Source organism: Providencia sp. PROV_01, assembly GCF_053098325.1.
The window spans coordinates 1-57344 of record NZ_JBRFKD010000002.1 but is presented as its reverse complement, the minus strand read 5'-3'; the positions used below and the strand labels follow the sequence as shown (position 1 = coordinate 57344).

At 42.9% G+C, this 57344-nt stretch carries 57 protein-coding genes and 2 tRNA genes (1 of these 59 running past the window's edge); 34 read left to right on the top strand and 25 right to left on the bottom strand.

The annotated features are described in order from the left end of the window. Window positions 1-1071, top strand: partial view of a cystathionine beta-lyase gene (gene metC / locus ACU696_RS00915; protein WP_110731587.1) — the 3' portion only. It extends 102 nt beyond the left edge of the window; only the last 1071 of its 1173 coding nucleotides appear in the window; the start codon falls outside the window, past its left edge; it ends in the stop codon at window positions 1069-1071. 93 nt (window positions 1072-1164) lie between these two features. On the opposite strand, the gene ACU696_RS00910 is transcribed toward metC, so the two are convergent. Next, window positions 1165-1437 carry a helix-turn-helix domain-containing protein gene (locus tag ACU696_RS00910; protein WP_004907453.1) on the bottom strand — a complete coding sequence of 91 codons (273 nt, stop codon included), beginning with the start codon at window positions 1435-1437 and terminating at the stop codon, window positions 1165-1167. Window positions 1438-1953: 516 nt separating this feature from the next. Between ACU696_RS00910 and ACU696_RS00905 the strand changes: the two genes are divergently transcribed. Further along, window positions 1954-2301, top strand: coding sequence for a DNA-binding protein (locus ACU696_RS00905; RefSeq protein WP_109912123.1), 348 nt, complete (start codon window positions 1954-1956; stop codon window positions 2299-2301). 131 nt (window positions 2302-2432) lie between these two features. Further along, entirely contained in the window at window positions 2433-2795 is a 363-nt protein-coding gene (locus ACU696_RS00900) for a DNA-binding protein (RefSeq protein WP_004907457.1), read from the top strand. Between the two features lie 41 nt (window positions 2796-2836). Here ACU696_RS00900 and ispB read toward each other — a convergent pair whose 3' ends face one another. Further along, window positions 2837-3808: an octaprenyl diphosphate synthase gene (gene ispB, locus ACU696_RS00895; protein WP_004907459.1), complete on the bottom strand. Its 972-nt coding sequence runs from the start codon at window positions 3806-3808 to the stop codon at window positions 2837-2839. 334 nt (window positions 3809-4142) lie between these two features. Between ispB and rplU the strand changes: the two genes are divergently transcribed. From rplU to cgtA, 3 genes are all read left to right on the top strand, one after another. Further along, window positions 4143-4451: a 50S ribosomal protein L21 gene (rplU, locus tag ACU696_RS00890; protein ID WP_004905925.1), complete on the top strand. Its 309-nt coding sequence runs from the start codon at window positions 4143-4145 to the stop codon at window positions 4449-4451. A 19-nt stretch (window positions 4452-4470) separates the two neighbouring features. After that, window positions 4471-4728 (top strand): 50S ribosomal protein L27, encoded by a 258-nt coding sequence (gene rpmA / locus ACU696_RS00885; RefSeq protein ID WP_004905922.1) that lies wholly within the window; start codon window positions 4471-4473, stop codon window positions 4726-4728. 165 nt (window positions 4729-4893) lie between these two features. After that, window positions 4894-6069, top strand: coding sequence for an Obg family GTPase CgtA (cgtA, locus tag ACU696_RS00880; protein WP_004907460.1), 1176 nt, complete (start codon window positions 4894-4896; stop codon window positions 6067-6069). Between the two features lie 60 nt (window positions 6070-6129). On the opposite strand, the gene dacB is transcribed toward cgtA, so the two are convergent. Continuing rightward, window positions 6130-7578 carry a serine-type D-Ala-D-Ala carboxypeptidase gene (dacB, locus tag ACU696_RS00875; RefSeq protein ID WP_110731588.1) on the bottom strand — a complete coding sequence of 483 codons (1449 nt, stop codon included), beginning with the start codon at window positions 7576-7578 and terminating at the stop codon, window positions 6130-6132. 245 nt (window positions 7579-7823) lie between these two features. On the opposite strand from dacB, the gene greA reads away from it, so the two are divergent. After that, a complete protein-coding gene (greA, locus tag ACU696_RS00870; RefSeq protein WP_004907463.1) occupies window positions 7824-8300 on the top strand; it encodes a transcription elongation factor GreA in 477 nt (158 codons plus the stop codon). A 118-nt stretch (window positions 8301-8418) separates the two neighbouring features. Here the strand turns inward: greA and yhbY are convergent, their stop codons facing one another. Further along, entirely contained in the window at window positions 8419-8712 is a 294-nt protein-coding gene (gene yhbY, locus ACU696_RS00865; protein WP_004905914.1) for a ribosome assembly RNA-binding protein YhbY, read from the bottom strand. 135 nt (window positions 8713-8847) lie between these two features. Between yhbY and rlmE the strand changes: the two genes are divergently transcribed. From rlmE to ACU696_RS00785, 16 genes are all read left to right on the top strand, one after another. Then, window positions 8848-9477: a 23S rRNA (uridine(2552)-2'-O)-methyltransferase RlmE gene (rlmE, locus tag ACU696_RS00860; RefSeq protein WP_004905912.1), complete on the top strand. Its 630-nt coding sequence runs from the start codon at window positions 8848-8850 to the stop codon at window positions 9475-9477. Window positions 9478-9525: 48 nt separating this feature from the next. Next, entirely contained in the window at window positions 9526-11535 is a 2010-nt protein-coding gene (ftsH, locus tag ACU696_RS00855; protein WP_004907466.1) for an ATP-dependent zinc metalloprotease FtsH, read from the top strand. A gap of 66 nt (window positions 11536-11601) precedes the next feature. Next, window positions 11602-12438, top strand: coding sequence for a dihydropteroate synthase (folP, locus tag ACU696_RS00850; protein WP_004907467.1), 837 nt, complete (start codon window positions 11602-11604; stop codon window positions 12436-12438). A gap of 4 nt (window positions 12439-12442) precedes the next feature. Continuing rightward, the gene (gene glmM, locus ACU696_RS00845; RefSeq protein WP_004907470.1) at window positions 12443-13780 is read left to right on the top strand and encodes a phosphoglucosamine mutase; all 1338 of its coding nucleotides are present in this window, start codon (window positions 12443-12445) and stop codon (window positions 13778-13780) included. A gap of 220 nt (window positions 13781-14000) precedes the next feature. Then, complete coding sequence (secG, locus tag ACU696_RS00840; protein ID WP_004905902.1) at window positions 14001-14345, top strand: preprotein translocase subunit SecG; 345 nt, start codon at window positions 14001-14003, stop codon at window positions 14343-14345. A gap of 115 nt (window positions 14346-14460) precedes the next feature. Then, a tRNA-Leu gene (locus ACU696_RS00835) sits at window positions 14461-14550 on the top strand. Window positions 14551-14609: 59 nt separating this feature from the next. Further along, window positions 14610-14686: transfer RNA gene (locus ACU696_RS00830), tRNA-Met, on the top strand. Between the two features lie 252 nt (window positions 14687-14938). Further along, the gene (gene rimP, locus ACU696_RS00825) at window positions 14939-15391 is read left to right on the top strand and encodes a ribosome maturation factor RimP (protein WP_004907471.1); all 453 of its coding nucleotides are present in this window, start codon (window positions 14939-14941) and stop codon (window positions 15389-15391) included. 23 nt (window positions 15392-15414) lie between these two features. Beyond that, complete coding sequence (gene nusA, locus ACU696_RS00820) at window positions 15415-16923, top strand: transcription termination factor NusA (RefSeq protein ID WP_004905898.1); 1509 nt, start codon at window positions 15415-15417, stop codon at window positions 16921-16923. 23 nt (window positions 16924-16946) lie between these two features. Continuing rightward, entirely contained in the window at window positions 16947-19685 is a 2739-nt protein-coding gene (infB, locus tag ACU696_RS00815; protein ID WP_109912120.1) for a translation initiation factor IF-2, read from the top strand. 85 nt (window positions 19686-19770) lie between these two features. Then, the gene (gene rbfA, locus ACU696_RS00810) at window positions 19771-20181 is read left to right on the top strand and encodes a 30S ribosome-binding factor RbfA (RefSeq protein WP_004905894.1); all 411 of its coding nucleotides are present in this window, start codon (window positions 19771-19773) and stop codon (window positions 20179-20181) included. Beyond that, the gene (gene truB, locus ACU696_RS00805) at window positions 20181-21134 is read left to right on the top strand and encodes a tRNA pseudouridine(55) synthase TruB (protein WP_109912119.1); all 954 of its coding nucleotides are present in this window, start codon (window positions 20181-20183) and stop codon (window positions 21132-21134) included. The genes rbfA and truB overlap by 1 nt, the downstream gene beginning before the upstream one ends. Before the next feature lie 112 nt (window positions 21135-21246). After that, entirely contained in the window at window positions 21247-21516 is a 270-nt protein-coding gene (gene rpsO / locus ACU696_RS00800) for a 30S ribosomal protein S15 (RefSeq protein ID WP_004905890.1), read from the top strand. Between the two features lie 402 nt (window positions 21517-21918). Then, on the top strand, window positions 21919-24042 hold the full coding sequence (pnp, locus tag ACU696_RS00795) for a polyribonucleotide nucleotidyltransferase (protein ID WP_004907477.1): 2124 nt from the start codon (window positions 21919-21921) through the stop codon (window positions 24040-24042). Window positions 24043-24135: 93 nt separating this feature from the next. Further along, the gene (nlpI, locus tag ACU696_RS00790; RefSeq protein ID WP_004907480.1) at window positions 24136-25053 is read left to right on the top strand and encodes a lipoprotein NlpI; all 918 of its coding nucleotides are present in this window, start codon (window positions 24136-24138) and stop codon (window positions 25051-25053) included. Window positions 25054-25223: 170 nt separating this feature from the next. After that, window positions 25224-27161 carry a DEAD/DEAH family ATP-dependent RNA helicase gene (locus tag ACU696_RS00785; protein ID WP_004907484.1) on the top strand — a complete coding sequence of 646 codons (1938 nt, stop codon included), beginning with the start codon at window positions 25224-25226 and terminating at the stop codon, window positions 27159-27161. 248 nt (window positions 27162-27409) lie between these two features. Here ACU696_RS00785 and btsR read toward each other — a convergent pair whose 3' ends face one another. Together btsR and ACU696_RS00775 are read right to left on the bottom strand one after the other, a co-directional pair. Then, window positions 27410-28126 (bottom strand): two-component system response regulator BtsR, encoded by a 717-nt coding sequence (gene btsR, locus ACU696_RS00780; protein ID WP_110731590.1) that lies wholly within the window; start codon window positions 28124-28126, stop codon window positions 27410-27412. Between the two features lie 19 nt (window positions 28127-28145). Continuing rightward, window positions 28146-29831, bottom strand: coding sequence for a sensor histidine kinase (locus ACU696_RS00775; protein WP_004907485.1), 1686 nt, complete (start codon window positions 29829-29831; stop codon window positions 28146-28148). A gap of 543 nt (window positions 29832-30374) precedes the next feature. Between ACU696_RS00775 and ACU696_RS00770 the strand changes: the two genes are divergently transcribed. From ACU696_RS00770 to ACU696_RS00760, 3 genes are read left to right on the top strand one after another with little or no spacing between them, the layout of a single operon-like run. Further along, window positions 30375-31346, top strand: coding sequence for an HlyD family secretion protein (locus ACU696_RS00770; RefSeq protein ID WP_004907488.1), 972 nt, complete (start codon window positions 30375-30377; stop codon window positions 31344-31346). An 11-nt stretch (window positions 31347-31357) separates the two neighbouring features. Further along, the gene (locus ACU696_RS00765) at window positions 31358-32503 is read left to right on the top strand and encodes an ABC transporter permease (RefSeq protein ID WP_109912115.1); all 1146 of its coding nucleotides are present in this window, start codon (window positions 31358-31360) and stop codon (window positions 32501-32503) included. Next, complete coding sequence (locus ACU696_RS00760; RefSeq protein WP_004907491.1) at window positions 32503-33657, top strand: ABC transporter permease; 1155 nt, start codon at window positions 32503-32505, stop codon at window positions 33655-33657. Before ACU696_RS00765 ends, ACU696_RS00760 begins: the two co-directional genes overlap by 1 nt. Here the strand turns inward: ACU696_RS00760 and ACU696_RS00755 are convergent. The 3 genes from ACU696_RS00755 to ubiU all read right to left on the bottom strand — a co-directional run bounded on the left by ACU696_RS00755 (window position 33654) and on the right by ubiU (window position 35866). Further along, entirely contained in the window at window positions 33654-33887 is a 234-nt protein-coding gene (locus ACU696_RS00755) for a hypothetical protein (RefSeq protein ID WP_226537978.1), read from the bottom strand. The two genes, ACU696_RS00760 and ACU696_RS00755, sit on opposite strands and share 4 nt — an antisense overlap. A gap of 90 nt (window positions 33888-33977) precedes the next feature. Next, a complete protein-coding gene (locus ACU696_RS00750; protein ID WP_109912114.1) occupies window positions 33978-34853 on the bottom strand; it encodes a U32 family peptidase in 876 nt (291 codons plus the stop codon). A 17-nt stretch (window positions 34854-34870) separates the two neighbouring features. Further along, the gene (gene ubiU, locus ACU696_RS00745) at window positions 34871-35866 is read right to left on the bottom strand and encodes a ubiquinone anaerobic biosynthesis protein UbiU (RefSeq protein ID WP_110731591.1); all 996 of its coding nucleotides are present in this window, start codon (window positions 35864-35866) and stop codon (window positions 34871-34873) included. 514 nt (window positions 35867-36380) lie between these two features. Here ubiU and ubiT point away from each other — a divergent pair. Beyond that, the gene (gene ubiT / locus ACU696_RS00740) at window positions 36381-36905 is read left to right on the top strand and encodes a ubiquinone anaerobic biosynthesis accessory factor UbiT (RefSeq protein ID WP_004907497.1); all 525 of its coding nucleotides are present in this window, start codon (window positions 36381-36383) and stop codon (window positions 36903-36905) included. Continuing rightward, window positions 36899-37402: a GNAT family N-acetyltransferase gene (locus ACU696_RS00735; protein WP_209101674.1), complete on the top strand. Its 504-nt coding sequence runs from the start codon at window positions 36899-36901 to the stop codon at window positions 37400-37402. Before ubiT ends, ACU696_RS00735 begins: the two co-directional genes overlap by 7 nt. Here the strand turns inward: ACU696_RS00735 and ACU696_RS00730 are convergent. Beyond that, a complete protein-coding gene (locus tag ACU696_RS00730) occupies window positions 37375-37713 on the bottom strand; it encodes a GIY-YIG nuclease family protein (protein WP_004907500.1) in 339 nt (112 codons plus the stop codon). The genes ACU696_RS00735 and ACU696_RS00730 overlap by 28 nt on opposite strands. 270 nt (window positions 37714-37983) lie before the next feature. Between ACU696_RS00730 and ACU696_RS00725 the strand changes: the two genes are divergently transcribed. Together ACU696_RS00725 and ACU696_RS00720 are read left to right on the top strand one after the other, a co-directional pair. Beyond that, complete coding sequence (locus tag ACU696_RS00725) at window positions 37984-38235, top strand: YdgH/BhsA/McbA family protein (RefSeq protein ID WP_004907501.1); 252 nt, start codon at window positions 37984-37986, stop codon at window positions 38233-38235. A gap of 306 nt (window positions 38236-38541) precedes the next feature. Beyond that, a complete protein-coding gene (locus ACU696_RS00720) occupies window positions 38542-38979 on the top strand; it encodes a YhbP family protein (protein WP_109912171.1) in 438 nt (145 codons plus the stop codon). Here ACU696_RS00720 and nrdG read toward each other — a convergent pair. From nrdG to ACU696_RS00690, 6 genes are all read right to left on the bottom strand, one after another. Further along, window positions 38976-39440, bottom strand: coding sequence for an anaerobic ribonucleoside-triphosphate reductase-activating protein (gene nrdG, locus ACU696_RS00715; RefSeq protein ID WP_004907505.1), 465 nt, complete (start codon window positions 39438-39440; stop codon window positions 38976-38978). The two genes, ACU696_RS00720 and nrdG, sit on opposite strands and share 4 nt — an antisense overlap. A gap of 4 nt (window positions 39441-39444) precedes the next feature. Continuing rightward, window positions 39445-41583, bottom strand: coding sequence for an anaerobic ribonucleoside-triphosphate reductase (nrdD, locus tag ACU696_RS00710; protein WP_109912112.1), 2139 nt, complete (start codon window positions 41581-41583; stop codon window positions 39445-39447). 430 nt (window positions 41584-42013) lie between these two features. Continuing rightward, entirely contained in the window at window positions 42014-42400 is a 387-nt protein-coding gene (gene ridA / locus ACU696_RS00705) for a 2-iminobutanoate/2-iminopropanoate deaminase (RefSeq protein WP_004907508.1), read from the bottom strand. A 162-nt stretch (window positions 42401-42562) separates the two neighbouring features. Then, window positions 42563-43027, bottom strand: a complete 465-nt coding sequence (pyrI, locus tag ACU696_RS00700) for an aspartate carbamoyltransferase regulatory subunit (protein ID WP_004907509.1) — start codon at window positions 43025-43027, stop codon at window positions 42563-42565. A 13-nt stretch (window positions 43028-43040) separates the two neighbouring features. Beyond that, on the bottom strand, window positions 43041-43976 hold the full coding sequence (pyrB, locus tag ACU696_RS00695) for an aspartate carbamoyltransferase (RefSeq protein ID WP_004907510.1): 936 nt from the start codon (window positions 43974-43976) through the stop codon (window positions 43041-43043). Between the two features lie 34 nt (window positions 43977-44010). Further along, window positions 44011-44142: a hypothetical protein gene (locus tag ACU696_RS00690; protein ID WP_255456629.1), complete on the bottom strand. Its 132-nt coding sequence runs from the start codon at window positions 44140-44142 to the stop codon at window positions 44011-44013. A gap of 276 nt (window positions 44143-44418) precedes the next feature. Here ACU696_RS00690 and ACU696_RS00685 point away from each other — a divergent pair, with 276 nt between their 5' ends. Beyond that, on the top strand, window positions 44419-44775 hold the full coding sequence (locus ACU696_RS00685) for a hypothetical protein (protein WP_036958764.1): 357 nt from the start codon (window positions 44419-44421) through the stop codon (window positions 44773-44775). 61 nt (window positions 44776-44836) lie between these two features. Here the strand turns inward: ACU696_RS00685 and phnV are convergent, their stop codons facing one another. The 5 genes from phnV to phnR all read right to left on the bottom strand — a co-directional run bounded on the left by phnV (window position 44837) and on the right by phnR (window position 49475). Then, window positions 44837-45634, bottom strand: coding sequence for a 2-aminoethylphosphonate ABC transport system, membrane component PhnV (gene phnV / locus ACU696_RS00680; protein WP_196723933.1), 798 nt, complete (start codon window positions 45632-45634; stop codon window positions 44837-44839). A gap of 2 nt (window positions 45635-45636) precedes the next feature. Further along, a complete protein-coding gene (phnU, locus tag ACU696_RS00675; RefSeq protein WP_209101677.1) occupies window positions 45637-46497 on the bottom strand; it encodes a 2-aminoethylphosphonate ABC transporter permease subunit in 861 nt (286 codons plus the stop codon). 1 nt (window position 46498) lies between these two features. Next, complete coding sequence (gene phnT, locus ACU696_RS00670) at window positions 46499-47608, bottom strand: 2-aminoethylphosphonate ABC transport system ATP-binding subunit PhnT (protein WP_109912109.1); 1110 nt, start codon at window positions 47606-47608, stop codon at window positions 46499-46501. A gap of 6 nt (window positions 47609-47614) precedes the next feature. Further along, window positions 47615-48628: a 2-aminoethylphosphonate ABC transporter substrate-binding protein gene (locus ACU696_RS00665; protein ID WP_123382202.1), complete on the bottom strand. Its 1014-nt coding sequence runs from the start codon at window positions 48626-48628 to the stop codon at window positions 47615-47617. A gap of 127 nt (window positions 48629-48755) precedes the next feature. Continuing rightward, window positions 48756-49475 carry a phosphonate utilization transcriptional regulator PhnR gene (gene phnR / locus ACU696_RS00660; RefSeq protein ID WP_109912108.1) on the bottom strand — a complete coding sequence of 240 codons (720 nt, stop codon included), beginning with the start codon at window positions 49473-49475 and terminating at the stop codon, window positions 48756-48758. Window positions 49476-49613: 138 nt separating this feature from the next. On the opposite strand from phnR, the gene phnW reads away from it, so the two are divergent. Both phnW and phnX read left to right on the top strand, forming a co-directional pair. Beyond that, entirely contained in the window at window positions 49614-50717 is a 1104-nt protein-coding gene (gene phnW, locus ACU696_RS00655; RefSeq protein ID WP_004907520.1) for a 2-aminoethylphosphonate--pyruvate transaminase, read from the top strand. A gap of 9 nt (window positions 50718-50726) precedes the next feature. After that, complete coding sequence (gene phnX, locus ACU696_RS00650; RefSeq protein WP_004907521.1) at window positions 50727-51536, top strand: phosphonoacetaldehyde hydrolase; 810 nt, start codon at window positions 50727-50729, stop codon at window positions 51534-51536. Between the two features lie 45 nt (window positions 51537-51581). Here the strand turns inward: phnX and argF are convergent, their stop codons facing one another. Then, window positions 51582-52607 carry an ornithine carbamoyltransferase gene (gene argF / locus ACU696_RS00645; protein WP_209101681.1) on the bottom strand — a complete coding sequence of 342 codons (1026 nt, stop codon included), beginning with the start codon at window positions 52605-52607 and terminating at the stop codon, window positions 51582-51584. Between the two features lie 169 nt (window positions 52608-52776). On the opposite strand from argF, the gene rraB reads away from it, so the two are divergent. Then, the gene (gene rraB / locus ACU696_RS00640; RefSeq protein ID WP_004907524.1) at window positions 52777-53190 is read left to right on the top strand and encodes a ribonuclease E inhibitor RraB; all 414 of its coding nucleotides are present in this window, start codon (window positions 52777-52779) and stop codon (window positions 53188-53190) included. A 68-nt stretch (window positions 53191-53258) separates the two neighbouring features. On the opposite strand, the gene ACU696_RS00635 is transcribed toward rraB, so the two are convergent. The 3 genes from ACU696_RS00635 to ACU696_RS00625 form a co-directional block, all read right to left on the bottom strand. Further along, window positions 53259-53762 carry a GNAT family N-acetyltransferase gene (locus tag ACU696_RS00635; protein WP_110731594.1) on the bottom strand — a complete coding sequence of 168 codons (504 nt, stop codon included), beginning with the start codon at window positions 53760-53762 and terminating at the stop codon, window positions 53259-53261. A gap of 161 nt (window positions 53763-53923) precedes the next feature. Continuing rightward, on the bottom strand, window positions 53924-56794 hold the full coding sequence (locus ACU696_RS00630) for a valine--tRNA ligase (protein ID WP_196718329.1): 2871 nt from the start codon (window positions 56792-56794) through the stop codon (window positions 53924-53926). A 37-nt stretch (window positions 56795-56831) separates the two neighbouring features. After that, entirely contained in the window at window positions 56832-57281 is a 450-nt protein-coding gene (locus tag ACU696_RS00625) for a DNA polymerase III subunit chi (RefSeq protein ID WP_004907529.1), read from the bottom strand. Window positions 57282-57344: the final 63 nt, after the last annotated feature.

Sequence of the window (57344 nt, the reverse complement as noted above, 5' to 3'; positions counted from 1 at the left end):
CGTGGCTCAACGGTCGTATTTCCAACGGTTGATGCTTTAATTAATGATAGGGCGGAATTTAATTATGGCACAGCGGGCACGCCAACAATTAAGCAATTGGAGCAAGCTTGGTCTGCTCTTGCTGGAGCTGAAGGTACGGTGCTTTCACCATCTGGTTTAGGCGCGATTGTATTGGCATTGCTGACAACCTTGAAAACAGGTGACCATTTATTAATGCCTGATAGTGTTTATCGGCCAACACGTAAATTTTGCCATGGTTTGTTGGATAAAATGGGGATCATCACGACCTATTATGATCCGATGATTGGTGCTGATATTGAAAAACTAGTAACGCCAAATACCAGCACAATTTTTTTAGAATCCCCGGGTTCTCAAAGTTTCGAAATTCAGGATGTTCCTGCAATTGTTGAGGTTGCAAAACGCCATAATATTGCGACGATTATTGATAATACATGGGCGACACCTCTATTTTTTAAAGCTCATGAACTGGGTTGTGATATCTCGCTGGAGGCGGGTACTAAATATTTAGGTGGCCATTCTGATTTGCTAATGGGAGTTGTCTCAGCAAACCAAGCGTGGTGGCCGAAATTACGTGAAACTTATGATTACATGGCCATGCTGCCGGGAGCAGAGGACTGTTTTCTTGCGTTACGTGGTTTGCGAACCTTACCTATTCGTTTAAAAGAAGCCCAAGAAAGAGCTTTAAATATTGCACATTGGCTGCAAGAACGCACCGAAGTGATTCGTATTTTGCACCCTGCATTTGCGGATTGCCCAGGCCATGAAATTTGGAAGCGGGATTTCACAGGTTCATCGGGGCTATTTTCCATTGTACTTGATCCTAAATATACCCAAACAGATATTGCAAGAATGCTGGATGGTTTATCAATTTTTGGTATGGGGTATTCATGGGGGGGATTTGAAAGCTTAATTATTCCATTTAACTGTGCTGAATATCGAACTGTGACTAATTGGAATCCTGGAGGGCCGACATTGCGCTTGCAGATTGGCTTAGAAAATTTAGATGATTTAAAACAAGACCTTGCTGATGGTTTCGCGCGAATGAAGTAAACAAAGCTGTTTTTATTGATTTGCCATCAAAAGATAACGCCGTGAATAAATTAATTTATTATTCACGGCATTATAATTTATTTCATTCAGTTTTTAATCTTCCACTGGTGTTTTTACTCTGACTTTTCTTTCTAATAAATCCCCTGTAATTGGATCGTAATAACGACTTGGCCAAATTTCAGCAGGGTGGATCGCTAAGAAATTTGCAATGATCCATTCCCCTTTAGGCCAAGGACGTGATAGTGCATTTGCTAACGTTGAAGAGCTTAACCCTGCCTCGCGTGAAATTGCGGCAAGTGTAGTTCCACGTTTACGTAAAGCTGCAATGATGTCTGCAGGGTGCCAGTCCGACTTCCGTAAAATCATTTTTTAGTCCTTTTTTCACTTAGAATCATGTAGAGTTAGTGGTACGAGTAACCGAAAATTATGATACATTCAGTACATCCGTTTAGTTATTGGAAATAAAATAACAGAAATTTCCCAAAATAATTTCTGATTTTTTCTTAAAAATTCATTTTATGAAACTATCGTGGTTTTTATGAAATTAAATAGAAAGTCAGAATGAATAACTGTGAATTAGGATAAAACTTTGATGTTAAAACTAACTCTTTCTAGTTAGGGACAAGAATAGCGTATTTAATGCTACTTTTTACTTGTACGAGTAATATATCTAGATTAGTTAATAAAATTAGTTAAATTATTAGCAAGTAAATTATTTAATTATCTGTTATTAAAAGAAATTAGAATGCTAATAACAAATATAATTTGTATATTATTATTTATAGGTATAAATAAAACGAATGAGTCAATAAGGTTTTGAGAAAATATAGATAGTTTTCAACAACTGAAAATTAAATTGTCATCATGACTAGGAGGGTCAGCATGTACAAGGAATGGCTAACGGCAAAAGAGTTGGTTGGGTTACAAGGGCTTCCCATGACAACTCAAGGTATTAATGCAATGGCAAGGCGTGAAAACTGGTTAAACCGCAAAAGGCGGGGTATTCAAGGCAAAGCATTGGAATACCATATTAGTTCTTTACCTATTGATATTTTTGAAGGTCAGTTTGCTAACGAAACTTCACCACCTTATCAAGTAAAAAGAAATGATAATGCCTTTATTTGGCAGGAAGCTTATAACCAGCTTTCCAATGAGGAGAGAGACATTATCCTGACATTTATTATGCGTGAAGGGGCATTAGCGCTAATTAATTTAATTAATAATAAATAATTTACAATTACTTAAGGTGTAAATAATTAATATATAAAAATAATATTATATTGAATTTAAAAATTTTTTTAACTGATGACATTTTAGCAAAGCTGCAACAGCGGGTTTCATAATATAAGCGTGAAGTGAAAATGAAAAAATTGTGGTTCACTGCCAAAGAATTAGCAGGGTTAGAAGGGCTCCCTACATCACCCCAGGGAATTAACCTAATGGCAAGACGAGAAGGCTGGAAAAACCGCCGTAAAAGAGGGGTACAGGGTAAGGCTGTTGAGTATTACTTTGAAAGCTTACCGGGGGAAATCCAAGGGCAGCTTAGCCTGCATGAGCCTTCGGTAACTTATCAAAGCCAAAGAACCGATGCATTGCAAATCTGGTCGGAAGCGTATTACCAACTGACTGAGCCTGAGCGCAATAAAATAGTGAAATACATCCTGCGTTATGGTCTGTCATCACTGCTTGCTCAAATTGATGAAGAAGACAAAGGGGAAAAATAGCGTTTCCCCTTTTCTTGACCCGCTTTATCTTTTTTTAGTGACTAAGAATGGCGTTGGATTGCGATATAAGCTAAGCCGATCAATGCATCTTTATAAATTGAATCTTCAATGACATGTAAGGCATCAATCGCTTTTTGTGCTTCTTCTTGGGCTCTTTCATAAGTATATTCAAGAGAACCACAGCGTTTCATGGTTGCGAGAACAGTATCTAACAGATGGCGTCCATTACCTTGTTCAATGGCTTGGCGGATCAATGCTGATTCTTCTTCGTTACCATTTTGCATCGCGTGAAGTAGGGGAAGTGTAGGCTTACCTTCATCTAAGTCATCACCCGTGTTTTTCCCCAGTTGAGCGTTGTCTGCATCATAATCGAGGAGATCATCAATTAACTGGAAAGCGGTACCAATATAACGACCATAATCTTGCAGTGCTTTTTCTTGCACGGGTGTTGCATTGGCTAAAATCGCAGATGCATGAGCCGCTGCTTCAAACAGACGTGCGGTTTTACTGTAGATCACTTGCATGTAGTTTTCTTCAGTAATGTTAGGATCGTTGCAGTTCATCAACTGTAAAACTTCGCCTTCAGCGATCACATTCGTCGCTTCAGACATTAGTTTTAGCACTCGCATTGAATCAAGATCCGTCATCATCTGGAATGATCGAGTGTAAATAAAATCACCTACTAAGACACTCGCGGCATTACCAAAAACAGCATTTGCAGTTTGCTTTCCACGACGCATATCAGATTCATCAACGACGTCATCATGCAGCAATGTTGCTGTATGAATGAACTCGATCAATGCAGCAACTTGGGTATGTTTATGACCCGAATAGCCTAAGGATCGACCTGCAAGTATTGCGATCATTGGCCGGATCCTTTTACCGCCACCACTGACTATGTAATAACCAAGCTGGTTAATTAGTGTAACATCTGAATTCAATTGACTGAGGATGGCTTCGTTTACCGCTGACATATCCTCAGTTGTCAGTTCAATAATAGATTCTAAATTCATCGTAATTTATTCATATTATTAGTTTTTGGTTCATTCCCGAAATAAAAAAATGGGAGACCGATAGAACAGTTATCTTTCTAGCATAACATTATTAATTATAAGATTATCAGGTGTGATGCAAAAAATGTTTAAATAAGTAACAATTGAGTGAATAGGGACGAAATCAATGCTCAAAAACGGTTATTGAGAAAAAAGTCGTATTTTTTGTCATCTAACCGCATTATTGGCTTGTGTTCTGCTGCTTTTTTGCGTAGAATTCGCGCCCTATTGTGAATATTTTATAGCGTACTCTGGAATTGAAATATTTAGCGGGTACGCGGAAAGCGGAGTTAATATGTACGCGGTTTTCCAAAGTGGTGGTAAACAACACCGAGTTAGCGAAGGTCAAACTGTCCGCCTAGAAAAGCTGGACATCGCAACAGGTGAAACTGTTGAATTTGATCAAGTTCTGATGGTTGCTAATGGCGATGAGATCCAAATCGGCGCTCCTGTCGTTGAAGGCGTTAAAGTGAAAGCGGAAGTGGTTGCACACGGTCGTGGCGAAAAAGTTAAAATCGTCAAGTTCCGTCGTCGTAAACATAGCCGTAAACAACAGGGTCATCGTCAGTGGTTCACTGATGTTAAGATCACTGTCATCGCTTAAGATTTAGGAGAGCAGATTAATGGCACACAAAAAGGCTGGTGGTTCGACTCGTAACGGTCGTGACTCAGAAGCAAAACGTTTAGGTGTTAAACGTTTTGGTGGTGAAGCTGTATTAGCAGGTAGCATCATCGTTCGTCAACGTGGTACTAAGTTCCACGCAGGTAACAACGTAGGTTGTGGCCGTGACCACACTCTGTTCGCATTAGCGGACGGTAAAGTTAAATTTGAAGTTAAAGGTCCAAACAATCGTAAATTTATCAGCATCGAAGCTGAATAAGTTTTCTGACCTTTAATTCAGAATTAAAGCCCTGCAAAAACCTTTTGCGGGGCTTTTTATATTCAGATATTTGATCTTTAATGAACTACACACGTATTAAAGATACACCATCTCTGAGTAGAACAGCCATCCAGCGTTATGCGGCTCAGAAGCGGAGAAAGAATTATGAAATTTGTAGATGAAGCCAAAATATTGGTCGTGGCAGGAGATGGTGGCAATGGTTGTGTCAGCTTCCGCCGTGAAAAATACATCCCTAAAGGGGGACCGGACGGTGGTGACGGTGGCGATGGTGGGGACGTTTACTTACAAGCAGACGAAAACCTCAACACGCTAATCGACTATCGTTTTGAAAAATCATTTCGTGCAGAACGTGGCCAAAATGGCCAAAGCCGTGAATGTACAGGTAAACGTGGTCAAGACATCACTGTAAAAGTACCTGTAGGAACGCGTGTACGCGATTTAGGGACCAACGAAGTACTTTGTGATATGACACGTCATGATCAACGTCATATGGTCGCTAAAGGCGGTTTCCATGGGCTTGGGAATACCCGTTTTAAATCTTCAGTAAATCGCGCTCCACGTCAACGTACTATGGGGACTAAAGGTGAAACCCGCGAAATACTGTTAGAATTGATGCTGTTAGCAGATGTGGGCATGCTTGGTATGCCAAATGCAGGTAAATCAACATTTATCCGTTCTGTATCAGCAGCAAAACCAAAAGTCGCTGATTATCCATTTACCACTTTAGTCCCAAGCTTGGGTGTCGTGCGTATGGATAACGAGCAAAGCTTTGTGGTTGCCGATATTCCAGGATTGATCGAAGGCGCAGCAGAAGGTGCAGGCCTTGGGATCCAATTCCTGAAACACTTAGAGCGCTGTCGTGTCTTACTTCACTTGATTGACATTTGCCCTATTGATGAGTCTGATCCTGTCGAAAATGCGAAGATCATCATCAGTGAGTTAGAAAAATACAGTGAAAAACTGGCAGCAAAACCACGTTGGTTAGTCTTCAATAAAATTGATATCTTAGGTGAAGAGGAATCAGCACAGCGTGCGGCAGAAATTGCTAAAGCGATGGGCTGGGAAGATAAATTCTACATGATTTCAGCGGTTAACCACGAAGGTGTGAAAGCACTTTGTTGGGATATCATGGAATTTATGAATACTCAACCACGTGATATGGCAACAACTGAAGATGCACAGCAACCTGAAAAAGTTGAATTCATGTGGGATGATTATCATAAGGAACAACTTTCTGGTACTGAAGATTTTGATGATGACTGGGATGACGATTGGGATGAAGATGACGACGAAGGTGTCGAAATCATTTATCAAAAATAGTTTATCTTAGAAATATAAAAAGGCGCGAAAGCGCCTTTTTAATATCTAAATCACGTATGATCAGTTTTTCTGATACAGATCTTTATACAAACGGCTTTCAAACCGTACTAATGGTACTCGACGAGTACGTTGCTGGTTTTGCGGTACTGCATAAGCAGAGATAAACTGCACAAAAGCAACACGCTGGCCACTGGCAGTTGTGATAAAACCTGCGAGATTATAGACCCCTTGCAATGCCCCCGTTTTGGCGGAAACTTTACCATTTACACCAGCTTCATCAAAGCCGCCACGATAACGCAATGTACCATCATGACCTGCAAGTGGAAGCATGGAGATAAAATCGAGCTGTTGATCGTTTTTTGCGATAAATTGCAAGATCTCCATCATTGTTGCAGGCGTGATCAAATTGTGGCGAGACAGTCCTGAACCATCAACCATCACAGTATTGCCAAGATCGATCCCCGCTTTTTGCTTCAGTACTTGTCTTACCGCATCGGATCCTGAGCGCCAAGTACCTGGGACGCCATAATATTCTCGACCGATAGTACGAAAAACAGTGTCTGCTATCATATTATCGGATTTTTTTAGCATCACTTTTAACAAGTCATGCAGTGGTTTAGATTCAGTTTTGACTAACACTTGTGATTGAGGCGCTGGGAATGTGCGCTTTTTCACATGGCCGGTGAGCTCAATACCCGCAGTGGTTAATTCATTTTTGACAATCGCCCCTGAGTAACTTGCTCCGTTTTGTACCGCAAAGGCAAGTGGTAAGGGCTCGCTGCGTTGAGTTAAGCAACCTGTCAAGGTATAGCGATTCAGTTCACCAGGAACAACATCAAGTTCGCAATAGCGCGCTTCAGGGGAGCCTTTAGCTAATGTTTTGACTTCGCTGAACATATTGACAGGGTAAAAACTAGCCGCCTTAATGAAGGCATAGTCACCTGCTTTTTCAGCGGGGTAAAGAGAAACTGAAAAACAGTTGCGGTCAATGATAGCAGCTGCAGGTGGCGCACTAAAGCATTGGGTCATATCATTCCAAACCCAACCAGGCGCTTTGTCATGGCTAGTAAAAGCAGAAATATCAACGACGAGATCGCCATCAACCTTATGGATCCCAAGCTGCTTTAACGCATTAGCCATATTGCGAATTTGTTGACGGGTTAGTGTTGGGTCACCACTGAAGCGGATCACTAAATCGCCAGTCAATGTGTTGTTGCTAAGTTTTGCATCAGTTTCAAAATTGGTGACAAAACGGTAATCAGGCCCCAGTTGTAATAGGGCAGCAAGAGCGGTCACAACCTTTTGTGTACTTGCAGGTAATGCCATTTGCTGTGCATTATAATCAATTAATGGGGTGCTACTTCCCACTTTTTGCGCGACCAGAGCAAGGTTAGTGCCATCAGGTAAATATTGTTTGTACTCATCAATAGGAATCGCAAAAACTTGCGTACTGGCTAAGGTAATTCCTAAAGAGATGATCCATTTTCTGGTTAAAGTTAATAATGACATATATTTCACGCATTAGGGTGGACATATAATACATACTAAAGTGTAATGCCCAAGAAAGTAAACGGTGACCCGTTATTAAGTCTCAGTTAAAATAGCGTACATTATGATAAGATAAATGAGTACATAAGTCTGATTGCGTTTTTTTACTAGAACACCCCCGGTTTTACGTAGGTGTTCGGTGTACTGTTGTTACAAAATCAGGAAGATACTTGTTTTTAGATAGGATTGAACCGAGGTATTTATTAATGAAACAGATCCCGATGACGGTACTTGGTGCGGATAAGCTAAGAGAAGAGCTTGAATTCCTTAAATCTGTCCGTCGCCCAGAAATTATTGCATCTATTGCAGAAGCGCGTGAGCACGGTGACTTAAAAGAAAATGCAGAATATCATGCAGCACGTGAGCAACAAGGTTTCTGTGAGGGCCGTATTCAAGAAATCGAAGGTAAGCTTTCTCACGCTCAAGTGATCGATGTAACTAAAATGGTCAATAATGGTCGCGTTATCTTTGGCGCAACTGTGACAGTACTGAATGTTGATACCGATGAAGAGCTAACGTATCGTATCGTTGGTGATGACGAAGCAGATATTAAGATCAATCTGATTTCTGTTAACTCCCCGATAGCACGTGGTTTAGTGGGTAAAGAAGTTGATGACGTGGTCTCAATTAAAACCCCAGGTGGCGATGTTGAGTTCGAAATTCTTAAAGTTGAGTATATCTGATTCCTATTTCCCTGAATTGGTTATATTATTTCCCTGATTTAAAGAAAAAGGCCGCAGGCGGCCTTTTTCATCATATAAAACATGCTTTCAATGGCATTTTTATATAAATGATGGGAAATTATTTAGGTAAAATGATTTTGCGGTCTGCCGAAGGACGGTAGATAACAAGAATTTTACCGATGATTTGTACATTTACTGCACCAGTTTCGCGAACAATCGCATCAGCGATCAAATTTTTAGTATCACGGTCTTCGCCTGCGATCTTGACTTTGATAAGCTCATGATGCGCTAATGAGAGTTCAATCTCAGCCAAAACACCTTCGGTTAAACCATTGTTGCCGATCATAACAACAGGGTTTAAATGGTGAGCGAGACTTTTTAGGTGCTGAATTTGTTTTTTATTAAGATTCATTGATTTTTTGCTTGGTTAGTATTGAAAATGGCTTATTCTACCGCCATCTGATATCTGTCACCATCAATTATATCTTTTTGATGGTAAAGAAGCAGCAAGTTAGGTGAAGTTCTTTTAGTATAGTTGGAAAGCACAATGGCCAATAAAAAACGTTCGGCAAGCTCAAGTCGCTGGTTGCAAGAGCATTTTAGTGATAAATATGTTCAGCAAGCACAAAAAAAAGGGCTACGCTCACGTGCATGGTTTAAGCTGGAAGAAATCCAGCAAGGTGATAAAATTTTTAAACCAGGTATGACCGTTGTTGATTTAGGAGCAGCCCCTGGTGGTTGGTCGCAATACGTTGTTAGCCAAATAGGTCATAATGGGCGGGTTATTGCTTGTGACTTATTGCCGATGGACCCAATCGTTGGCGTTGATTTCCTGCAAGGGGATTTTCGCGATGAAGCCGTTCTCGCCGCTTTGTTAGAACGCGTTGGCGACAAAAAAGTACAGGTGGTCATGTCTGACATGGCGCCAAATATGAGTGGGACTCCAGCGGTTGATATTCCTCGCTCTATGTATCTAGTTGAATTAGCATTGGATATGTGCCGTGCTGTATTGGCGCCTGGGGGGAGTTTCATTGTTAAAGTGTTTCAGGGAGAAGGCTTTGACGATTACCTTAGGGATATCCGCTCCCTGTTTACGAAAGTAAAAGTTCGTAAACCCGAATCTTCGCGGGCACGGTCACGTGAAGTATACATTGTAGCGACAGGGCTAAAACTATAGTACCCTGAGCGTTATTTGTTAACACAGTTGTAATATGAGGTTAATCCCTTGAGTGACATGGCGAAAAACCTGATTCTCTGGTTAGTCATCGCAGTTGTTCTGATGTCCTTGTTCCAGAGTTTTGGCCCAAGCGATTCGAATAGTCGCAGAGTCGATTATTCTACGTTTATCAATGAGTTAGCCCAGGATCAGGTGCGTGAAGTTCGTATCACCGGTCGTGAACTGAACGTCAGAAAGGCTGATAATAGCCGCTATACAACTTATCTTCCTATGCAGGATGAGAAGCTGTTAGACACTTTGCTGAATAAGCATGTGACGGTTGTTGGTGAACCACCAGAAGAACCTAGCTTACTGACATCTATTTTTATTTCCTGGTTCCCAATGCTTCTGTTGATTGGTGTCTGGATTTTCTTCATGCGCCAGATGCAAGGCGGTGGCGGCAAGGGGGCGATGTCATTTGGCAAAAGTAAAGCCCGCATGCTGACAGAAGATCAGATCAAAACAACATTTGCAGACGTTGCTGGGTGTGATGAAGCCAAAGAAGAAGTAGGCGAAATCGTAGAGTTTCTGCGTGAACCTGCTCGTTTCCAAAAACTTGGCGGTAAAATTCCAAAAGGCGTCCTGATGGTAGGGCCTCCAGGAACAGGTAAAACATTACTGGCAAAAGCTATCGCTGGTGAGGCAAAAGTCCCATTCTTCACTATTTCCGGTTCAGACTTCGTGGAAATGTTTGTGGGTGTGGGGGCTTCTCGTGTTCGTGATATGTTCGAACAAGCGAAAAAAGCAGCGCCTTGTATCATCTTTATCGATGAGATTGACGCAGTAGGTCGTCAACGTGGTGCCGGTCTTGGTGGTGGTCACGATGAGCGTGAGCAAACACTGAACCAAATGCTAGTTGAAATGGACGGTTTTGAAGGTAATGAGGGTATTATTGTTATCGCAGCAACTAACCGTGCTGACGTACTTGACCCTGCTTTATTACGTCCAGGTCGTTTTGACCGTCAGGTAGTTGTTGGCTTACCAGACGTTCGTGGCCGTGAACAAATTCTGAAAGTACATATGCGTCGTGTTCCTATCGACCCAAGCGTAGATACTTTCATTCTTGCTCGTGCAACACCTGGCTTCTCGGGTGCTGAATTGGCAAACTTGGTTAACGAAGCCGCGTTGTTTGCCGCACGTGCAAACATGCGTGTCGTTTCCATGGTTGAATTCGAAAAAGCGCGTGACAAAATTTGGATGGGTGCAGAGCGTCGTTCTCTGATGATGACCGAAGAGCAAAAAGAATCAACGGCTTACCATGAAGGTGGTCATATGATTATCGGTCATTTAATGCCAGAGCATGACCCTGTTCACAAAGTCACAATTGTTCCACGTGGTCAAGCACTGGGTGTGGCCTTCTTCTTACCGGAAGGTGATGAAGTTAGCCGTAGTCGCTTGAAACTCGAAGGTATGATTGCGACAGCCTATGCGGGGCGTATTGCTGAAGAACTGATTTACGGTCGCGATAAAGTAACGACGGGAGCATCTTCAGATATTCAGTTTGCAACTAATACGGCACGTAACATGGTAACGCAATGGGGCTTCTCAGACCGTTTAGGCCCAATGCAATACTCGAAAGAAGAAGGTCCAGCGTTCTTAGGTCGTTCTTCAGGTAATGGTTCTGGAATTTCTGATGAAACAGCACGTATTGTTGATGAAGAAATTAAGAAAATTTTAGACCACTGTTACCAACTGGCTTACAAAACACTGGAAGACAATATCGATATTCTACATGCAACGAAAGATGCATTACTGAAATATGAAACTATCGATATGCCAATGATTGATGATTTAATGAATCGTCGTCCAGTTCGTGAACCAGCGGGTTGGGATGAAGATAAAAAAGTCAGTAATGTGACGGGAACATTTGGTAAAGGTGCGGCAAATGTAGCAAAAACAGCCGAAAAACCTCAATCTGAAGAACCTAATAACAGTGCTGAAGAACCAAGTAATACCGATAATAGTAATAATACTGATGAATCAAAACCATCAGATAATAACGACAGCAAACCACAATAAGCGGTCGTGAAATAAAATACTAAGACCCCAGTTCGCTGGGGTTTTTTTCGTTAAGGAAAAATAACAATGCAAATCAAAGCGAGAGGCAGTGTTCTTGACTTATCCACACCAAAGGTGATGGGGATTTTGAATGTCACTCCTGATTCATTTTCAGATGGTGGCACTCATAATCGTTATCATGATGCGCTTGAGCATGTGGCAAAAATGGTTCAACACGGCGCGGCTATCATTGATATTGGTGGCGAATCGACCCGTCCTGGCGCCGCTGAAGTCTCTGTGAATGAGGAACTTGACCGAGTTATTCCCATTGTTGAAGCGATAGCACAGCGTTTTGATGTGTGGATTTCAGTTGATACTTCGAAAGCGAAAGTCATGGCCGAAGCTGCAAACGCAGGCATGCATATTATCAATGACATTCGTTCGCTCCATGAGCCAGGTGCATTAGAAGTTGCTGCGAAAACAGGTTTACCCGTTTGCATTATGCATATGCAAGGCCAGCCAAGAACGATGCAAGAAGCACCAAATTATGAAAACGTGGTGCGTGAAGTAAAAGACTATCTTGACGCTGAAATCACCCGATGCGTGACTGCAGGGATAGAGAGACAGCAAATTATCCTTGATCCAGGCTTTGGTTTTGGTAAGAACTTGTCGCATAATTACCAGTTATTGGCAAACTTAGAGCAATTTCATAATTTCGGACTACCGCTATTGGCAGGGATGTCACGTAAATCTATGATTGGACAATTATTAAATGTTCCACCACAAGAACGTCTCGCAGGCAGCCTAACTTGCGCAGTGATTGCTGCGATGCAAGGAGCACACATCATTCGAGTTCATGATGTCAAAGAAACCGTGCAAGCGATGCAAGTGGTACAGATGACTCTGTCAGAAAAGGAAAAATAAGCGTATGAGCGACCGTAAATATTTTGGTACTGATGGTATTCGTGGCAAAGTGGGCGATAGCCCAATTACCCCTGATTTTGTTTTAAAATTAGGTTGGGCGGCAGGAAAAGTTCTCGCACGTCATGGTTCTCGTAAAATTATTATTGGTAAAGATACGCGTATTTCTGGTTATATGTTGGAATCCTCGCTAGAAGCTGGCTTAGCTGCTGCAGGTTTATCCGCATCTTTCACTGGCCCAATGCCAACCCCTGCGGTCGCTTATTTAACACGTACTTTCCGCGCAGAAGCGGGGATTGTCATTTCAGCATCTCATAACCCATATTATGACAATGGGATTAAATTCTTCTCAATTGATGGAACCAAATTGCCTGATGAAGTCGAAGAAGCTATTGAAGCTGAAATGGAAAAGCCGATCACATGCGTTGAATCAGCAGAATTAGGTCGTGCAAACCGTATTGTCGATGCTGCGGGCCGTTATATTGAATTTTGTAAAGGTACGTTCCCGAACGAACAAAGCCTAGCAAGTTTAAAAATAGTGATTGACTGTGCTAACGGGGCGACTTATCACATCGCACCAAATGTGTTTCGTGAATTAGGGGCTGAGGTTATCACTATCGGTTGTGATCCTAATGGGATCAACATCAATGAAGAATGTGGTGCAACGGATGTGCGTCAATTGCAACAAAAAGTACTGGAAGAAAAAGCACACGTTGGCTTGGCATTTGATGGTGATGGCGACCGCATTATCATGGTTGACCACCTCGGTGAAAAAGTCGATGGTGACCAAATCCTCTTTATTATTGCTCGTGAAGCGCTACGTCAAGGCCAGCTAAAAGGCGGCGTAGTCGGAACACTAATGAGTAATATGGGATTAGAAATCGCTCTGAAACAGCTAGGAATTCCTTTTGAGCGTGCAAAAGTGGGCGACCGCTATGTCCTCGAAAAATTACAGGAAAAAGGTTGGCGCATGGGGGCTGAAAACTCAGGCCACGTGATTTTATTGGATAAAACGACTACTGGTGACGGGATTGTTGCAGGCTTGCAGGTATTAAGTGCTATGGTACGTAACCATATGAGCTTACATGACTTATGCAGTGGTATGAAATTATTACCTCAAGTGTTAGTCAATGTCCGTTTCAAAGGCCAACACGATCCACTACAAAGTGATGCGGTGGTTGCAGCGAACGAAGAAGTTGAAAAACAATTGGCAGGAAAAGGCCGTGTATTACTGAGAAAATCAGGAACAGAGCCGTTAATCCGTGTCATGGTTGAAGGTGAAAATGAAGCTGATGTGACTGCAATGGCAAACTATATTGCGGATGCTGTAAAAGCAGCGGGCTAAGTTATTATGGGTGAAGCTGAGCGATATTTTGATGATTTGTTGTTTTTTTCTGCAAATAATCAAATGGAATCAAAATAGACTTGCTTGTCGGCTCAGCTTTGGTTAGTATTCGCACCTGCTCAATCCCGTAAGAGTATTCTTTCACGGTCGAAATGAGTAGGTGTGCAGTGATAAAGGTCATAGCATTAGGCTATGCACCGCAACTGAATAGGTAACTCAAATGTATGTAGCTCTTTTAATTATTTTCTTGCTAGCGGCTATCGGGCTTATTGGTCTGATTATGTTACAGCAAGGTAAAGGTGCTGACATGGGAGCTTCATTCGGTGCGGGCGCTTCTGCAACACTGTTTGGTTCATCGGGCTCAGGTAACTTCATGACCCGTATGACTGGAATCTTGGCTGCTGTGTTTTTCATCATCAGTTTGATACTTGGCAATATGACTGCTAACAAGTACGGAACTGGTAGTGGTAGTAAGTGGGAAAACATTAGTGAACCTACAAAAGTCGAGCAACCAACAGACGTTCCGGCAGCACCAGCTACACCAACGAGCGATATCCCTCGTTAAGTGTGAAAGATTCCGAATGAAGGCAACTAATGCCATCATTAAGTAGTAAGCTCAGCGATGAGTGAGAAGTTAAAATTTGAGGTTATTGATTAACTATTGATAACCTCGCCTCAGTGCCGAGGTGGTGAAATTGGTATACACGCTACCTTGAGGTGGTAGTGCCTACAAAACGGGCGTACGGGTTCAAGTCCCGTCCTCGGCACCATTATTTTAGATGGCTTGTGATTTGCAGGTTATCTGTGTAGAATATGACACGTTTTCGAACGCGGGATGGAGCAGCTTGGTAGCTCGTCGGGCTCATAACCCGAAGGTCGTCGGTTCAAATCCGGCTCCCGCAACCATTTCTTATTCAACATACCTTGTCAGTATCTTAGTCTATAGTAGTTATCCGGTGTAGCAATCAAGTGCAGTTAACTAACAGCTCTCAAAATTTCTCATCGATTTCTCTAGATTTTACAGGTATAATAAGAATATGGTGAACCCGTGCACTACAGGGTCCAGTTGCATAAAGCCCCGAATTTCGGGGTTTTTTGTTATTTGACAATCGAATTAACTGGGCTTTTATAGCCCTTTTTTTATGTCTGGGGGTGGGCTTGTCCACATTAGAACAGAAATTAACAGAGATGATTTCAGCACCGGTGGAGGCGCTAGGCTTTGAATTTGTTGGCTTAGAGTTTATCCGTGGTCGCACATCGACACTGCGTGTCTTCATCGATAGTGAAGAAGGCATCACTGTTGATGATTGTGCTGATGTCAGCCATCAGGTCAGTGCAGTATTGGACGTTGAAGATCCAATTTCTGTCATTTATAACCTGGAAATATCGTCACCAGGGCTTGAGCGTCCATTATTCACTATTGCGCATTACGAGCGTTTTATGGGTGAAGAGGTGGCATTGACTTTGCGTATAGCAATGCAGAACCGCCGTAGGTGGCAAGGCGTTATTAAGGCCATAGACGGTGAAATGATTACGGTTACTGTAGATGGTAAGGATGAGGTGTTCGCCCTCGGCAACATCCAGAAAGCTAACTTGGTACCCCACTTTTAATAAAGTTCAATGAGGCAACTAGGATGAATAAAGAAATTCTGGCTGTTGTAGAAGCGGTTTCTAACGAAAAATCCCTCCCTCGTGAAAAAATCTTCGAGGCTCTGGAAACTGCATTAGCGACGGCGACTAAAAAGAAATACGAGCAAGAAATTGATGTCCGTGTAGAAATTGACCGTAAATCAGGTGATTTCGACACCTTCCGTCGTTGGTTAATTGTCGAAGAAGTCACAATGCCAACGCGTGAAATTACGTTAGAAGCGGCTCAATACGAAGATCCTGCACTGCAGCTTGGAGAGTACGTCGAAGACCAAATCGAGTCTGTTGTATTTGACCGTATTACCACTCAAACAGCTAAGCAAGTTATCGTACAGAAAGTACGCGAAGCAGAGCGTGCGATGGTTGTTGACCAATTCCGTGAGCAACAAGGTGAAATTATCACTGCTCAGGTGAAAAAAGTTAATCGTGAAAATATCACGTTAGACTTAGGCAATAACGCTGAGGCTGTGATTCTGCGTGAAGATATGTTGCCACGTGAAAACTTCCGTCCAGGTGACCGTATCCGCGGAGTCCTGTATGATGTTCGTCCTGAAGCGCGCGGCGCACAACTTTTTGTTACGCGTTCTCGCCCTGAAATGCTGATTGAGTTATTCCGCATTGAAGTGCCAGAAATCGGTGAAGAAATTATTGAAATCAAAGCCGCTGCCCGTGACCCAGGTTCTCGTGCAAAAATTGCGGTTAAAACTAATGACAAGCGTATCGACCCTGTTGGTGCTTGTGTTGGTATGCGTGGAGCACGAGTTCAAGCCGTTTCTAGTGAATTAGGCGGCGAAAGAATTGATATTGTGTTATGGGACGATAACCCAGCTCAATTCGTTATTAATGCAATGGCTCCGGCTGATGTTGCATCTATCGTGGTCGATGAAGACAAATGTACGATGGATGTTGCCGTAGAAAGCAGTAATCTGGCGCAAGCCATTGGACGTAACGGTCAAAACGTGCGTCTGGCAGCGCAATTACTGAAAAAACACCGTGGTGATGACAAGTGGGAATTAAACGTCATGACCGCAGAAGAGCTTAATGCAAAACATCAGGCAGAAGCACATGCTTCTATTGATACATTCACCAAGCATCTTGATATTGATGAAGAGTTTGCCACTGCACTTGTTGAAGAAGGCTTCTCGACGTTAGAAGAACTGGCTTACGTGCCTATTAATGAACTTCTGGAAATTGATGGTCTTGATGAAGAGACTGTTGAAGTTCTACGTGAAAGAGCGAAAGCGGCCCTCACCACAATAGAATTGGCTCAAAAAGAGAGCCTAGGTGATAATCAGCCAGCAGAAGATTTGTTGAATCTTGAAGGTATGGATCGTACTCTTGCCTATAATTTGGCTACTCGTGGAATCTGTACACTGGAAGATCTTGCTGAGCAGGGCATCGACGACCTGATTGATATTGAAGGTCTGGATGATGAGAAAGCAGGTACGCTCATCATGGCCGCACGTAATATTTGCTGGTTCGGTAACGATGCGTAAACACTGTAGCAGGAAGGAACGGCATGACAGAAACTGTAAAAACATTGGCAACGGAAATTCAAACCACAGTTGATCGCCTGGTACAGCAATTTGCTGAAGCAGGGATCAAAAAAGGTGAGAATGACTCTGTTAGCCAGTCAGAAAAAGAAGCTTTACTGAGCCATTTAAACCGTGAACAAGGCGGAGTAGCGGGTCAGCCAAGCAAATTGACACTACAGCGCAAAACTCGTAGTACGCTGAGTGTCCCCGTCACCGGTGGCAAAAGCAAATCGGTAAATGTCGAAGTCCGCAAAAAACGCACTTATGTGAACCGTGATGCTGAAGAAGCAAAAGCGGAAGAGCAGGCGCAGCGTGAAGCGGAAGAGCAGGCACAGCGCGAAGCTGAAGAACTGGCACAACGTCAAGCAGAAGCAAAACGATTAGCAGAAGAAACAGCTAAACGTGAAGCGGAAGAAAAGGCAAAACGTGAAGCCCAAGAGAAAGCAAAACGTGAAGCAGCAGATAAAGCTACGCGCGAAGCAGCGGAAAGAGAAAAAGTGAAACCAAGCGAAAATCAACAAAAAGCAGGCAAAGCTGTAGAAAGTAATGCCGACAAACAACGCCGTGAAGCTGAAGCTGCGGAGCTAAAACGTAAAGCTGAAGAAGAAACTCAGCGCAAAGTTGAAGCAGAAGCACGTCGCGTGGCTGAAGAAGCACGCAAAATGGCTGAAGAAAACGGTGAAAAGTGGACTGCAGACACGAAAACTGAAGAAGATAGCGATTATCACACAACAACTTCGACGCACGCTCGTGCAGCCGAAGATGAAAGTGATGAGAAAGAAGAAGGCCGTCGTTCACGTAATCGTACTGCAAAAGCACCTCGCCAAAAGAAAGGTAATAAACTTTCTGAAAAAGCAGATCGCGAAGAAGAACGTGCCGCTGGCCGTTCAGGTCGCAGCAAAGGTAAGCAACGTAAAGGTAGTTCTTTACAACAAAGCTTTACTAAGCCAGCCGTTGCGGTTAACCGTGATGTGGTAATTGGTGAAACGATCACCGTTGGTGAACTTGCTAATAAAATGGCAGTAAAAGGTTCTCAAGTCATCAAAACTATGATGAAGATGGGCGCCATGGCGACTATCAACCAAGTGATTGACCAAGAAACTGCACAGTTAGTCGCAGAGGAAATGGGCCACAAAGTTATTCTGCGTCGTGAAAACGAATTAGAAGAAGCGGTAATGAATGACCGTGACACGGGTTCTGCACTTCAAGAGCCACGTGCGCCAGTTGTGACCATTATGGGTCACGTTGACCATGGTAAAACCTCTCTACTTGACTACATTCGTTCAACGAAAGTAGCATCAGGTGAAGCGGGTGGTATTACTCAGCACATTGGTGCTTACCACGTACAAACTGACAAGGGTATGATCACCTTCTTAGATACCCCAGGTCACGCCGCGTTTACTTCAATGCGTGCTCGTGGTGCTCAGGCAACGGATATCGTTGTTCTGGTTGTTGCCGCAGACGATGGTGTTATGCCACAAACAATTGAAGCTATTCAGCATGCGAAAGCGGCAGGTGTGCCAATTGTTGTCGCGGTAAATAAAATTGATAAACCAGAAGCAGACCCAGATCGCGTTAGAAATGAGCTGTCTCAGTACGGTGTTATTTCTGAAGATTGGGGTGGTGATACTCAGTTCATCAGCGTTTCTGCGAAGAAAGGTACCGGTATTGATGAGCTGCTCGATGCTATCTTGCTGCAAGCTGAAGTCTTAGAACTGAAAGCGGTATATGCAGGTATGGCAAGCGGTGTCGTTGTTGAATCGTACTTAGACAAAGGTCGTGGCCCAGTTGCAACAATCCTGGTTCAAGAAGGTACATTGAACAAAGGCGATATCGTCCTGTGTGGTTTCGAATATGGCCGTATTCGTGCAATGCGTAACGAATTAGGTAAAGAAGTTCAATCTGCAGGTCCTTCTATGCCTGTTGAGATTTTAGGTTTATCTAACGTGCCTTCGGCGGGTGATGAAGCCACCGTTGTACGTGACGAGAAAAAAGCACGTGAAGTTGCCCTGTACCGTCAAGGTAAATTCCGTGATGTTAAATTAGCTCGCCAGCAGAAATCTAAACTGGAAAACATGTTTGCTAACATGGAAGAAGGTAAAGTATCTGAGCTGAACATCGTTCTGAAAACCGACGTTCAAGGTACTTGTGAAGCGATTACTGACTCTCTAATGAAGCTGTCGACTGATGAAGTTAAAATTAAGATCATCGGTTCTGGTGTCGGTGGTATCACTGAAACTGACGCAACATTAGCTGCGGCATCGAATGCTATTATCTTAGGCTTCAACGTACGTGCAGATGCTTCTGCTCGTCGTGTGATTGAAAGTGAAAGTGTTGACTTACGCTACTACTCTGTTATCTATAGCTTAATTGATGAAATCAAACAAGCTATGAGCGGTATGTTAGCGCCTGAGTACAAACAGCAAATTATTGGTCTGGCAGAAGTTCGTGATGTGTTTAAATCACCGAAATTCGGTGCTGTTGCTGGTTGTATGGTCACTGAAGGCACCATCAAACGTAATAACCCAATCCGTGTATTACGTGATAACGTCGTTATCTATGAAGGTGAATTAGAATCACTGCGTCGCTTTAAAGATGACGTCAATGAAGTTCGTAACGGTATGGAATGTGGTATCGGCGTTAAGAACTACAACGACGTTCGCGTTGGCGATATGATCGAAGTCTTCGAAATCATTGAAGTTAAGCGTTCTATCGACGGTTAATTTTGTGGGAGCCCACGAAGTATCGTGATTACAAAATAGTGTTATAAGGGGGCGATAGCCCCCTTTATTGTCAGGAGATATAACGATGGCAAAAGAATTCAGTCGTGCTCAGCGCGTTGCGCAAGAGATGCAAAAAGAAATTGCGATCATCTTACAACGTGAGATCAAAGACCCACGTATTGGTATGGCTACTGTTTCAGGTGTCGAGTTATCTCGCGATCTTGCATACGGTAAAGTCTTTGTGACCTTCTTCAATATCGCTAATGATAAAAGTGAAGAAGAAATGGTTGCAGACGGCATTAAAGCATTAAATGAAGCATCAGGCTTTATACGTTCATTAATTGGAAAAGCAATGCGTTTGCGTATTATTCCTGAGTTAACATTTGAGTATGACAACTCTCTTGTTGATGGTATGCGGATGTCTAATTTAGTGTCAAATGTGATCCGCGATGATGAAAAACGTCGTGCGGATGTTAGTGATAAAGAGGAAAAATAATGGGGCGTCGTCGTAGCGGCCGTAATATTGACGGTGTAGTGCTGCTGGATAAACCCACGGATATTTCTTCAAATGATGCGCTGCAAAAAGTGCGGCGCTTTTTTAATGCCAATAAAGCTGGGCATACGGGGGCACTTGACCCTCTCGCAACAGGTATGTTGCCTGTTTGCCTCGGCGAAGCGACGAAATTTTCCCAGTTTTTACTCGATTCAGATAAACGTTATCGCGTCATTGCTCGTCTTGGACAACGTACTGACACGTCAGATTCACACGGCGAAATTATCAGTGAGCGTAACGTAGAGTTTACACAGCAGCAATTGGATGACGCTTTAGCGTTTTTCCGCGGTGATACATTACAAGTTCCTTCAATGTATTCTGCGCTGAAACATCAAGGTCGTCCATTGTATGAATATGCGCGTAAAGGAATTACGGTTGAGCGTGAAGCTCGTCCAATTACAGTGTATGAATTGCAGTTTATTCGTTTAGAAAACAATGAATTAGAGCTGGAGATACACTGTTCTAAAGGAACCTATATTCGTACCATTATTGATGACCTAGGTGAGATGTTAGGCTGTGGTGCGCATGTGATTTACTTGCGTCGAGTGCAAGTGGCTAATTATCCTTATGAGCGAATGGTAACATTAGAGCAATTAGCCGCTTTACGAGCAAAAGTAGATGCAGGTGAAGGGTCTTTTGAGTCCTTGCTTGATACTTTATTATTGCCAATGGATACCGCAGTCGTTCATTTCCCAGCTGTAAATATTACAGAGGAAACAGCGGCTTACTTTAAACAGGGGCAACCTGTAAGAGCTGCGGTTGAAGGCCTTGAAGAAGACGGTATGGTTCGAGTCACTTGTGGTACAGCGCAGCGGTTTATCGGCATTGCTCTGGTGAGTGAGGATGGACGTATCGCACCGAAGCGTTTGGTTGTGGAAAATGAACAGCCCGCGTAGTAGCGCTTATTGCTTTGCTGCCTTAAGCAGCGTAGAATAGCGGCGCTTAATCTTGAGATGCTAAATTAGAGATTGGCTCTCATCACTTACATTAATCATTTTGGAGTTTATTATGTCTCTAAGTAATGAAGCGAAAGCTAAAATCGTTGCTGAGTTCGGCCGCGGTGAAAATGACACTGGTTCAAGCGAAGTTCAAATCGCTCTGCTGACTGCACAAATCAACCACCTGCAAAGCCACTTTGCAGAGCACAAAAAAGATCACCACAGCCGTCGTGGTCTGCTGCGTATGGTTGCTCAGCGTCGTCGCTTACAAGCTTACTTGAAAGGTAAAGATATCGCGCGTTACACTGCTCTTATCGAGCGTTTAGGTCTGCGTCGCTAATCTTACTCTAGATAATTTGAGTTGCAGCTAGGCGACAAATGAGTGAGTTGCTAGGTGTATACATCAGTATGTGGCTAGTACAAGTGAATGTAGTCAGCAACGTTGCAACTTGAAGTATGACGAGTAGAGTCAGTTTCAGAGAAAAGGGGCCAGAGGCCCCTTTTCTTCTAAAAGTTATTTTGAAAGTTGAAGTAATACTCGAATTATACTTAACTTAAATGCTAAGCTATAAGTCGTAGTAAGCTGTTTTATTAATGCCTCTTCGCTGCATCCGATTCGCGCGGCTAATGAGAGAGCTGATCACTGGAATATCAGTATTCTCATTAGTCGCGAGGCTGTAGTAGGAAGAGTAAGCCAATGCTCCCTGAGAATCTCAGGTAGCCTTACAAAAAGGGTAATATAGTGTTAAATCCTATTGTTCGTAAATTCCAATACGGTCAACATACTGTCTCGATTGAAACAGGTATGATTGCACGCCAAGCATCTGCTGCTGTTATGGTTAACATGGATGACACTGCAGTATTTGTGACTGCAGTTGCACAGAAAAAAGTGAAAGAAGGTCAAGACTTCTTCCCTTTAACTGTTAACTATCAAGAACGTACATATGCAGCGGGCCGTATCCCAGGAAGCTTCTTCCGTCGTGAAGGTCGTCCTGGTGAAGGTGAAACGTTAATCGCTCGTCTGATTGACCGTCCTCTACGCCCTCTGTTCCCAGAAGGTTTTTATAACGAAATTCAAATCATTGCGACTGTTGTGTCTGTTAACCCACAAGTTAATCCAGATATTGTTGCGATGATCGGTGCGTCTGCAGTATTAGCACTGTCAGGTGTTCCATTTAATGGCCCAATCGGTGCGGCACGTGTTGGTTTTATCAATGACCAATATGTTCTGAACCCTACAGCAGACGAGCTGAAAAACAGCCGTTTGGACTTAGTGGTTGCAGGTACTGATAACGCGGTATTAATGGTTGAATCTGAAGCTGATTTATTAAGCGAAGAGCAAATGTTAGGTGCGGTGGTATTTGGCCACGACCAACAACAAGTTGTTATTCAGAATATCAATGAATTAGTGAAAGAAGCGGGTAAAGAGAAATGGGATTGGCAGCCAGAGCCAGTTAACCAAGCTCTGCATGACCGTGTTGCACAATTAGCTGAAAGCCGTATGGGCGACGCTTACCGCATCACTGAGAAACAAGAGCGCTACGCGCAGGTTGACTTAATCAAAGAAGAAGTCACTGCAGTATTAGTTGCTGAAGACGAAAACGTTGATGTTTCTGAAGTTGCTGACATTTTAGCAAGCTTAGAAAAACAAGTTGTTCGTAGCCGTGTTATCCGTGGTGAGCCACGCATCGATGGCCGCGAAAAAGATATGGTTCGCGCTCTGGACGTTCGTACAGGAGTTCTGCCACGTACTCACGGTTCTGCACTGTTTACTCGTGGTGAAACTCAAGCACTGGTAACGGCAACGTTAGGTACAGAACGTGATGCGCAGGTTATCGACCAATTAATGGGCGAATATACTGACCGTTTCTTATTCCATTACAATTTCCCTCCATACTCTGTTGGTGAAACTGGTATGGTGGGTTCACCAAAACGTCGTGAAATCGGCCATGGCCGTTTAGCGAAACGTGGTGTGTTAGCAGTAATGCCAGACCACGCTGATTTCCCATACACTATCCGTGTTGTATCTGAAATCACTGAATCTAATGGTTCATCATCAATGGCATCTGTTTGTGGTGCATCATTAGCACTGATGGATGCTGGTGTGCCAATTAAAGCCGCTGTTGCAGGTATTGCAATGGGTCTGGTGAAAGAAGGTAACGATTTCGTTGTTCTGTCTGACATCTTAGGTGACGAAGACCACTTAGGTGACATGGACTTTAAAGTAGCTGGTAGCCGTGAAGGTATCAGTGCACTGCAAATGGACATCAAAATCGAAGGTATCACACGTGAAATCATGCAAGTTGCTCTGAACCAAGCAAAAGGTGCACGTCTGCACATTCTTGGTACAATGGAACAAGCAATTAATGGTCCACGTGAAGAGATCTCTGAATTTGCACCACGCATTTACACGATCAAAATTAACTCAGACAAAATCAAAGATGTCATCGGTAAAGGTGGTTCAGTGATCCGTGCATTAACGGAAGAAACTGGCACAACGATTGAAATCGAAGATGATGGTACTGTTAAGATTGCCGCAACTGATGGCCTGAAAGCGAAAGAAGCCATTCGTCGTATCGAAGACATTACTGCAGAAGTTGAAGTGGGCCGCATTTACCCAGGTAAAGTAACCCGTATCGTCGACTTTGGTGCATTCGTTGCGATTGGTGGGGGTAAAGAAGGTCTGGTTCATATTTCTCAAATCGCGGACAAGCGTGTTGAGAAAGTGACAGATTACCTGCAAATGGGTCAAGAAGTTCCTGTTAAGGTATTGGAAATTGACCGTCAAGGTCGTATCCGTCTTAGCATGAAAGAAGCGGTAGCAACTGAAGAATCAACTGCACAGCCGCAGGACTCAGCAGAGTAAGCTGACCTAACAGCGCTCTATTAAGTTAGGGCGCTATCAGCCTAAATTTGCTGAAACCATAATTTGTAAAGCGTGGTAATGTAAGGGCGGAGTATGTCGAACAGTATCTGTCTTCGGGTGAGAGATTATCGCACGTTACCGCGTGTGCTCTTGGCGCTTATCTTTTTTGTTATTATTGGATGTAGTAGCAAAGATTGGCGAAAGAACGAGGTATTTGCCGTTCCACTTCAACCTTCATTGCAACAAGAAGTGATACTGGCTCGTATGGAACAAATTCTTGCGAGCCGGTCTTTAACCGATGATGAATACGCACAGCTTTTATATGAGCGCGGTGTGTTGTATGATAGTCTCGGTTTAAGGGCACTGGCGCGTAATGATTTTTCAACTGCGTTAGCCATTCGTCCTGATATTCCTGAAGTTTTTAATTTTTTAGGAATATATTTTACGCAGGCAGGCAATTATGATGCTGCCTATGAAGCGTTTGATTCTGTTTTAGAGCTTGATCCAACTTACAATTTCGCGCGAATGAATCGTGGCATCGCATTATATTACGGTGAACGATACAAACTAGCGCAGGATGATCTGCTGGCGTATTATCAGATAGATCCAAATGATCCTTTTCGTACTCTGTGGCTTTATCTCGTAGAGAAAGACATAGACCCGCGTATGGCGCAAGATAATCTTGCCGCCCGCTACAACCAAGCGGAGAAAGGGCAATGGGGCTGGAATATCGTAGAATTCTATCTTGGCAATATCGATGAAAATACATTGATGGCGCGTTTGAAAGAAACGTCTACGGATAACACTTCGCTCGCTGAGCATCTCAGTGAAACTAACTTCTATTTAGGTAAGCATTACCTAAGTCTGGGGGATAAGGATAGCGCAGTTGCGTTATTCAAACTGACGGTAGCTAACAACGCTCACAGCTTTGTTGAACACCGCTATGCATTGTTGGAATTGGCGCTGTTAGGCCAAGAACAAGACGACCTTTTAGAATCGGGCCAGCAATAGCTGACGAACATTTCACGATATTTTTTTAAGTCATCATCCCTCGGGATGACGGCCTATTTGTTCGTTTAATAAACACAATTTGAGCCAGTTCACATTTTAAATGAAAATGACCGAAATGATTTTCGCATGGTTATGTAAACTGGCTGCCATTATGTATGAGGCACCTTTACATGACTACTGAGACCGATATTTCTTTTGCTGAGTTAGGTTTATCAGCATCTATTTTGACAGCACTAAACGACCTGGGATATGAAAAACCATCACCAATCCAACAACAATGTATTCCATTGTTAATGGATGGTAATGATGTATTAGGTATGGCACAAACAGGTAGCGGTAAAACTGCTGCATTTAGTTTGCCATTACTGCATAACATCGACCCAGATTTAAAAGCTCCGCAAATTTTAGTCCTTGCACCAACTCGTGAGTTGGCTGTTCAGGTAGCGGAAGCAATGAGCGATTTCTCTAAACATATGAATCGCGTTAACGTTGTTGCCCTGTATGGTGGCCAACGTTATGACGTACAATTACGTGCGCTGCGCCAAGGACCGCAAATTGTTGTGGGTACACCAGGCCGCCTTCTGGATCACTTAAAACGTGGAACGTTAGACCTCTCTAAATTAAAAGGCTTAGTTTTAGACGAAGCTGATGAAATGCTGCGTATGGGCTTCATTGAAGATGTTGAAAACATCATGAGCCAAATTCCAGCTGAGCACCAAACTGCGCTGTTCTCTGCAACAATGCCTGAACCAATTCGTCGTATTACACGTCGTTTTATGAAAGACCCGAAAGAGATTCGCATTCAGGCTAGCATTACCACTCGTCCAGATATTGCTCAAAGCTATTGGACTGTGTACGGCATGCGTAAAAATGAAGCGTTAGTACGTTTCTTAGAAGCAGAAGACTTTGATGCTGCGATTATTTTCGTACGCACCAAAAATGCAACATTAGAAGTGGCTGAAGCATTAGAACGCAATGGCTACAACAGCGCCGCATTGAATGGTGACATGAACCAAGCACTGCGTGAGCAAACGTTAGAGCGCTTAAAAGATGGTCGTCTAGATATCTTGATCGCTACTGACGTTGCAGCGCGTGGTCTGGATGTTGAGCGTATTAGCTTAGTTGTTAACTACGACATCCCAATGGATGCGGAGTCTTACGTTCACCGTATTGGTCGTACAGGTCGTGCGGGTCGTGCGGGCCGTGCGTTACTGTTTGTTGAGAACCGTGAACGTCGTCTGCTACGTAACGTTGAACGTACGATGAAACTGACTATTCCTGAAGTTGAGTTACCAGATGCAGATCTGCTTAGCCAACGTCGTCAGGCGAAATTTGCTGAGAAAATTCAACAGCAATTAGAAAGCAGCGATTTAGACCAATACCGTTCACTGTTAGCGAAAATGTCCCCATCAGAAGATGTTGATATGGAAACCTTAGCGGCAGCCTTGCTGAAAATGGCACAAGGTGAACGTGCGCTGATCTTGCCACCAGATGCACCGCGTCGCCCACGTCGTGAATTCAACGACCGTGATGATCGTCGTGGTGATCGTCGTGACCGTAATAGCAATGGTAATGGTTTTGACCGTGCAGAACGCGGTGAGCGTGGCGGTCGTCGTGAGCGTCGTGATGTGGGTGATATGGAGATGTACCGTATTGAAGTTGGCCGTGATGATGGTGTGGAAGTTCGTCACATTGTTGGTGCGATTGCTAACGAAGCGGATATCAGCAGCCGTTATATCGGTAATATCAAATTGTACGGAACGCACTCGACAATTGAATTGCCAAAAGGTATGCCAACGGACGTGTTAACTCATTTAAGTCGCGCACGCATTTTGAATAAACCAACTCAAATGCAGCTGATCGGTGATGCACAACCGTTCGAACGTCGTGGCGGTGGTGAGCGTCGTGGTGGTGGTCGTCGTGATGGCGGTAGCGAAGGTGGCTTCGGTGCAGGTCGTCGTAATGACCGTGGCGGTGAGCGCGGTGGTGAACGTCGTGGCGGCGGTGAGCGTCGTGGCGGTGGTAACCGTGACCGTGGTAACTCTGCTCCACGCCAAGATGGCACTAATGCGGCACCTCGTCGTCGTAGCAGCAGCCATAACGCATAATGACTTGGTTTTATAGGGATTAATTCCCTACTAAAACACAAAACCCGCATTTCATTGAAGTGCGGGTTTTTTTATTTAAGTTTGTTTAGCCCTTCTTTCAATCAACCTTCTTCTAGCTTCACTAACTGTCATTATACGATTATTATCCACGTTATTTTTAGCGGCCATAATCAGTTTTAATAAAGCATCTGATTGTTGTGTTTTCAAATTGTTATACATATTAGAGAACAATTTTTCATATTATGATTTTAAGCTAACCCCAATGCCTCTTTTAGTGGTTTTAGATAACGACGGCTAACAGGAATGCGCTCACCTGAGCTCAGTACTAACTCCGCTTGCCCACTGTCACCAAATAAAATTTCGTTTAATTGGGTCATATTGACTAAATATTGGCGATGGCAGCGCACTAAAGGTGTTCGAGTTTCTAAGGTTCGTAAAGTGAGCTCTGTAAAACCTTCCAATCCTTGCGTACTCATTACATACACGCCACTCATTCGCGAGGTGGCATATAGCACTTCATCAAGTTTCATTAAATAAATACGGCTATGGCCAGTGCAAGGGATAAATTTTAGTGGCTCATTGTTACTTAACAGCTCTAGATTTTGTTTTTGCTTGCCTTGGCGTAGGCGGTTTAAGGTCTTTTCTAATCGTTCTGTTTCAAGGGGTTTTAACAAGTAATCAAAAGCATGTTCTTCAAAAGCCTGAATGGCAAATTCATTAAAAGCGGTAAGAAAGACAATATAAGGGCGGTCTTCTGGATCTAGCATGCGTACCATTTCTAAACCCGTTAGGCGTGGCATTTGAATATCCAAAAAGACCACATCAGGCTTTTTTTTATGGATGATGCCAATCGCTTCTATTGCGTTGGCACATTCGCCAATAATTTCAATATCATCGTGTTCTTCGAGCAGGCAACGCACATTTTCCCGTGCAAGAGGTTCGTCATCAACAATCAATACATTCATAGAGGTAATTTAATCATTATTATGTTGTAGCCAAATAAGGCAGGCGAATTTTCATTCGGGTGAATTTTTCTGGCTCGTGTTCTACGCTGATGCCATATTGCTCACCATATTTTAAACGTAAGCGCCTATCGACTAAGCCCATCCCTAAGCCATCAGACTGTTTTGCAGGCTTATACAGCCCTGCGTTATCTTCTATTTCGATATACACATGTTCACTGCCGATATAACTACGTATTGTAATATAACCCGTTTCTAATAACTGTGAGGTGCCATGTTTAATTGCATTTTCAACCAATGGTTGTAGGGTAAATGCAGGCAGTTCAACCTGTTTGACTTCATCAGGGATCTCAATATGAATTTGTAAGCTTTCTTGAAAACGGGCTTTTTCTATCTGTAAATAGGCATTGATATGTTCAATTTCTTCGCCGAGTGTGGCACTTTGCTCGGGCCGTTTTAGGTTATTACGGAAAAACGTCGAAATATACTGCACAAGCTGGCCTGCTTGTTGGCTATCTTTGCGGATCACGGCTTGCAGAGTGTTGAGCACATTGAACAAAAAGTGAGGATTTACTTGAGCGTGAAGCAGCTTAACTTCGGATTGCAACAATGATTGTTTGTTGCGTTCATATTGGCCCGCTAAAATTTGTGCAGAAAACAAGCTGGCAATTCCTTCACCGAGAGTACGGTTTATGGAACTAAACAGGCTATTTTTCGCTTCATACAGTTTAATGGTACCAATCACTTTTTCGTTTTCTCCGCGTAATGGGATCACTAACGCAGAGCCGAGTTTACAGGTGGGGCTTAATGAGCATTTATACGGAGTCTCATTGCCGTCAGCATAGACGACTTCATTATTCTCAATAGCTTGCCTTGATTGGCTTGACGAAATCGGTGTCCCGGGTCGATGGTGGTCAGCGCCAATGCCAATAAACGCGAGTATTTTTTCACGATCTGTAATGGCGACAGCACCAATTTCTAACTCTTGATAAATAATCTTAGCGACCTTCATGCTGTTGTCAGCATTAAAGCCTTTACGCAGAATCCCTTCAGTCGTTAAAGCAATTTTTAGTGCCTGAGCAGAGAACGCGGTAGTGTATTTCTCAACAATCGCACGGCGGTCGAGTAAAATTCGAATAAACATTGCCGCACCAATAGTATTCGCGATCACCATCGGTGCAGCGATATTTTTAACGAGTTCTAGCGCTTCATCGAAAGGTTTCGCCAGCAATAAAATAATTAGCATCTGTATGATTTCAGCGATAAAAGTGACACAACTGGCAATCATAGGATTAAAAATTTTATTAATTTCGCCACGTTTCATAAAGTAACGATGAACTAACCCGCCAATCAATCCTTCAACAATGGTCGAGACCATACAAGCAAAGGCGCTCATCCCTCCTAATGAATAACGATGCAGCCCACCAGTGAAACCGACAGCAAAGCCGACCACAGGGCCGCCTAATAGGCCGCCAAGTACGGCTCCAATAGCGCGAGTATTGGCAATAGAATCATTGATATGCAAACCAAAATAAGTACCGATAATGCAAAATACCGAGAAAATCAGGTAGCACATGACTTTATGCGGTAAGCGGATGGTCACCTTCAGAAGAGGGATAACTAATGGTGTGCGGCTAAGCGCCCAAGCAATAACGAGGTAGACACACATTTGCTGGAGTAGGAGTAATATTAAATCAAATTCGTACATGCTCGTCATAATTCGTGATGTGGGGGTGTTGACTTCGTCATCTCGCCCTAGTCACATACTGATGTATGCTCCTAGGGTCTCGCTTCCTCGTCGCCTACCCACATCGCGAATTATTTAGAGCATGGCTCGTTATGTTTCACGTTGTGGGGGTGTTGGCTGCTCTCGCCTACTCGGGTCACATGCTGATGTATGCTTCCCAAGATAGTCTCGCTTGCCGCCTACCCACATCGCGAATTATTTAGAGCATGGCTCGTCGTGTTCACGTTGTGGGATTCTTATTTGGGGTTGAGTTATTTACTATTGTTATCTATTTTTAGTATTTATTTGGCTAGTCATTATACCGTAAGTCATTGGCTAAGTAATCGGCATTTGAGAAAAGTGCACTCATCATTATTTGACATAAGGTAGAAATCGCTTCAATATTAGTCAATGTCCTACCTTTTCGTGATCTTGCGCACGAATTTATTAACGCTGTATTTAACTTTCTTGTCATACTCTAGGGATGATAGTTTCCCCCGTTATTATTTAAGGTTCACATAAATAATGAAAAAAAGAACAATAGCACTGATTTTGCTGATGCTTATCTTAATCGCAGCAGCGGCACTTTTTCATTCCCATAACCAATATTTATTGTTACAGGGAGAGGTGGATGCACCCGAGGTAATCGTCACCTCGAAGGCAAAAGGACGAGTGATAGAACGCCACGTAGAGCGTGGCGATGATGTCAAACAAGGGCAATTACTGATAACTCTAGAGAGCCCAGAACTGCAAGCGCAATATGAGGCATCGAAATCCGCGAGAGACCAAGCAAAAGCGCAACTAGAACAATCCATGAATGGGACTCGTGTTGAAACCATCCGCGATTTACAAGCCTCATTATCACAAGCCAATTCTCAATATCAAAATGCGTCTCGTGAATATGCTCGTTTGAGTAATTTGAAAGGTAAAGGGTATGTTTCCGCGAATGAGCTTGATAATGCACGTAAAGCCAAAGATGTGGCTTTTTCGCAAGTGCAAAGTGCAAAAGCGCGCTTAGATGAGGGCTTACATGGTGACCGTATAGAGCAACGCCAACAATATGAAGCGGCATTACAACAAGCAGAACATAAACTTGCTGAAATCCAAGTACAAATTGATGACTTGCAAGTAAAAGCCCCTGTAGATGGCGAAGTTGGCCCTATTCCTGCTGAAATAGGTGAACTTTTCAATGCCGGTAGTCCTTTAATTTCATTAATTCGACTTCCTCAAGCTTATTTTGTCTATAACTTGCGTGAAGATATTTTAGTTGATGTGAAAAAAGGCGACAAAGTGCAACTTGATGTGCCTGCCTTGGGGAATAAGTTAATTGAGGCTGAGGTTCGCTATATCGCACCGAAAGGTGACTATGCGACAAAACGAGCGACACGTGCAACCGGTGACTTCGATTTAAAAACATTTGAAATTCGTTTATACCCTGTAGAGCCGATTGAAGGGCTAAGGCCTGGTATGAGTGTATTATGGCACTGGGATAAGTAAAAGGTGTTGCCATGAAATTTAAGTTCGCTTGGCACGGTTTTGAGCACGCCTTTAGCCGTGAAACCCAAATGGCTATTCGTAGCCCTGTTTTTCATTGGTTAAGCTGGCTGTTTCCATTAATGCTGTTTACGTTAGTTAGTGCTAACTTTTCAGAGGGGACATTGATGGATTTACCCGTTTCTGTGGTGGACAATAACCATAGCCCAGTGTCTCGGCAAATTATTCGTGACCTCGATGCGGGTTCACATGCGGATGTGAAAACCATTGATGACAATCTCAGTACATCATTAAAAAGACTCGGTAGTTCAAAAGATTACGCGTTATTGTACATTCCTCATAACTTCGAAGAAGATGTCTTACGGGGGCGTCAACCTGAGCTACGTATGTATTATAATGCGCTCTTCTATGCATCAGGCAGTTATGCGATTCAAGATTTTAGTGGGTTAGTGGCAGAGCTGAATGCGAAGTATCGCCAAGAAATGGCCAAGTCAATGGGAAAGGCGTTGCCTCCGTTAGCCCAAGTGACACTTTCTTATGACAGTTTATTTAACCCGAGCGGTAGTTATATTTATTATCAGCAGTTTGCTGCAACCATTCATATGCTCCAGCTGTTTGTTGTTACCGCAACAATCTATACGATGTCACGAGGTTCTACCTTACAAAGTGTTAAACCGTTTGTGATGGCGTTACTTGGGAAGTTAGCCCCTTATACCTTATTTTTCAGTATATTACTTGCTGTAGAGATTGCGGCATTAGTTACTATTTTTGATGCTAAAGTGGTAGGAAACCCGTTGTATATGATTATATTAGGGTTTTTCTATGTCATAGCAGCGCAGAGTATTGGTTTATTGCTGTTTAGTTTTACCTCAAGTGCCATTATGGCGTATAGCTTGATAGGGATGCTGGTGAGTATCGCTTTGGCCTTTTCGGGTATGGCGGTACCGGAACTGTCAATGATATTGCCTGCACAAATTATTTCGAATATTGAACCACTTACACATACGTTAAATGCCATGTTTGATATTTTCTTGCGGGAGATTTCCTTTGCTCGCATTGTTCAAGTGTGTCTATTCTTATTGATTTACCCATTTGTCATTGGCTTTTTAATTCGTAAGCGTTTAGTCAAACGGTTAGAAAACCAAGGAGGGGTTGTCTGATGGCTATTTATTTTGCAACCTTTCGTAAAGTGCTACTGGGAATGCTGGAAAAACCGATGTGGCTATTATTGTTGGTTTCTCTGTGCGTCATGAGCTTAGTTTATGCAAAGCCCGTTCTTTGGGATTTACCTGTTGCTGTGATTGATATGGATCACAGCACAGCAAGCCGCGAGTTAATCCGTGACCTCGATGCGACACCGAAAGTGGAATTGCAAAGTTATGATAACCTTGCCCAAGCGCGTCAAGATATGATCGCGAGAAAACTATTCGCGATAATTATCATTCCAACGGATTTCCAACAACATTTACTGAGCGGTAAAAATATCACGGTGCCAGTGTATGGAGATGGAACCAACCGGCTAGCGAGTGGGCAAATTCAGCAAGAGTTATCAAAAGCCTACCAAACCCTGCTCAATGCTTATAACACCCAATTACTCACTAAAGCAGGTTATAGCCAAGAGCAGGCTAAAGTGATTATTACCCCTATCCGCAGTGAAACTGAGCCATTGTATAACCCAGGGATCAGCTTTGCAGCGATCGTTTTTCCTGGCTTATTGGTGATGTTATTGCAGCACTCCTTACTGATTGCCTGTGTACGAGTCAGTATCGCGGTGCGTTCTACGCCTAAAGGAAAGCCGCCATTAGCCGTTTATTTAGGGGCGTTATCTGCTTTAATTCCGATCTGGTTATTTTTATCCACTGTATTTTTCGCGCTTTGGCCATGGGTATTGGGCTACCGACAAGAAGCGCCATTGTATGTAATTTGGATGTTCACGTTCCCATTCCTATTGGCTGTTTTAGGGCTTGGCAAGTTAGTGACGGAATGTTTGCGCAGTGTTGAAATGATTTACTTAACTTTGGCATTTATTACCACCCCGGTGTTTTATATGTCAGGCACGATTTGGCCACTACAGGCGATGCCTGATTGGGTACGTATGATTGCCTCTGCATTACCATCTACATGGGCTACAAACGCCATGGCAGGCCTTAACCAAATGGGATTACCGTTTAGTGATGTACTTATGGATATCGTGATGATGTTGATTTTAGGCGTTATTTACACGGTTATTGGGGTATTCATTGGTATGCTCCGAGATGGAGAATTACGCCATATTAGCCATATGTTTAACCGTTGGCGCAGGCATCGGCATTAACCGTTATTTTTGAGTAGGAAACCTATTGCTGAGTTGGGATCAACGGCTTTTGTTGCCATTTTTGCTTCTTGGCTTAAGGTTTCCCAGTCATCAGGAGGGCTACCTGTACTTAGCATTGAGGCAAATACTTGATAGGCATCACGTATAGCCGCAGGGATAGTTGTTTGGCTGCATTCGGTAAGGTGGGATTTTGCACGTAAAGACACGGTGCTTGGGTCTATATCAATCATTTTATTTACCTCAAAACTTTCCAGTCTATCCTCAGTGTAATGCAAATGCATTGTACCTGAGGATAGGTGGTTATAAGGTGGGTAATTGATTTAAGGCACCATCGACAATCCTGCAATTTGTCGCCAATAACCATTGCAATTTTTATCTGAAATATTCAATGGAATATCCCCATTTTCATTCGCTTTAAATTGCTTGAATATCTCAAGTGACTCAATACCTTCAGGGGATATGCGTACAATATCCACAAGGTCATGCATTGAATACAGGTCATTGCCAAGGTTATAGCAAGCACCACTGAGCGTTTGAATACCATTCAACGTAAATACCTGCTGATGTTCCTGAGAAAGCACCTTGCGCCCTTGTGGGTAGTTTATACAACAAGTTTCGCATTCGTCTTTTTGCTTATTTTCAGAGCGCGCAGTAAAGCAGCGTGCGGAATAGGCAAGTGGTAAGTGACCGTAGCTCATTACTTCAACATCAAATTTGCCACGAATACCGATGTCATCGCACTGATTTAGCAAATTAACCAGCCAGTCACGCGATAACTCTACAGGCATACACCAGCGCACCATACCTTGGCGTAACAGAATATTTAAGGTTTGTGCGTTATAGCAATTCAAACCGTGACCAGCGACAAAAGGAAGGTTTCTTTCGACTAACATGTTGATCACACCAAAATCATGGGCTTCAACGAGAAACTCGCCATTATCAACTAATTTGCTGATTTCTTTAAGTTCGGAAGGAGCTTGAAGAAGAGCAAGGGTACTCAGAACAATTTGTTTGCCACTCTTGGCGAGTTGTTGTGCGAGTTCTATCCAGTCATTGGGCTTCATTTCTCGGCGTTTACTACACACCGTCTCACCGAGATAAATAATATCAGCGTCGCTTTGCATGGCGTGTTGATAAAAATCTTCCAGCGTTTGTTTTGGCCAGTAATAAAGAATAGATCCTAACGAGTACTGCATGATATTTACCTTTTAAATTACTGCCATTTACGATGATAGGCACCCAATGTGGTTTGGCTTCCTTCAGACAGCCCACCTAACGCTTTTAGCCATTTCGGGTCAGTGACAAAATTGTTAGGGTTGGATTTGAAGCGGTCGATGGCTTGGCGCCAAATACGCGTCACTTCAGTCACATAAGCAGGACTGCGCTGGCGGCCTTCAATTTTGACAGAGGCAATATTTGCTGCCATCAGTTCAGGTAATAATTCAATGGTGTTGAGGCTGGTAGGCTCTTCAAGGACATGATATTTCTGTTCATCGACAAGATAACGTCCTTTACATAGCGTTGGGTAGCCTGCATTTTCATCTTTTTGGTAACGGTCTATCAACACATTATTGAGGCGTGATTCCATTCCTTCTTCCGTTTGTTGCCAACGAACAAAACGGGCTGGAGAGCATGCGCCTACCGTATTTGGTGACTCACCTGTGAGATAAGAAGACAGATAGCAGCGCCCTTCAGCCATGATACATAAACTACCAAAAGCAAACACTTCCAGTGGCACAGAGCTATTTTTGGCTAATTGTTTTACTTGGTGAATAGATAGCACACGTGGAAGGACAACGCGGTGGACTTGGAAATTACGTTCATAGAAGCGGATGGCTTCAGTATTGGTCGCTGAGGCTTGGACAGAAACGTGCCTTTCAATATGTGGGTATTTATTTGCAGCGTACTCTAACATGGCAATATCGGCTAAGATCAAGGCATCAGCACCAAGATCTGCGGCAAGATCGACGGAGTTTTGCCAACGTTCGTAACCATTAGGATGTGCAAACGTATTAATCGCAATATGTAATTTTCGTTTACGGTTATGGATATAACGCTCAGCTTCATGCAGTTTTTTTTCAGTAAAATTAAGTCCTGCGAAATGCCGTGCATTGGTATCATTTTTTAGTCCAATATAAACGGCATCAGCGCCGTTATCGACCGCCGCTTTTAAAGCGGGCAAATTCCCTGCGGGGCAGAGTAATTCCATTGTCCTATCCCTGTGTAAAATTTAACAGCTGACATTCTAGTCAACAGAACTGTTATAGATTTTGATTTAGAGCAGAGAAATTGTTAATGGATATCAGTATTCGTTAATTAAGGTCGTTAGGGAAATAAGGGGGCTGGTGGGTAATAAAGCAACTTTACCAAATGAAAGAGGATAAGTTTTATAAATAGGGTATATGAATTATTTATGACTAGTTTTTGATCGTTTATTGGAACGGATAGGTAATTAGGGATGATTTTTTATCCATGGGAAGTGAGAAATAAATATTGGCGGGATGGGCAAAAATTGATATAGGATCAAGCCAATAATAACATTTTTTGGCAAGATAACTTATCGTGAGTCAAATGTTAGGTTAATGGCTTCAATAAATGGGGTTATTAGCGTCGAAAATTTAATCGTCTAAATATGCAATATGTTACCCTAAATAATTCGAGCTGCTACTGCTGTTAAGTAGTTACACGAAAACGGGCAGACAATTACTACGGGAGTCAGTACTGTGTTAGGTAAAATTCGTTCTCAACTCATCACGAAAGGCCCTTCATTTTTGAAACTGCCTTTAAAAGTAACCCCATTCGCATTGCAGCGCCAAGTTCTTGAGCAATTACTAAGCTGGCAATTTCGTGAATCAGTGAAAGAAGGGGAACTTGATTTTCTCGAAGACAAATGGCTAAAGGTTGAAGTTCGTGACTTAGCGTTAGTCTGGTTTATCAGTTTGCAAGGTGGCCAACTGTCCGTCAAACAGCATGCAGAGGCTGATGTTAGTGTGAGTGGTAATGCGAATGATCTAGTACTGATCGCCGCGCGTAAAGAAGACCCTGATACGCTCTTTTTCCAACGTAGGTTGGTGATTGAAGGGGATACAGAGCTTGGCCTCTATGTGAAAAACTTAATGGATGCTTTTGAACTCGAAAATATGCCAGCTCCGTTGCGTTTTGCTTTATTACAATTGGCTGATGTAATTAAAACCGTGCATGAAAGTGAGGACGTAGAGCATAAGTCGCCTGCGTTAACTTCATGCTAATTCGAGTTGAAATCCCTGTCGACGCAATGGGTATTGATAAATTATTGCGTGAAACGTTTCCAACTGAAGCAGAAGCTAATCTTGTTCAACATTTACGTGAGGATGGTTTGCTAACTCTCGGGGTTGTGGCAACAAATGATGATGGTGAAGTGATTGGCTATGTAGGCTTCACGCCTGTCGACGTTAACGATGAAGACGTGCAATGGGTTGGCCTTGCACCATTAGCGGTAAATAAAGCGCATCAAGGCCAAGGGATTGCAGAAAAACTGGTCTATGAAGGGTTAGATAGCCTCAATGAGTTTGGTTATGGTGCAGTCGTTGTACTGGGGGATGAACTCTACTATTCGCGCTTCGGTTTTGAACCCGCTGCAAGTCACGGTATAAGCTGCCAATGGCCTGAACAACAAGCTCATTTTTTGGTTTGTGGCTTAGAGAATGGTGAAATTGGAGAACACCAAGGTTTGGTGACTTACTCTTCACACTTCAATAATTTATAGTTAGCTAAGTAGTTAACTAAGTCATCGGGCTGGTCTATGACCAGCCTTTCTTTTGTTTTTTTATTCAGTTGCTTAACTTGATATTCTATTTTCGACGCTGCTGAACGAGAACCAATAAAACACGAGAATGCTAATGTCAGTGGCATTTTCCCTTTCAATGCTTTTGCCCCTGTTCCTGCTTTATGTTGCTCAAAACGACGTTGCACATTGGTGGTGATACCACAATACAAGGCGTTATTTTTCTCTCTCACCAAGTAAAGATACCAGTCATTTTGTTCTAATTGGCTATTATTTAGTGTTGTTTTTATCATTCTGTGCTGATTTATAAGGGAAAAATATTGGGTGAACAACGAATATATTCGTTAAGTAAGATATTTATAACATATTAAAATTTAAATAAAAAATGATATGAAACTGTCACAAATTTGTAACCTCAATCTAAGTTATGATTCAAATTATTTGAATAACTATAGCAAAATTAGCTAATTTTCTTTTCAAACTAAAGCGCATAATATGATCCATATCACGGAGGGACAGTAAAAATCCCAACTAAAAATCAAGTTTACAAGAAGGAATATACAATGAAAAAATCAACATTATTTGCTGCTGCTTTAGCTTTAGGTGCTGCATCATTCGGTTCAATGGCTGCTGAAGAAGTTCAACATACTAGTCAGCCAGCTGCGGGTTATGTCTCAGTAACAGGTGCAGTGAGTGTCAATGACCTGACCGCACAATTAGCCAAAAAAGCTGATGAAGCTGGTGCAACTTCATTCCGTGTGATTTCTGCTGGTGGTGAAAACTCAATGAATGGTACCGCGGCTATCTATAAATAAATTTATTCGTCATATTTACTCGTCATACTTCGAGCCGTAGCGTTGTTGGCCGCGTTCATTCGCACTAGTCACATACTTATGTATGCTCCTAGCGCCTCGTTCACTTGCCGCCTAGCTACAACTCCAATTATTTAGAGTAATGACTCGAATTTAGTTGGCGTATAGGCCTAAAAATATTTAGGTTAATATTTCAGCTAGTTAGAGTATAGTAATAGCGAATTTTATGCCTACGTTCAGAACGGTTTAAGCAAGCTTAAGGGGAATCCCCCAAAAGCTTGTTCTGAACGGGTTTACATGGAAACCGCTATGACGCCTGAACAAACTTTAAAGCACATCCAGCGCTATATTGCCCGCCAACACGTTTTCTCTCTTTTTACTCACCATAACAATGATATCTGGCCTGCCAGTTGTTACTATGCATTTGATGCGAAAACGATGTGCCTGGTTTTAATGACAGACGCGAATTCAAGGCATGGGCAATTGATGGTGGCTAACCCGCAAGTGGCTGGCACAATATCAGCGCAAACCAAAGCCGTTAATGCAATACAAGGTATTCAATTTACAGGTGAAATTAAAATATTAGAAGGTGAGGAAGAACGGCTTGCCCGCGGTTTTTACTGTCGTCGTTTCCCTGTGGCATTAGTAGCGAAACTGCCTGTTTGGCAGCTTCACTTGCGGAATGTCAAAATGGTCGATAACAAATTAGGTTTTGGTACCAAACTACATTGGGAATGCCAAATTTAACGCAATTTGTGGATCACTTGATTGGAGCTACCGCGCCAAATTAAGCGTGGGTCATGTAAATCCTGTTCAAATTTACCGTCAATTACGGTATTAACTAAACTCACCACTTTTTGTTGTTCAAGCGTCAAATCACTCAATATGTATCCTGTCCATAACCAAATATCCTTATCTGGGCAAACGGCTTTTACGCGTTTAACCAACTTGAGCACCGCAGGCAAGTTGGCTGGGTGTAGCGGGTCTCCGCCCGACAGGGACAAACCCTGTCGACGAATACGCGTGTCTTGCAAATCTTGGATAATTTGATCTTCCATTTCTTGGGTGAATGGCACACCTGAATCAACTCGCCATGTACTTTGATTGTAACAACCACGGCATTGATGAACACACCCTGCCACAAACAGTGTACAGCGAGTTCCGGGGCCATTGACGACATCAACAGGATAATATTGGTGATAATTCATAGTATTAACCTATTTGACCGTTACCTAAATGCTTAATACGGCGTTTTACTTCTTCTTGTTTACCTGCATTAAATGGTCTTGCATCTGGGCTGCCTAAATAGCCACACACACGGCGGATAACCGAAACTCGGTTAGTATCATGGTTACCACAAGCAGGGCAGGTAAAGCCTTTGCTGGTGCAGGAAAACTCACCGGAAAAACCGCATTCATAACACTCATCAATGGGTGTGTTAGTACCATAATAAGGCACATGTTGATAGCTGTAGTCCCACACGTCTTCTAAGGCTCTAACATTATGTTGTAAGTTTGGATATTCGCCATAACAGATAAAACCGCCATTCGCGAGTGCAGGGTAAGGCGCTTCAAAATCAATTTTATCGTAAGGATTCACCTGTTTTTCAACATCTAGATGGAAGCTGTTTGTATAGTAACCTTTGTCGGTAACACCTGGTATCACACCAAATTCAGCGGTATCGAGACGGCAGAAGCGGTCACATAGGTTTTCACTTGGTGTGCTGTATAAACTGAAACCATAGCCTGTTTGGGCTTTCCATTCATCAGTGGCTTGGCGTAAGTGGTTGACAATTTCGACAGCTTTTTCACGTAATTTTTCGTCATCATAGACATGGGTTTGTGTGCCAAAAAGTGCATTGATGGTTTCATGCAACCCAATGTAACCTAACGAAATGGACGCGCGACCATTTTTGAAGATCTCAGCAACGTTGTCATCCGCTTTTAAGCGAACTCCGCAGGCGCCTTCCATATACAAAATTGGGGCAACACGCGCTTTTACGGTTTCTAAACGGGCAATGCGAGTCATTAAGGCTTTTTTGGCAATGGCTAAACGTTCATCCAGTAATGCCCAAAACGCATCTTCGCTGCCCTGTGCTTCGATAGCAATACGAGGCAAATTGAGGCTAATAACGCCTAAATTGTTGCGCCCATCGTGAATTTGTTGCCCATTTTCTTCATAGATCCCCAGGAAACTGCGGCAGCCCATCGGCGTTTTAAATGATCCAGTAACATCAACGACACGGTCGTAGTTAAGAATATCGGGGTACATGCGCTTACTGGCACACTCTAAAGCGAGTTGTTTTATGTCGTAATTAGGGTCACCCAATTTATGGTTTAGGCCATCTTTAATTGCGAATACGAGCTTAGGGAAAACCGCCGTTTTACGATTTTTGCCAAGGCCCGCAATGCGGTTTTTCAGAATAGATTGCTGAATTAATCGTGCTTCTTTAGAGGTTCCAAGGCCAAAACCAAAGGTGACAAATGGGGTTTGGCCATTCGCAGTGTGAAGTGTATTAACTTCATACTCTAAAGATTGAAAGGCGTCGTAACACTCTTTATCGGTGCGGCTGTGTGCATAACCCTCTGCGTCTGCAATTCCCCATTCTTTGGCGACGTTTAGGTGTTTTTCGAAGCTAATTGCCACATATGGCGCTAAAATTTCGTCAATACGGTTAATGGTTGTGCCCCCATAAATATGGCTTGCAACTTGGGCAATAATTTGTGCAGTAACGGCTGTTGCGGTTGAAATAGACTTTGGCGGCTCTATTTCGGCATTTCCCATTTTAAACCCGTTAGTTAACATGCCTTCAAGGTCAATTAACATACAGTTAAACATTGGAAAGAAGGGAGCATAGTCGAGGTCATGATAGTGAATTTCACCGCGTTCGTGTGCGATAACGACATCTCTTGGTAAAATATGCTGTTTTGCATAGTGTTTAGCGACAATACCCGCGAGTAAATCGCGTTGTGTCGGGATCACTTTACTGTCTTTATTGGCATTTTCATTGAGTAAAGAGACGTTACTTTGTTCGATTAGCCCACGAATGTCATGAGTCAATTGGCTGCGTTTTTCACGTTCGCTGTCTCTATCGTGGCGATATTCAATATAAGCACGAGCTAAGTCTTTATAAGGCCCGGCCATTAGTTGGTCTTCAACCGCATCTTGAATGTCAGCGATATCCACTCGGTCACGGCTGCAAAGTTGTTCTGTGACGACAGAAGCAACCTGAAGACAATAATCGTCATCCTTAACATTCACAGCAGCCGCTGCGCGTTTAACGGCTTCCTGAATTCGTGGAAGGTCAAAACCGACCTGACAACCATCTCTTTTAATAACAACCGTTCCCACGGGCATTCTCCTTGTTAAGTTATCCACAATACGACTTCAGCTATTCGCCATGTTTATCACGGGTACTAATCTGTGGATAAAATGTGAATAAATACTATATGTTGTGTCAATTGGTGTAATTAAAGCACAATATGTGGGATATTGCTTTTATTTAGATCGCTAACATTTGATTTAAAACAAAGAAAAAAATAATTTGTATGAAGATCAAAAGCGCAGAGGAAATAAATCTTTTCAGTTACTAGGATTCATTTTAATCATGCAAATAAAGTGTGTGTAATCGAATTTCCATCAGCGGAAAACGGGAAAAGTAGAGTTATAGTGTACAATCGGGAAGTTTTATGAGGACGGTAATACGTTTGGGGTGACAAAATCAGCGGGAAAAATAAAGACACCCCACTCAAAGCATGGGGTGTTTGGCTCGAACTAATCGTTATTTACGTACTGCGATTGCTTCGATTTCAATTTTTACGTCTTTTGGCAGACGAGCAACTTCAACACAAGAGCGAGCTGGGAATGGTGCATTATGTTGCTTGAAAAACTCTTCATAGGTGGCATTCACTGTCGCGAAGTCATTTAAATCTTTTACAAATACCGTTGTTTTCACGATATTAGCCGCACTTAAGCCAGCTTTTTCTAAAATTGCTTTTACGTTAGCCAGTGATTGGCGAGTTTGTGCTGCGATATCTTCAGGCACTTCACCGGTTTTAGGGTCAACAGGGATTTGACCTGATGTGATAACCATACTACCCAAATCTACGCCTTGAACGTAAGGACCGATCGCTGCTGGTGCGTTTTCTGTATTGATTTCGTATGACATAACTACTCCGTTTCATCACGTAAAGAGAAAATACTCATCATGTGGCAAGCCACAGCAGTGTTTGTGGCTTGGTGTGACTTTGAGTATAACTTTATGGGGTATTAGGCGCTATTATAAACATGGATTGCACCTAGACAACACCGCAGTCTACGCAAAAACAACCTACTGGTTATTGATCACAGCGTCTCTATCGAACTCTTTTTCGCAGAATTTACACGTCAGTGCGACTTCTTTGCCGATTTTTTTCACTCGGAAACTGCTTGATACGGGCTCATTATGGCTAATACAGTTGCTATTTGGGCAAATTAACACATTGTCGATATACTGAGGCAGTGTGAGTTCAAGCTTTTCGACCACTTGGTAATCTTCAATGCGATTCACAGTGGCTTCAGGGGCATACATAGCTAATTGGTTAGCTTGCTCAGGAGTTAAAAAGGTATTTTCAATTTTGATAATATCTTTCTTGCCTAAGTTGCTTGAAGGTAAATTTAAACCAATGGTGATGCGCTCATCCGTTTTGGTCAGTTTGAACAGTTTGAGTAATTTGAAGCCAATTTGAGCAGGAATGTGGTCAATCACTGTACCGTGGCTGATTGCTTCAACTTGTAATTTATGGTCGTGTGTCATGATGATTTCCTCCTCAGATAGCCAATTCTTTATTTAAAACCAGTGATAGCAATGCTTGCCTTGCATAAATCCCATTGCCTGCTTGTTGAAAATAATAAGCATATGGGGTGCTATCTACATCAACCGCGATTTCATCAACTCGAGGTAATGGATGTAAGACTTTTAAATTCGGTTTTGCACAATGCAGGTCAGCGGCACTTAAAATAAATTGGGCTTTCACATTCGCGTATTCAGAAGGGTCGAGACGCTCTTTTTGTACGCGAGTCATATACAGAATGTCGAGTTCTGGCATCACTTCATCAATGTTATTGTGCAGGCTGTAGGTTGCGCCTTTTTCTTCTAAGATGTGCAGAATATGGTTTGGCATTGAAAGCGCTTCGGGAGCAATAAAGTAGAAGTGATTACCTTCAAATTTAGACAGTGCTTGTGTAAGAGAATGCACGGTTCTACCATATTTTAAGTCACCAACCATGGCAATTTGTAGGTTCTCTAAACGGCCTTGCGTTTCTTGGATAGTAAACAAGTCGAGTAATGTTTGCGTCGGATGCTGGTTCGAGCCATCGCCTGCATTAATGACAGGAATATGGCCTGCAAACTGGCTAGCGAGGCGAGCGGCACCTTCTTGCGGATGGCGCATGACGATAGCATCCACATATTGGCTGATAACAGAGATAGTATCGGCCAATGTTTCCCCTTTTTTACCGAGGGAGGTGTTGGTGCTGTCAGAAAAGCCAACAACAGAAGCGCCTAAACGGTGGATAGCTGTTTCAAATGACAAGCGCGTGCGTGTCGAGGCCTCAAAGAAACAGCTTGCGATAACTTTATGTTTTAGGAACTCGGGTTGTGGCTGCTTTTTTAATGAAGCAGCGACGTTAAGTACTAATTCAAGATCTGAACGGTCTAAATCATTAATCGAGATGATATCGCGGTGGTATAAAGGGTTCGGCATTGTTGTTCTCCTGTGTCAGCAAGACATATTAGGTCTATAGGCCAAAAAAAAGCCCCTCATTGAGGGGCTTTTTTATAAATAAGAAGGGGAAAAACAGGCTGTCCAGACCGCCAGAAGGCAGTGCAGTGGAGGTGTTCTCTGTAAAAAATAGAGCAGCAACGTTCATGGTTTCTCCCGGCAAATTGTGGCGCATTATACGCATCTGATTCCATGACGCAAGCGTTTGCATAAAGAAAAATACATTTTTTTTATTTTTGCGTTTTGGTGAATATTTGAACTAACTGAAAAATGGGAGAAATAGTATCTCTCAATAGGGAATGCGCTGAGTATTGGTGTTTTTTAAACCAAAATTAAATCACATGATTGAATATACAGTACATTTATTTACACTTATTTTATGTGCGAGTAAGATAATTTTTCTTTTTAATTAAATATGATCATTATGAAATCACGACTTTTTATTCTATTGGCATTCCTTCTCTCTGGCTGTTCATCTGTTTGGGTACCTGTTTCCGGCGGTTCAAAATTCACTCAAGCTGAGGCGAATGCAGTTTGTAAACCTGAAGCCCTTCATTTGTACCCAATCAAAAATGAAGTTGCGCAGCGCTCTGTTATGTCTTATGTCGAAAAAAAATGCAAAAAAGATGATGATTGTGGCAAAGACAAAACTTATAAAGAACAAACACCAGTTATGGAAAGCTATGTGATTGATGTCAATGAAGACACCCGTAATAATTATTACTTGGAATGCATGGTGTCTAAAGGCTGGACAAAAAAAGATAAGTATATGTGGGAATAGCATACAAGCAGCTAAATAGCCCAGTAGGCGCAGTTTACTTGGCTATTTAGCATGACAACGTTTATTTTTGCCCAAGTCTTTTCGCTACTTTCTCTAATTTCATCATTAGTAATAATGTAATCGAAACTAATACAATCGTTAGTGCCGAACCATCTGAAATATTGCCTCTATCGGTTAAACTGAAAATTGAAACAGGTAATGTCGCCCAGCCGGGGGGATATAACATCATCGTGGCGCCAAGTTCCCCTAAAGACAGTGAGAGGCTTAATGCCAGTGCTGAAATCATCCATGGCATCAAGAGTGGTAAGGTCACATGGCATAAACGATACCAAGGGGAAGCGCCTAAGCTAAAAGCTACGTTTTCTATATCGGGAGAAATACGTGCTAAGCCAGTGGAAACATTGCTAAAAGTAAAAGCCGAAATCAACACAAAATGGGCACTAAATACAATCCAAAAGGTGCCGTTCATCTGTAAATAGCCTTGGCTGAATGCCACAAGGATCCCAAGCCCGATAGAAACAGAAGGAATGGCGCTGGGGAGGTAAAATGCAATACTCAGCCACTTTTGTATTTTCCCACTGTGTCTTCTTAATGCTAACGCAGCCCAAAGCCCACAAAACAGCGCAAATAGACTGGCACTAAAACCAACCACTAGGCTGGATAACATGGCGTCCCAAGCTGGCCCACTAAATGCGTTCACAAAATGTTCAAAAGTAAAGCCTGAAGGCAAAATGCCATTCCATTGGCGGCTGAAACTCGACATTAAAATCATCACTAAAGGCAGTAAAAACAATAAACTAAATAAGCTGATGGCAATGATAGTAGCAGTAACTCGTCCTTTTTTAGACCAAATCAACATAATTAATTCCTTACACCAAGACGAGTGGTTGCCATTCTGTAGAGAAAAAATAACCCGAGTGAAAGCAAGATGTTAATTAAGGCAATCATGCATGCTACGGCATAATCTGACTCTAATATTGCCTTGCTATAGACCATCATCGGTAAGGTATTGACGCCTTTCGCCCCGATAAACAGTACGATGCCAAATTCATTGGTGGTTAACAGCAGGCACAGGCTACCCCCTGCTAATAGAGCGGGAAGTGCTGCAGGGAAAATAACTTGCGCGATAACCCGTGCAGGATGTGCGCCTAAAATACTGGCGGCTTCTAATTGGCTCTTGTCGATTTGGCGCAGTGCCGCCATAAGGGGACGCATCACCAAAGGGGTAAAAACGGTAATTTCTGCTAAGATCACGCCATGAATTGAATAAAGGAACTCAACGGGCGGCAATTCGAAATCAAACAATGCCATCAAGGTGCCATTGAGTAGCCCTGCAGAACCATAAATGAAGGTAAAAGCGAGTGTAATCAAAAAGGTCGGTAGAGCAATAAAAGTATCAATCACTTGCGTGATAAAACGACTTCCCGGGAAAGGAATAAACACTAAGATCAGTGATAAGATACTACCTATCACAAGGCAACCTAAAGTGGCCAAAATGGCGATGTAGAGTGTGTTCCATAACCCATTAATAAAGCGCTTTGACTCAATAAGTTTCCAAAATGCGTCTAACCCCCATTTTCCCGCCTCATTTTGTAGTGCTTGTTGCGCTATCAACAATAAGGGATAAAAAAACAGCGTAGCTAACACCAGTAATGGCGGTAATATCCAATAAATGGGCTTTATTGTTATTGATGAACCTTTTGGCACGCTAATATGTGACATGTTATTCCTCAATTAAAACGGTATCTACTGGTGAAAACCATAAGGTGAGTTTATCGCCGATTTTAGGCGGTGAGGCCAAATGGGTGATGGCAACACTCACGGTTTCACCCGCAACATCACAAATTAAATGCGTTAAATCCCCCTGCCAACGAATAGACGTTAATGTGACTTGTAATTGATTGGTGGTATTGGCGTTTTGTACTAGCGTAATGTGTTGTGGGCGGATACACACCCATTTGTGGGTGCCAGCTCGCATACCTAATGTATGAGCTTCCAGCAATGTTCCACCACAACTGACATTTACTTTTCCGGGAGTTGTTGAAAAGCCAAGTGCTGTCGCGGCTAGAATATTGGCTCGGCCTAAAAACTCAGCTGCAAAACGGTTGGGGGGGCAGTGATATAAGGCATTTTTCTCACCATGTGCGACTAAATAGCCATCTTTCATAATGCCAATTTTATCACCAAGCGCGAGAGCTTCCGTTTGGTCATGGGTCACATAAAGAATGGTTAAATCAGGTAGTTCACGGTGTAACCGGGCGATTTCTTCAACCATATTATGGCGAATTTGCGCATCTAGCGCGGAAAGTGGTTCGTCGAGTAACAGAACACGAGGCCTTACGGCAATCGCTCTAGCAATCGCCACTCGCTGTTGCTGACCTCCTGAAAGTTGGTGAGGGTAGCGGGTTGCGTAATCCGTCATTCCGACGATTTTAAGGGCTTCAACGACTCGCTCATTAATGAGTGCTTTAGGTTGTTTTTGAGCTCGTAAGCCAAATGCCACATTTTCTTCCACTTTCATGTGGGGAAATAATGCGTAGTTTTGTACAACCATACCAAGTCCACGTTGGTAGGGGGGAAGGTGGGTGATATCCATATCACCTAATAAGATGCGCCCGCTATCAGGTTGAGCAAACCCGGCAATAGCACGTAATACCGTGGTTTTCCCCGATCCTGAAGGGCCGATTAAGACGAGTATTTCACCGGGGTCGATAGTGAGATCCAAGGGTTTCAATACCACATTGTTGTGGTAGGACACCCGCAAAGACTCGAGTTTGATCCCTGAGTGCTCGTTTTGCTGCATTGCAGTAGTGGCTTTTCGTTTCATCAACATCACAAGTTACTCACCATCAGTGACTTTTTGCCAACGTGAAATATCATCGGATAGGGAAACTTCAACTTCATTCCAATTAGGCTGCCAGGTTTTCACACCTTCTAACATTTGGACAGCAGTGTGGTATTGCTTATCAGATGGTGTGATATCTGAACGAACAGGCATTCCCCATGAAAGCTCACTGACCCGGCTTTGTGAGGGTTTATCTAAAAGGAAATTAATCAGCTTTTTGCCGTTTTCTGTTTCAGGGGCGTTGTTAACTAAGCCGATAACATAAGGTAAAACCAGTGCACTACGTTCCCCATTGGCATCTTTTGGCCAGAAAATTTGGACATTCGGGTTACGTGCCATTTGAGATAAATTCATTTGTAAGTCGCCATTAGCGACATACAGTTCCCCTTTATTGACAAGTGCGGTGAGTTTACCTGTGGAGGCCGATGGGCCAACGTTATTAGCCTGCAATTTACCGAGGTAATCAAACCCTGCATCTTTGCCATTAAAACTGTGGAAAACTTGTAACATCACTGCGGTGCCGTCCCCTGCTTGTCCCGGTGTTGAATATTGCAGTTTATTATTAAAGCGAGAATCGAGTAGGGAGTCCCAATTTTCAGGAGGAGACTTAAGCAGTTTAGCGTTATAGATAAAGGTCAGGTAATTATTGACTAACGGTGTGTAATAGTGATTGGAATTAGGAATATTTGCTGCATTTTCTGGCGTAAATTCAGCTAATAACTGGTTTTTTGCGGCACGTTGAATAAAGGGAGGAACAGTAATCAGCACATCGGCTTGTGGATTGGTTCGCTCTTTAGCGAGCCTTTCAACTATCGCCCCTGAACCACTTTCGACATACTGTACTTTGATACCGGTTTGTTTGGTAAATGCTTCGAACTGATTTTTATACCAACTGTTGTTGCCATCGTGAAGCCCATCAGCGGAGTAAACAGTCACAACATCAGCAGCAAAAACAGAGGTAGAGCAAAGGGTTGCCATTAATAGGCCAGCTAAGTAGGTGCGTTTCATGGTTTTCTCCTGTTAAGGTAAAATGTATTCTGGTATATACCAGATGTTTTTTACGCTAACGGGTTTATATGACAGAAAGATGAAATGCAGATAAATAGCTAAAATTATTTTCTATAGGCAGAAATAATCACAAAGTATCGACTTCGATGCGCAAGCTATCATGACGCCAGTACTCAACATCATAATCTAAAATTCGGCCATGTTGGTCATAGTTTAAGCGCTGCAACAATAGGGCTGGACGACCAACGGTAACCCCCAGTGCTTGTGCTGCTTGCGCCGGCATTGCTGTTGGGTAAAAAGACAAATGCATGCTGGTATAAATTAAATTGAAATGGGCTTCGTATACCTCCGTTAGGCTGCCATTGAGATCGTAACGTAGCAGCTCAGGAACGCGAGCAGGTAAGCAATGGTTTTCACAGTAACAAACAGGTCTGTCATCAGCAAAACGTAGGCGGGTGAGTAAATAAATTTGTTCAAACGATTGAAGTTTTAAGGGAGTCATCGCTTCGAGAGGAACGGGAATGACTTTTCCATTCAGTAAGACTGTCTTCGGTTGGCGACCTTGTTCAAGGCAAAGTTTATGGAAATTGGTATTTTGGGTTGGATCTAACCAGAGGCGCTCAGGTGTGACAAACCAACCGCGGCGTTCAGAGCGGTAAATGACTCCACTGGATTCTAACTGCGCCAAACTTTCGCGAATAGTGACGCGAGTAGTATTGAAAATGGCGCAAAGTTCGCGTTCAGAGGGGAGTTTATCCCCACATTTTAACGAACCATTTTGAATCCTTTCCTGTAGTTGGGCTTTGATAAGCAAGTATTGTGGGGTTTCATCCGCTGATAATTTCATGGTTATTTCCTATCATTGTTTCAATCATATTATACATAGTTATATGAATTTTTTGTTTCACGCACACTTTTCCTTTGACCTTTTGAGTCGCCTACGACCATTATAATAGCAATCTGGTATAGACCAAAGGTGAATTGAATGACAAACAATAATTATTTGCTATTAACACCGGGACCGCTCACGACATCTAAAACGGTGAAGGAAGCCATGTTGTTTGATAGCTGCACATGGGATGATGATTACAATTTAGGCGTTGTACAACATATTCGCCAACAATTAGTGGCACTGGCAACGGCCAACGCAGGGTATTCATCGGTACTACTTCAAGGAAGTGGAAGCTATGCGGTTGAAGCTGTTTTAGGTAGTGCTATCGGCGATAAAGAGAAAGTTTTGATTATCAGTAATGGCGCCTATGGTGCTCGAATGGCACAAATGGCCCAAGGCTTAGGTGTTGCCCATTGTGTTTATGATTGTGGTGAAGTGGCTTTGCCTGATCTGCAACGGGTCGAGCAGTTATTACAACAAGATAACCAAATCACTCATATTGCGATGGTACATTGTGAAACCACGACTGGGATTTTAAACCCGATAGAGAAAATCGCGAAGTTAGCGAAACAGTATCAAAAATGTTATATCGTGGATGCAATGAGCAGTTTTGGCGGAATTCCCATGGATATTGCTGAGCTTAACATTGATTTTCTCATTAGTTCGGCAAATAAGTGTATTCAGGGAGTTCCGGGGTTTGCTTTTGTCATTGCTCGTGCTGATGCACTTGAAGTCTGTAAAGGGCGTTCCCGTTCATTATCGCTAGATTTGTATGCGCAGTGGCGCTGTATGGAAGATTTCCATGGTAAATGGCGTTTTACTTCTCCAACCCATACGGTATTAGCATTTGCCCAAGCACTTAAAGAGTTAGCTCAAGAAGGTGGCGTAGCCGCGCGTTTTCAACGTTATCGACAAAATCAACATAAGCTGGTGGTTGGTATGCGTCAATTGGGTTTTACCACATTGTTAGAAGATGGTCTCCATTCGCCGATTATCACCGCATTTTACTCACCAAATTCGCCTGATTACCAATTCAAGCAATTTTATCAAAATTTAAAATCACAAGGCTTTGTCATTTATCCGGGCAAGGTCTCGCAAAGTGATTGTTTCCGCATTGGAAACATTGGTGAAGTTTATGAAAAAGACATTGATGCCTTGTTGGTAGCAATAGAAAAAGCCATTTACTGGGAAAAATAAGGGAAAGAAATGAACCGTATTGAAGCTGTTATTCTTGATTGGGCGGGTACCACTGTTGATTTTGGTTCTTTTGCGCCTACTCAGATTTTCATTGAAGCATTTAAATCTGTGTTCGATATGGATATCACACTGGCTCAAGCGCGCATTCCTATGGGGCTAGGAAAATGGCAGCATATTGAAGCACTGGGTAAATTGCCTGAGGTAGACGCTTTATGGAACGCGAAATTTGGCCGCTCAATGAGTAGTGAGGATATCGATAAAATCTATGCGGCCTTTATGCCATTGCAAATTGCTAAAGTGGTCGACTTTGCTGCGCCAATCGCTGGAGTTGTCGACACAATTGCTACATTACGCAGCCAAAACATTAAAATTGGTTCTTGTTCAGGTTACCCTCGTGCCGTGATGGAGAAGTTAGTTCCAGCAGCAAAGGTGTTGGGCTATCAACCTGACTACTGGGTCGCGAGCGATGATATTCCCGCGGGTGGGCGACCGGGGCCTTGGATGGCACTTCAGAACGTGATTAAGTTAGGTATCGGCTCCGTATCAGCTTGTATTAAAGTGGATGATGCTGTTCCTGGTATTGAAGAAGGACGTAATGCCGGGATGTGGAGTGTTGGTTTGTCTATCTCGGGTAATGAGTTTGGTAAAACATGGGAAGAGTATCAAGAGATGACTGTAGATACGGTTAACTCGTTAAAACAACAAGCCGCCGAGAAATTGTATGCTGCTGGTGCTCATTATGTGATTGATACGTTAGCGGATTTGCCATCGGTTATTGATTGTATCAATCAGCGTTTGGCGAAAGGTGAACGTCCATAATGATAGGTTACCCTCAACTCATTTGGTTGAGTTGAGGGTAGGAATTTAAAAAACATTAATAGGAAGTTCTGGCGCTAATGTCGCTACCATTACCGCTTTGATGGTATGTAAACGGTTTTCTGCTTGATCAAAGGCAATACTGTAAGGAGATTCAAAGACTTCTTCCGTGACTTCTAACCCACCAAACATATTGAATTCTTTAGCAAGTTGCGCTCCCAATGTGGTGTCTTCATTATGGAATGCAGGTAAGCAGTGTAAGAACTTAACATTCGGGTTGCCAGTGAGCTTAATCACATCCATATTCACTTGGTATGGTTTTAATAAATTAATGCGCTGTGCCCATACTTCTTTGGCTTCTCCCATCGATACCCACACGTCGGTATAGATAAAATCGGCATCTTTAACACCTTCGGCGACATCTTCCGTGAGTGTGATTTTCGCACCCGTTTTTTGAGCCAGTGCTTGGCAAGTATTCACTAATTCTTCTTCTGGCCAGCAGCTTTTCGGCGCAACAAGGCGTAAATCTAAACCTGTAAGCGCAGCAGCTTCTAGCATCGAATTCCCCATGTTATTGCGTGCATCACCTAAATAGGCAAATTTAATTTCAGATAATGGTGTATTTGGTCGGTGCTCTTGAATGGTTAGCAGGTCGGCTAATAACTGTGTGGGATGGAATTCGTTAGTTAGTCCATTCCATACAGGCACTCCCGAGTGCGCGGCTAAGAGTTCTACTGTGTTTTGAGCGAATCCGCGGTATTGAATACCGTCATACATCCTGCCCAATACTCGAGCAGTATCTTTCATGGTTTCTTTGTGGCCGATTTGGCTACCAGAAGGCCCTAAATAAGTGACTCTAGCGCCTTGGTCAAATGCACCAACTTCAAATGCACAGCGTGTCCGCGTTGAATCTTTTTCAAAAATAAGCGCAAAGTTTTTACCTGAAAGGAGGGGCTGTTCTGTACCGGCTTTTTTTTCTGATTTTAGCCAAGAAGAGAGTTTTAAAAGTGAATGAATTTCGCTAGAAGTAAAATCTAGTAACCTTAGAAAAGGTTTATTATATAGGGGGTTCATAATTGGCAGCCTTTTTGTTTTGAATTAATATTCAATTTATATTCATAAAAATTCAAAATCAACCCCCAACGCAAAAGAAATTATCTTTAAATATATGGTTTCACTGTCAACCGTATGGGAGAATGGCGCAAAGAAAGACGAGCGACAAAGAAATAAAAGGGGTGTGGATATGGTAGATAAAGCTGAATTGGATGCGCAGTACGAAGAAACTCGCTTAATTATCGAAGAATTATTGGAAGATGGCAGCGATCCTGATGCATTGTATGCGATTGAGCATCATTTCTCTGCTGACAACTTTGCACTGTTAGAAAAAGCGGCTGTTGAAGCTTTTAAACTAGGCTATGAAGTCACAGATGCGGAAGAACTCGAAATTGAAACGGGTGAAACCCTGATGTGCTGCGATGTGATCAGTGAAAGTGCTTTAAATGCAGAGCTGATTGACGCACAAGTTGAACAATTAATGAAGCTGGCTGAGAAAATGGGCATCAACTATGATGGTTGGGGCACGTATTTTGAAGACCCAGACGCAGAATATGACGACGAAGACGGTGACGATATCGACCCTGAAGATCGCGTTCATTAATTATTAGTCGCATCATGCAACTGCATAAAAGGATAGCTAAAAACTATCCTTTTTCGTTTAGCGTAGAATTATAATGCCTTTAACATGCGAATTTCACAGTCACTATGACCCGTATTTCCTAACGGTTCATCAATAAATTCAAACCCTAATTTTTCATATAACTTAATAGCCGCTTGGAGCTCTTTGGTTGTTTCTAGGTAGCAACGGGTGTAACCTTGCTGTTTAGCAAACTCCAGAGACATCAGTACGATTTGCTTCGCTAAGCCTTTGCCGCGTAGTACTGAAGATAAATACATTTTCTGTAATTCTGCTGTTTCGCTATCACCACCAGCAACTTGTGAAACACCGCCACCGCCAACAATTTTGCCATCCATTTCAACTACCCAGTAAGCACTGCGCGGTTTGCTATACACCTCAAATAAGGTATCTAAAATAGGGTCAGCAACGGCAAAGCCTTTGTCCGCAGTTAAGCCATGTTCAGCGGAAACTTCGCGAATAACGGCGGCGATCCCAGGGTTGTCTTGAGGTTGAATTAAACGAACTTTAACGGTTTGGTTTGTGTCTGTTGTCATGGGAACATCTCTTTTATTTGTATTAATTATATTTTTCATTGCGGCATTGGTAGTCGCAATATGTATGATATTGGCACATTTTTAATATTTTCAATGCCCTAATACAAAAAAGCCCTGACTCATCAACGACGAGTCAGGGACAGATACTTAAAGCTTAATGATTACAAAGAGGCAATCGTCACTTTTTGTGCTTCAATTTTAGCTTTTGCTTCAATATTGGCAGTTAAGCGTTCACGCTCTTTTTCAACAACGGCAGCAGGCGCACGGCTCACAAAACCTTCGTTTGCCAGTTTGTTTTCAATGGTTTCGATTTCTTTCACCACTTTTTCCAGCTCTTTATCTAAACGAGCCAGTTCCGCGTCTTTATCAACCAGACCCGCCATTGGGATCAGTAACTCAGCACCGCCAACCAGTTTGGTGACAGAAACCGGTGCTTCTTCGCCTTCAGATAGCACGCGGATGCTTTCTAAACGCGCCATTGATTTGATAAAGCTTTGGTTTTCTTCGATACGGCGTTTTGCATCAGCAGAAGCACCACGCAGCATCACATCGAGCGGTTTACCTGGTGAAATATTCATTTCTGCACGAATGTTACGAACGGCAATAATCGCTTCTTTGATCCACTCAAGGTCACTCAGCGCAAGTTCATCGACTTTAGCGGCATCGAACTCAGGGAACGCTTGCAACATAATGGTATCAGCGTCAATACCTTTAACGACTTTCACTCGTTGCCAGATAGTCTCAGTGATAAATGGAATGATTGGGTGAGCAAGGCGCAATAAGCCTTCCAGCACTTCGATCAGGGTGAAACGCGCTGCACGAACTTGCGCTTCATTACCTTTATGAACTGCAGGTTTAGACAGCTCTAAGTACCAGTCACAGAATTCATTCCATGTGAAATCATACAAAATACCCGCTGCGATATCGTAACGGTGAGTATCTAACGCTTCACGGTAAGCTTTTACAGTCTGATTAAATTGCGCCATGATCCAGCGGTCAGCCAATGAGAAGCTCATTTCACCGCCGTTTTGGCCGCAATCTTGGCCTTCGGTATTCATCAATACGAAGCGGCTCGCATTCCATAATTTATTACAGAAGTTACGGTAACCGGATAGACGTTTCATATCCCAGTTGATGTCACGACCTGTTGAAGCTAATGCGGCTAAAGTAAAGCGTAGGGCGTCAGTACCGTGGGCTTCAATGCCTTCTGGATATTCTTTACGAGTACGTTTAGCAATTTTTTCAGCCAATTGCGGCTGCATCATGTTGCCAGTGCGTTTTTCAAGTAAGTCTTCTAAAGAAATACCGTCAATCATATCCAGTGGGTCAATAACGTTCCCTTTGGATTTTGACATTTTTTGGCCTTCTTCATCACGGATCAAGCCTGTCATGTAAACGGTTTTAAATGGTACTTGTGGTTCACCGTTTTCATCTTTGATGAAATGCATGGTCATCATGATCATACGGGCGATCCAGAAGAAAATAATATCGAAGCCACTGACCAATACATCTGTTGGATGGAAGGTTTTCAGTGCATCGGTATTTTCTGGCCAGCCGAGAGTCGAGAATGTCCACAGACCGGAAGAGAACCACGTATCCAGTACGTCATCATCTTGACGCAGAGCGATATCTGCACCTAAGTTGTTTTCACGACGGACTTCGTCTTCATCACGACCCACATAGACATTGCCTTTTTCGTCATACCATGCAGGAATGCGGTGACCCCACCAAAGTTGGCGAGAAATACACCAGTCTTGAATATCACGCATCCAAGAGAAATACATGTTTTCGTACTGACGAGGAACGAACTGAATACGGCCATCTTCAACAGCCTTGATAGCATCACGAGCTAAAGGCTCGGTGCGCACGTACCATTGGTCGGTCAGCATAGGTTCAATAACCACGCCACCACGGTCACCGTAAGGCACTGTTAAGTCATGCGGTTTTACTTCAACCAGCAGGCCAAGTTGTTCGAACTCTGCCACGATAGCTTTACGAGCCGCGAAACGTTCCATCCCACGATACGCTTCTGGCATTTCGCAACTATAAGCCGTAGATGGGTTACCGTTGGTATCGAAAACCTCTGCTTCGTTACGAACGTTACCGTCTAAGTCCATCATGTTAATCATCGTTAACTGATGGCGTTTACCGACTTCATAGTCATTAAAGTCATGAGCTGGCGTGATTTTCACGCAACCAGTGCCTTTTTCCATGTCGGCGTGTTCATCACCCACAATTGGGATACGGCGGTTAACGATTGGCAGAATAATTTCTTTGCCAATTAAATCTTTATAGCGTGGATCTTCAGGGTTAACTGCAACACCAGTGTCCCCTAGCATGGTTTCAGGACGAGTGGTCGCGACCACTAAGTAGTCTTTGCCTTCAGCGGTTTTTGCACCGTCAGCCAGTGGGTAGCGCAGGTGCCACATAGAACCTTTAACTTCACGGTTTTCAACTTCTAAGTCAGAAATTGCCGTGTGCAGTTTCGGGTCCCAGTTGACTAAGCGTTTGCCACGATAAATTAAGTTTTCTTTATAGAGACGAACGAATGCTTCTTTAACAGCTTTAGATAAGCCTTCATCCATGGTAAAACGCTCGCGATCCCAATCAACAGAGTCGCCTAAACGGCGCATTTGTTGTGAAATTGTACCGCCAGATTCCGCTTTCCATTCCCAGATTTTGTCAATGAACGCATCGCGGCCGTAGTCGTGACGGTTTTTACCTTCTTCGGCTGCAATTTTTCGCTCAACGACCATCTGAGTTGCAATACCCGCATGGTCTGTTCCCGTTTGCCATAAGGTATTTTTACCTTGCATACGCTGGTAGCGGATCATGGTATCCATGATAGTTTGCTGGAAGGCATGCCCCATGTGCAGGCTACCAGTGACGTTCGGTGGCGGAATGACGACACAGAAGCTGTCTTGGGTGGTATCCCCATTAGGTTTAAAATAACCGCTTTTCTCCCAGTGAGCATACAGTGACTGCTCAATCTCTGCGGGGTTATATGTTTTATCGAGCGAGGGCTCATTCATTGGGCTATCTGGTTTCTTTTCCATTATCTTTTTGTATTCAGTAAGTTGGCGGCGTCGCCATAGTCAAATTGAAGCCGACGCTACGGTACGTTTTATACCGTTCACGCGCCAACTGTTTTAAAGTTTCATCAATAGGTACGAAGTCTATCACTTCATGGAAAGCCGTGGCAAAATCTGCGAACTGATTTTGTAAATTAATCAGTATATCGCGAGGTGTTGTGCCTCTTTTGGCCGGCCAGCAAATTTCAATCGGTGCACCATAACGCGGGCCTTCCCCTGCCAAATTATGCGGGACAAACTGGTGTGGATCACGCTGCCAAAGGGCCTCATCAATCTTTTCAGCCTGTAGTTGTGTTTCGCAAGCAATCAAAACACGCTTTCCACTGCGCCACATCTGAGCGGCAAGCTCACAAGCTAGCCATTCATGGGCTTCAAGTTCAGAATGTGGTGATGTCTGTTCTAGTTGGTAAAATGTACCTTTTTTCATATACCCGTCATACTTCAATTTGTAGGGGTGTTGGCTACGCGCTTTCGCCTTAGTCACATACTT

What these genes read in the sequence shown, in the direction of transcription:
- ACU696_RS00910 (WP_004907453.1), bottom strand. Translation starts at nt 1,437, where the DNA reads ATGATTTTACGGAAGTCGGACTGGCACCCTGCAGACATCATTGCAGCT.
- ACU696_RS00905 (WP_109912123.1), top strand. Translation starts at nt 1,954, where the DNA reads ATGTACAAGGAATGGCTAACGGCAAAAGAGTTGGTTGGGTTACAAGGG.
- ACU696_RS00900 (WP_004907457.1), top strand. Translation starts at nt 2,433, where the DNA reads ATGAAAAAATTGTGGTTCACTGCCAAAGAATTAGCAGGGTTAGAAGGG.
- ispB (WP_004907459.1), bottom strand. Translation starts at nt 3,808, where the DNA reads ATGAATTTAGAATCTATTATTGAACTGACAACTGAGGATATGTCAGCG.
- rplU (WP_004905925.1), top strand. Translation starts at nt 4,143, where the DNA reads ATGTACGCGGTTTTCCAAAGTGGTGGTAAACAACACCGAGTTAGCGAA.
- rpmA (WP_004905922.1), top strand. Translation starts at nt 4,471, where the DNA reads ATGGCACACAAAAAGGCTGGTGGTTCGACTCGTAACGGTCGTGACTCA.
- cgtA (WP_004907460.1), top strand. Translation starts at nt 4,894, where the DNA reads ATGAAATTTGTAGATGAAGCCAAAATATTGGTCGTGGCAGGAGATGGT.
- dacB (WP_110731588.1), bottom strand. Translation starts at nt 7,578, where the DNA reads ATGTCATTATTAACTTTAACCAGAAAATGGATCATCTCTTTAGGAATT.
- greA (WP_004907463.1), top strand. Translation starts at nt 7,824, where the DNA reads ATGAAACAGATCCCGATGACGGTACTTGGTGCGGATAAGCTAAGAGAA.
- yhbY (WP_004905914.1), bottom strand. Translation starts at nt 8,712, where the DNA reads ATGAATCTTAATAAAAAACAAATTCAGCACCTAAAAAGTCTCGCTCAC.
- rlmE (WP_004905912.1), top strand. Translation starts at nt 8,848, where the DNA reads ATGGCCAATAAAAAACGTTCGGCAAGCTCAAGTCGCTGGTTGCAAGAG.
- folP (WP_004907467.1), top strand. Translation starts at nt 11,602, where the DNA reads ATGCAAATCAAAGCGAGAGGCAGTGTTCTTGACTTATCCACACCAAAG.
- glmM (WP_004907470.1), top strand. Translation starts at nt 12,443, where the DNA reads ATGAGCGACCGTAAATATTTTGGTACTGATGGTATTCGTGGCAAAGTG.
- secG (WP_004905902.1), top strand. Translation starts at nt 14,001, where the DNA reads ATGTATGTAGCTCTTTTAATTATTTTCTTGCTAGCGGCTATCGGGCTT.
- nusA (WP_004905898.1), top strand. Translation starts at nt 15,415, where the DNA reads ATGAATAAAGAAATTCTGGCTGTTGTAGAAGCGGTTTCTAACGAAAAA.
- infB (WP_109912120.1), top strand. Translation starts at nt 16,947, where the DNA reads ATGACAGAAACTGTAAAAACATTGGCAACGGAAATTCAAACCACAGTT.
- rbfA (WP_004905894.1), top strand. Translation starts at nt 19,771, where the DNA reads ATGGCAAAAGAATTCAGTCGTGCTCAGCGCGTTGCGCAAGAGATGCAA.
- truB (WP_109912119.1), top strand. Translation starts at nt 20,181, where the DNA reads ATGGGGCGTCGTCGTAGCGGCCGTAATATTGACGGTGTAGTGCTGCTG.
- rpsO (WP_004905890.1), top strand. Translation starts at nt 21,247, where the DNA reads ATGTCTCTAAGTAATGAAGCGAAAGCTAAAATCGTTGCTGAGTTCGGC.
- nlpI (WP_004907480.1), top strand. Translation starts at nt 24,136, where the DNA reads ATGTCGAACAGTATCTGTCTTCGGGTGAGAGATTATCGCACGTTACCG.
- ACU696_RS00785 (WP_004907484.1), top strand. Translation starts at nt 25,224, where the DNA reads ATGACTACTGAGACCGATATTTCTTTTGCTGAGTTAGGTTTATCAGCA.
- btsR (WP_110731590.1), bottom strand. Translation starts at nt 28,126, where the DNA reads ATGAATGTATTGATTGTTGATGACGAACCTCTTGCACGGGAAAATGTG.
- ACU696_RS00775 (WP_004907485.1), bottom strand. Translation starts at nt 29,831, where the DNA reads ATGTACGAATTTGATTTAATATTACTCCTACTCCAGCAAATGTGTGTC.
- ACU696_RS00770 (WP_004907488.1), top strand. Translation starts at nt 30,375, where the DNA reads ATGAAAAAAAGAACAATAGCACTGATTTTGCTGATGCTTATCTTAATC.
- ACU696_RS00765 (WP_109912115.1), top strand. Translation starts at nt 31,358, where the DNA reads ATGAAATTTAAGTTCGCTTGGCACGGTTTTGAGCACGCCTTTAGCCGT.
- ACU696_RS00760 (WP_004907491.1), top strand. Translation starts at nt 32,503, where the DNA reads ATGGCTATTTATTTTGCAACCTTTCGTAAAGTGCTACTGGGAATGCTG.
- ACU696_RS00755 (WP_226537978.1), bottom strand. Translation starts at nt 33,887, where the DNA reads ATGATTGATATAGACCCAAGCACCGTGTCTTTACGTGCAAAATCCCAC.
- ACU696_RS00750 (WP_109912114.1), bottom strand. Translation starts at nt 34,853, where the DNA reads ATGCAGTACTCGTTAGGATCTATTCTTTATTACTGGCCAAAACAAACG.
- ubiU (WP_110731591.1), bottom strand. Translation starts at nt 35,866, where the DNA reads ATGGAATTACTCTGCCCCGCAGGGAATTTGCCCGCTTTAAAAGCGGCG.
- ACU696_RS00735 (WP_209101674.1), top strand. Translation starts at nt 36,899, where the DNA reads ATGCTAATTCGAGTTGAAATCCCTGTCGACGCAATGGGTATTGATAAA.
- ACU696_RS00730 (WP_004907500.1), bottom strand. Translation starts at nt 37,713, where the DNA reads ATGATAAAAACAACACTAAATAATAGCCAATTAGAACAAAATGACTGG.
- ACU696_RS00725 (WP_004907501.1), top strand. Translation starts at nt 37,984, where the DNA reads ATGAAAAAATCAACATTATTTGCTGCTGCTTTAGCTTTAGGTGCTGCA.
- ACU696_RS00720 (WP_109912171.1), top strand. Translation starts at nt 38,542, where the DNA reads ATGACGCCTGAACAAACTTTAAAGCACATCCAGCGCTATATTGCCCGC.
- nrdG (WP_004907505.1), bottom strand. Translation starts at nt 39,440, where the DNA reads ATGAATTATCACCAATATTATCCTGTTGATGTCGTCAATGGCCCCGGA.
- ridA (WP_004907508.1), bottom strand. Translation starts at nt 42,400, where the DNA reads ATGTCATACGAAATCAATACAGAAAACGCACCAGCAGCGATCGGTCCT.
- pyrI (WP_004907509.1), bottom strand. Translation starts at nt 43,027, where the DNA reads ATGACACACGACCATAAATTACAAGTTGAAGCAATCAGCCACGGTACA.
- pyrB (WP_004907510.1), bottom strand. Translation starts at nt 43,976, where the DNA reads ATGCCGAACCCTTTATACCACCGCGATATCATCTCGATTAATGATTTA.
- ACU696_RS00690 (WP_255456629.1), bottom strand. Translation starts at nt 44,142, where the DNA reads ATGAACGTTGCTGCTCTATTTTTTACAGAGAACACCTCCACTGCACTG.
- ACU696_RS00685 (WP_036958764.1), top strand. Translation starts at nt 44,419, where the DNA reads ATGAAATCACGACTTTTTATTCTATTGGCATTCCTTCTCTCTGGCTGT.
- phnV (WP_196723933.1), bottom strand. Translation starts at nt 45,634, where the DNA reads ATGTTGATTTGGTCTAAAAAAGGACGAGTTACTGCTACTATCATTGCC.
- phnU (WP_209101677.1), bottom strand. Translation starts at nt 46,497, where the DNA reads ATGTCACATATTAGCGTGCCAAAAGGTTCATCAATAACAATAAAGCCC.
- phnT (WP_109912109.1), bottom strand. Translation starts at nt 47,608, where the DNA reads ATGTTGATGAAACGAAAAGCCACTACTGCAATGCAGCAAAACGAGCAC.
- ACU696_RS00665 (WP_123382202.1), bottom strand. Translation starts at nt 48,628, where the DNA reads ATGAAACGCACCTACTTAGCTGGCCTATTAATGGCAACCCTTTGCTCT.
- phnR (WP_109912108.1), bottom strand. Translation starts at nt 49,475, where the DNA reads ATGAAATTATCAGCGGATGAAACCCCACAATACTTGCTTATCAAAGCC.
- phnW (WP_004907520.1), top strand. Translation starts at nt 49,614, where the DNA reads ATGACAAACAATAATTATTTGCTATTAACACCGGGACCGCTCACGACA.
- phnX (WP_004907521.1), top strand. Translation starts at nt 50,727, where the DNA reads ATGAACCGTATTGAAGCTGTTATTCTTGATTGGGCGGGTACCACTGTT.
- argF (WP_209101681.1), bottom strand. Translation starts at nt 52,607, where the DNA reads ATGAACCCCCTATATAATAAACCTTTTCTAAGGTTACTAGATTTTACT.
- rraB (WP_004907524.1), top strand. Translation starts at nt 52,777, where the DNA reads ATGGTAGATAAAGCTGAATTGGATGCGCAGTACGAAGAAACTCGCTTA.
- ACU696_RS00635 (WP_110731594.1), bottom strand. Translation starts at nt 53,762, where the DNA reads ATGACAACAGACACAAACCAAACCGTTAAAGTTCGTTTAATTCAACCT.
- ACU696_RS00630 (WP_196718329.1), bottom strand. Translation starts at nt 56,794, where the DNA reads ATGAATGAGCCCTCGCTCGATAAAACATATAACCCCGCAGAGATTGAG.
- ACU696_RS00625 (WP_004907529.1), bottom strand. Translation starts at nt 57,281, where the DNA reads ATGAAAAAAGGTACATTTTACCAACTAGAACAGACATCACCACATTCT.